This window comes from Mesorhizobium wenxiniae, assembly GCF_002284535.1.
Taxonomy (GTDB): domain Bacteria; phylum Pseudomonadota; class Alphaproteobacteria; order Rhizobiales; family Rhizobiaceae; genus Mesorhizobium; species Mesorhizobium wenxiniae.
This window is the reverse complement of record NZ_NPKH01000014.1, coordinates 1-54,766: the sequence shown is the minus strand read 5'-3', so window position 1 is coordinate 54,766 and position 54,766 is coordinate 1. Positions and strand designations below refer to the sequence as shown.

The window sequence follows — 54,766 nt, the reverse complement described above, 5'->3', positions numbered from 1 at the left end:
GACCAGACCGATGCCGAGACCGGCCCAATGGCGCGGCAGGATGGCCTCGCCGAGAAATCGGCCGGCCATCACCGCGGTGATCAGCGGCTGCAGCCCGACGATCAAGGCCGAAAGCCCGGCCGGCATGCCCCTGTTGATGGCCCAGAACACGCCGCCGAGATAGACGCCATGCATCAGGATGCCGGCGCCGGTCGCGTGCAACGCTTCCGCGCGGGTCGCCCGCCTGGAACCGAGTGCTGCCATCAAGGCGGCCAAGAGGACGGCTGCCAGAACGAAGCGCGCGGCCAGGAAGGTGAATGGCTCGGCCCATGGCATGGCGTAACGCGCACCGATGAACCCGGTCGCCCACAGGACGACAAAGGAGGCGGGGATGAACCGCTTGATGCTGTGCATTTTCGGGAGGCTGCCGCGTGATCGGTGAGGGTTGAGTGTCGCGACTGCTGTAATGCGGTTCAACCTAGCAAGCAAAACCAAACGGTTGATCCATAGGCTCATCCGAATTGAAGGGTGCGCTCATATTTGCGGTCGTATGCGCCGATCTAGAACCCAATCAGCCGCCTGAGGCCGGCCGGCGATGCGCCGGCCTCGCGCAAGGCGGCAAGGCCGGTATCCCGAAGACTCTTCGACAGCTTTCGTCCGTCCGGGCCGAGGACGAGACGATGGTGGAAGTAGCTTGGTTGCGGCAGGCCAAGGATCTCCTGGAGCAGGCGCTGCACGCCGGTGGCGGAATGGAGGTCCTGGCCGCGCACGACATGGCTGACGCCCTGCAGCGCGTCGTCGACGACGACGGCGAGATGATAGCTGGTCGGGATTTCACGGCGCGCCACGATCACGTCGCCCCAGTCCTGCGGCCGAGCATGCACCGTGCGTGTTGCGGAAAGCCGCTCATCCGAAAATACCAGCCATGACAGGTCCGTCCCGACGCGCGCCATCGCAGCATCGACGTCGAGCCGCCAGGCGAAAGGCGCATTTTCGGCAATTCGACGCTGGCGTTCCCTCATCGGCATTGCCTTGTCGACGGCGGGATAGAGCGGCACGCCGTCCGGGTCGCGCGGCCAGTCGCGCCCGCGCTTTTCGCTGGCGGCAATGAAGGCGCGGATTTCGCCACGGCTCATGAAGGCCGGGTAGACGAGCTCTTCCCTGATCAGCCGGTCGAGCACCGCCTGATAGTCCGCGAAATGATCCGACTGACGGCGCACCGGTTCTTCCCAGCCGAGCCCGAGCCATTTCAGATCGCGAAAAATGCCGGCCTCGAATTCCGGCGTGCAGCGCGTCGAGTCGATGTCCTCGATGCGCAGCAACAGGCGCCCGCCGGTTGCTCTCGCCAATTTTTGATTGAGCAGCGCCGAATAGGCATGGCCGAGATGCAGTTCGCCATTCGGGCTCGGTGCGAAGCGGAATGTCAGGAGTGTCATCGTTCGGCGGCAATCGGGTTGTGCGGCGCTTTCGCCAATTGCTACTTTGCGCCTGATTACATCTGACATTTTGCGCTGGGAACAAGCAGACATGCAACGTATCGCCACGCTAGACGACATCGCACAAGGGCTGGACGCACTCTGCGTGCTCGACCCGCGTCTCGCAAAGGTGCGCGGCATGGCCGGCGAGGTGCCGCTTCGGCTTTCCGAGCCGGGGTTCAGAAGCCTTGCCTCGATCATCGTCTCGCAGCAGGTTTCCCGCGCCAGCGCCGACGCCATCTTCGGGCGGCTGAGAAAACTGGTGGATCCGCTGACGCCGCAAGCGATCCTTGCCGCCGACGAAGCCATGTTTCGCGAGGCCGGACTGTCGCGGCCGAAGCAGCGCGGCCTGATCGCCGTGGCCCAGGCGGTGGTCGAGGGCCTCGACCTCGATCATCTCTGCTTGCTCGACGCCACGGATGCGATCACGGCGATGACCAAGGTGTCGGGCATCGGCCCGTGGACGGCGGAAGTCTATCTTTTGTTCGCCGCCGGTCACCCCGATGTCTTCCCGGCACGCGACGTTGCCCTGCAGAGCGCGGTCGGCCACGCGCTCGGCATCGACCCGCGTCCGCCCGAGAAAACGCTGATCCAGCTCGCCGAATCATGGAGCCCATGGCGAGGTGTCGCATCGCGGCTTTTCTGGGCCTATTATCGCGAATTGAAAGGCAGGGACGCCGCGCCTCCGGCCTGAATTCGCAAAAAAGCATTGAAATCAGGCGCTTTTGGCGTGGCGTTTGATCGACAAGCCGCTTCACATCCCTGTCATGTCGGGCTTACAGTATCCGCGCCGACAGGTTGCAGCGCCGCGCATCCAGTTGGATGCGCAATGACGCTGTAGGACTTTTGAAGCTGCGCATGATCCTTTCTGAAAATCTGATCCGATTTTCGGGGTCATGCGCTGAACCAAGGAGGTCAATGACGTGACGGTTGCCGTATCTCCGGATGGGCTTCCAGCACTGGTGCTGAACGCGGATTACCGTCCGCTCAGCTATTACCCCCTGTCGCTCTGGTCTTGGCAGGACGCCATCAAGGCGGTGTTCCTCGAGCGGGTGAACATCGTCGCCGAATACGAGCACGCCGTGTCGTCGCCGACCTTCTCGATGAAACTGCCGAGCGTCGTCAGCCTGAAGGCCTATGTGAAGCCATCGCGGCATCCGGCCTTCACCCGCTTCAACGTCTTCCTGCGCGACCGTTTCCAGTGCCAGTATTGCGGCACGCCGGAGGATCTCACCTTCGACCATGTCATTCCCCGCCATCGCGGCGGCGCGACGACATGGGAGAATGTCGTCGCCGCCTGCTCGCCGTGCAATCTGAGGAAGGGCGGCATGATGCCGGCGCACGCCAAGATGTGGCCGCTGCAGAAGCCGTATCAACCGACGGTGCAAGATCTGCACAACAATGGCCGCCTGTTCCCGCCCAATCATTTGCATGAAAGCTGGATGGATTATCTGTACTGGGATGTCGAACTGGAGCCGTAGGGTCGGCGTCAAACATTGAGGCAGCTTGGCCGACGCATGTACAAGATCATGATCGAGTGCCTTGACGTCGCGCCGGGTTCAGGTCCGCAAGCTGCCATCGACATTGAGCAAGAGTTTCGCATCCATCGGACTTGGCACGAGCGGCCTAGCTGCACTTATGCCAATGGGAAACTTCTACTAATCGCACGAAATAACTTCGATGCCGACGGCATGGCCCTGCTCGACGAATTCTGGGACTGTCTGGCCGCATATCTGGGAGAGCACGGACCGATGCACATCCTTGGTGTCGAGCAGGTCTGAGGCAGCCCGAACCTGTTTGCTTAGTTAGTCCCGTGCAAAGGCGCCACGGAAGGCGATGACGGCCAGGACCAAACTGGCGATGGCGTTCCAGCCGGCCAGCGACAGGCCGAGGATGCGTACAGCCGCCTTGTCGCAGGAGGGCGGGACGAATCTGTCGAGCGCATCGAGCACGCCCTTGCCGCCGGTGTCGACCGGTCCGGCAGCCGCTGCACAGTCGGTCGGCCCCGGCCACCACGCCCATTCGACGCCGGAATGATAGACGCCGAGATAGACGCCGTAGACCATCAGCAGGCCGCCGACGGTCAGCAGGCCGCGTGTCAGCGATGCGGGGGCGCGCAATGTCGACGCAAGCGCCGCCAGCAGCATCAGCGGCACGCCAATGTAATAGGGAGTGCGTTGCTCCAGGCAAAGCTTGCAGGGAATGTAGCCGCCGAGGTGCTGGAAGGCCAGCGCCGAACCGACGGTGGCGGCCATGGCGGCGGCGAGAAACAACGCCGTCCGCATACGCTGGCGTTCAGTGTCGGCATTCACGGTCACTGTCATCGATCTGCCGTTAGCCTTCTTATTGAGCATGATGTTTCCGAAAACCGGTTCCCACTTTCGGGATCAAGCTCTAAAATGCGTATTTGACGACGATATAGAGCGAAATCAGGGCAGCGGCGGCGGCGCCCGCGATCATGCCAAGGCGCTTTTCGATGAACTCGCGGATCGGTTCGCCATAGCGGCGCAGCAGCCAGGCGAGGAACAGGAAGCGGGCGCCGCGCGCCACGATCGCCAACACTATGAACAGCAGGAGATTGACGCCGATGACGCCGGACAGGATCGTCACCACCTTGATCGGCGGCAGATGGGCGAGGCCGGAAGTGATCAGCATCAGGATGATGAAGCCGATGCCCGACGAGACGCGCAGCGCCTCGAAGTCGTCATACTTGCCGTAGAATTCGAGGATCGGCTTCGCCACCGTGTCGTAGGCATAGTGGCCGATGTACCAGCCGGCGATGCCGCCCAGAACGGAGGCCAGCGTGGCGACCAGCGCGTAGCGATAGGCGCGATCCGGCCGCGACAGTGCCATCGGCAGGTACAGCACGTCGGCCGGCACCAGGAACACCGAGCTTTCAACGAAAGCGATGAAGGCCAGCCACCATTCGGCGGATTTCTTTGCCGCCAGCGACAAGGTCCAGTCGTAAAGTCCGCGAAGCATCGGTACTCCTAATGCACGTCGCCCAAAATGCGCAGCGGTTTTGGGATAACAATGCATAAAAACAAAGACCAAAAGCGCGCCACATGAATCTCTCGAGACGCGACGCAATGCGCTGCCTGTCTAGAAAGATTTTTCGCGCCGCACAATGGCCGCAGCTTCACGAAATCGAAGGCTGGGGTTGAGCGAAGGCAGCATGTCGGGAATTGGCCAGTTGACGAACAGGCCTCCAACCGTATAGTCCGCGCCAATCCAGGCCGCCCGGCCTGAGCCCCTATGGCGGAATTGGTAGACGCGCTCGACTCAAAATCGAGTTCCGCAAGGAGTGCTGGTTCGATCCCGGCTAGGGGCACCACCTGCTTTTTCAAGCACTGATTTTATTCGCTTTTTCGCCTGTTTTTGTCCCACTTTCTTCAACCACCTCAACCGGTGGGACAGTTTCGTCCATTTTTTGTTCCGCGGTGAAGAGCAGTTTGTGGGCTGCGCGCCCGGCGATTAGCTTGCGCCTCGCCTTCTTGGTATAGTGCGTCGACTGCGCCTTTGTGACCCAGCCGAAGATGGCCATCAGGTCTTCGTCAGTCGCACCGTTCTCGGCCGCGATGGTGGCGCCGAGCTTGCGCAAGCCATGCAGCGAGCACTCTGGCAGTTCGGCCTGGTCGCACCAGTCGCGCATCTTGTTGCCGAGCGAGTTGACCGTAAAGGGCGCTTCCATTCCGATTCGAGAAAGGTCAGCGCGCCGGCCGTGCCGGCGTCGATCTCGTCTTGCAGTATTGGCAGGAAGGCAGCTCGACGACGACGCCGGTTCGCTTCTCGGTCTTGCCGGGCCTGATCGTCAGCCATCCAGATTTCACATGCTGCCTGCAGACGATGGCGAGGTCCTCTCGGCGCAAGCCGGTGAACATTGCCAGATAGAGTGCGAGGCGCGCCTTCGTTCCGCTCGGGTGCCGCTTCTTGTAGGTCTCGAACTCTTCGACCGTCCATGAGTGGAAGCCGTCGCCGGAGTAGAGACGCTTGATCCGGAGAGCGGGATTTACGGAGCAACAGCATTGTCGACGGCCCAACCGAACATCGCCGAGATGACCTTGACGATGTCGTTCTGAGCGCCTGGCGTCGACCGCAGTTCGTCGCGGATCTCGAGCACGTGCTTGCGCTCCATCAGCGCGAACGGAAGCGTGCTGCGCTTCCTGTTCTTGAACTTGCTGTCGCAGATCTCATCCGATGACCGATCGCCGCGCCAGCAATTTGGGGCTAAGTTTGCCGCTTGGGCAAATTCCTTCGGCATCAGCCCCATGGGTTCACACCTCCATGGGTGCCGTCAAGCGGCACGATCGGTTCCGATCGGTGAGGCAGGGCGCGAAACGCCGCCGCGACCTCCTCGACATCCCAGATCAGCCGGCCGGCGATCGTGCGCGGTTCCGGCATTTTCCCCGCCGCGACAAGGCGATCGAACAAGCTGGTGCCGATTCCGATCAGCGCGGCCGCCTGTTCGCGGTTGATGCCGACGGGCGGCAGGCTATCGGGCAAGACTGCGGAAGCGCGCTTCACCGCTTCGCCCGCACGGCGGTGTTGGCAATGTTGAGCGCACGTCGGCGTGGCAAGGGGCGCCTGCCTTGCACCAGCACGCGAGATTTTTGCCGCGCAACTCGGCCTTTGCCGCAGCCACCAACTGCGGTGTGTCAGGTGCTATGCTGGCAAATAGCTGCCATGCATGCCGACGATCAACTGTAGACGCCGCCTGAATTGCCGACAAGGAACGGATTGCCCCATTTCGTCGACCGGTCCACCTTGACGGTGTTGGCAGGCGCCAACCCTTGCGGCGCGAAAGCTGGATTCTGACAGGCGCGCTCATCTGCCACCTACCTGCCGAGCGAGGGCTTCGCGGGCGCGTCGGGAATTCTCCAAGCGGCGCGGTAATTGTGATCGATTTTTCGTCTGGAAAGTCTCCGAGTAGCAGTCCTTCAATCGGGCTGTCTTTGCCATTTGGCCAATAATAGCTGCCACCAGCCTAGCGTTCTCAGCTTCCAGCTCCGTGATGCGCGCTCCGAGTGCCGCATTTGCCGCTGCGAACTTGATCGACCCGGCGCGCAACTCGGCGATGTCAGCTTCGAGCTTGGCTATGTGGTCGGCGGCGCGGCGGTTCCATGCGGCGCGTGCGCGTTCGAGCGTGTCGTTGTTGGGCCGTGATAGCTTGGCGCGACAGACGCTCCGCAGCCTAGGCAAAACATCTGCTGGCCATCCCGGACATATCTGTCCGTAACATGATCGCCCGCGCAAAATGGGCATGGAAGCAGCTTTGGTGACTCGCTCAAGGTGCTGTCCTCGCGATGTAAAGCGACCGGTGAGGCTGCATCGCCTTGGCCTCGCGCTGGGGCTTCTCGGGTTTGGGGAACTGACGGCCGGAGAGAGTGCCGGCGGCCTTGGTGATGCCGATGTGCTTCTTGCGCACGCGGCGACCTTGGCCTTGTCGGCAACGTCAGCGGCGGTCTTAATCGCGTGGCAGGGCTTCTTGTGGATCGGGGCGAGGTTGCTCTCGCGATTTTCGCCGCCGTTGATCAGCGCCTTGATGTGGTCTGTCTCGACCTTCTGGCCTGGCTGGATCGGCTGGCCGCAGAAATGGCAGATGCCTTTGTCACGGTCGAACACGCGCTGGCAGACACACGGGGGCGCCTTCGTATTGTCGTTCCTGCCGATCCACTCTTTGACGGAGCGTGCCATCACTCAGCCCTCTTCGGACCCGGCAACAGCGGCTGCATCCTCCGGAGGCAAGCACTGATCCTGAAGCGGTCATGGAATGCCTTCTGGCGCAGTCGACGTGCCGGTGGCCGCGGTGTTCCATCACGGCCGCTCTCGCGGGCGTCGGCCTTTCCGTCCTGGTTTCATCGGCGCTGGACAGGGACCCGCCGCTCGCGTTCGAACAGGCTGTCCTGACGCCGGAGGTTCCGCAGGGAGGTGTCCTCGATCTCCAATATACGATTCTCCAGAGCCGGGTTTGTGCAGCTACGGTCGAGCGCTTCGTGACCGCTTCCGAAGGGACAATCCATGTCCCGTCCACCTATCAGTCGACCGTCGCTCGCTCATCGAAGGCTATCCACCGGAAGGTCGGGAGACCTACCGGCGTTCCGTCACGATCCCCTTGGCTGCGAAGTGGGGAAGGCGCGCTATGATGCCCGCTTCTCCTATGCCTGCAATCTCTGGCACAAGCTGACGAAGCCGATCGTCGTTTCGGCGCCGTCGGTGGAATTCATCATCACGCCGGCGGGCTTGAGCGCTGACGCCAGAGCAGCCGTAACTACTGCCGGTTGGTAGACGTACGCCGGCGGGGTGCGTAGTTTCTGCGCACTGGGCACACCCCCCCGCTCACACCCCTGTGCCTGGTGAACGAGTGAGGACTCTCGCCCGCCGTGCCGAAAGGTGCGGCGGGTTTCTTGCGTATGGAACAAAGGCTCGAGACGACAGTTTGGTCACCTGCAGCATGTTTTCGTAGGTACATGCTGCGATCGGCGTCCTCCCGATCAGCCCGCGTCCTCTCCCCAGCAGGCGCGGGCTTTTATGCCCTAGGCGTCCATTTCCAGCCGATCATGCACCGGCTTATCATGCCAGATCACTTGCCTGAGATCCCGCATGTCGACCGGCTGCTCACAGATCGGACAGATATAAAAATGGTCGCCTTCATTCTTGGGCGGGTCCCCGTGGCGCGTGACGGTGATCGGCGGGCCGAGGTCGGATAGCTTCGTCATCCCCGCCAAACATTCAATTTTGCTAAAAAGTTCCGGAACTGAATCGTCTTTCGTGCCTTGAGTCGCGTCAGTGGCGTGAGGTTCCAATATGCGTGCGTAAGCGTTCCGGCGAAGGGAGGTTGTCGTTCATTCCGCCAATGCTGCGGACCCAGGTGCCGGAGCCACCTTCCGGCAGTGACTGGATCCACGAGGTCAAGCTCGACGGCTACCGTTCGCAGATCGTCATCAACGACGACGATGTCCGCATTTACACCAGGAGCGGCATCGACTGGTCGAGCAAGTTGCGCGGCCTGATCGAGGCCGCCAGGGCGCTCGGCCTCGACAACGCCATCATCGACGGCGAGACGATCGTTACCAACGAAGCCGGCCTGCCCGACTTCGCGTCCCTGCAGAAGGCGATCACCCAGCGCCAGCACGATCTCTATCTCGTCGCCTTCGATCTGCTCCACCTCAACGGCCAGGACCTGCCCGACCTCGGCGTCGAGGAGCGCCGCGATATCCTGCACGGGCTGATCAGGCCGGGCGAGCGGATCCAGTTCAGCGAGGCGATGCCGGGGGAATCGGATGCGCTGTTCTACCTGATCGATAAGGCAGGCATGGAAGGCATGGTTTCGAAGCGCCGCGGCAGCAAGTACCGCAGCGGGGAAACCAGGCAATGGCTGAAGACCAAGAGCTTTGTCGTCAGCGAGCTCGAGCTGCTCGGCGTGCAGCGCGAGAGCGGCAAGGCGGCGTTTGCGCTGCTGGCCGAGCCGGACACCCGCAGATATGTCGGGTCGGCCTTCATCACCTTGCCCATCGACATCCGCGAACGGTTGTGGAAGCGGGTCACTGAACATGCCGGGCCGCCGCCCAGGGGCATGAAGAAACGGCCGGCGACGCTTGGGTCCAGCCGGGGCTGAAGCTGCGCATCAAGCACCTCAGGGGCGAGCACAAGCTGCGCCAGGCCTCGCTGCTGGGTTTAGGTAACGAAAGCTAATATTGCTTTGCGCTAATGGAACCGTTTGATCTGGCGCGACTTATCAGGCCCATGAGCACACGCGGCACGAACTTCTTTTATAAGTGGCTTAGCAACAACCTGCCCGCTATCGTGCGGGCCGATGTGATCTCGGTCAGTGAACTGGCACATAAACTATTCGCCGACGCCAAGTCTCTCGGAATTAGCAGAACCGAGATAGAGGAAGACACCGGCGGCGTTCATGAGGCGATCCTGGACGCGATCGTTCATCATGACGCGGGCGTAGTTGGCTGATCCCTGTCGCCGCCCTCTAGCCGCTCGATGGTCTCGGTGATCGCCTTGCATAAAAGCTCGCGTGAGCGACGGACTAGAGGGGCCGGCCACGCAGGCCATTGCGGAGGATGGAGTTGCCGGCGCCACTGCAAATAAGCGTCTCGAAGCGGACGGGGATGGATATCCCGTCCCTTGTCACGGCCTTGTCATAACGGTGTCAAAGCCATCTTCACACATTTTAGCGCCGCCCCCGAACCTCTTGGCCGCATTCGGGGGAGCCGGACTGCGTCTGCTCCGTCGTGGTGCCGTTGCCCTGCCCAGCCGTGAGCAGCGTGCGGATCGACCCCGTAAGTATGTTGTCGTCGGGGCGGAAATGGTCGGGCCAACAGGCGCGGCCGGCTGATTGACGCGGTCTGAACCATAGTGGTCGCTGCCGGCAAAAGCGCTGCCCGTGGCAAGCGCAACAGCTGCAAAAACTATGTGGTCGTAGTCAGCTTTTTCATTGGAGATACTCCCTAGACGTAAACACGCCCCCGGGCCTCGTTAAACTTGAGCCTCATATGGTCCCTCCGGCGGCTCGCGACGGAGTACCCAGTTTACCCTCCGACACGGGTGTATTTTGCGTAATCGCCCAAAGGACCGCAATGCTGCGCCATCGTGTCGTTCGAAGTGGCGCGATTACGCGGGGAGGGACGCGGTGCGGGAATGACCGCCTAAACATTTCGCAACGTGATATTGAAAACAGCCTGGGGCTAATCGAAGACCGAGTTTTCTGGGAACTTTTCTTAGCTCCAAACATTCCTGATCGTTTGGGAGGGGGCAATACATGAAACAATTTTTTTTTCCTGATGATCTTGGTGAAGCAGGATCGCTCTTGGACGAGAGGGGCTGCGAGTTCCAGGTTTCGGATCCCGTCCTCACCAATGAGTTTGAAGATTTCTTCGAGAATGCCGCACTCGCACTTCACTTGGTGGGGAAAGACGGGACCATCCTGCGCGCCAATCGTGCAGAGCTGGAAATGTTGGGATATAGGGCCGAGGAATATGTTGGCCGCAACATTCGCGAATTTCATGCGGATTCGGAAGCGATTGAAGACATATTGAACCGCTTGGCCCGGCGGGAGCAAGTTCAACACTACCGCGCACGGTTGCGCGCCAAAAATGGTTCGATCCGCTGGGTAGAAATAACATCCAACGTTCGCGCAGCAGGCGACCGCTTCCTCAATACGCGCTGTATCACCATCGATGTGACCGAAAAGGCTAAGGCGCAAGAGTTGGTACTCGAACAGGAGCAGCGGCTTGCCATCACTTATGAGAACGCTGGCACAGGAATCGTGGAAGCAGACGCCGAAGGCCAGTTGTTGCGGGTAAATTCCCATCTATGCAAACTATTGGGCTACACACCGGAAGAGCTGATTGGACGATCCATTTTCGATTGCACCTTTCCCGCCGACGCTGAAGCAGATCGCGAAAAGTATCGACGGCAAGTGGCTGGCGAGATTGACAGCTACACGATGGAAAAGCGGTTTGTCTGCAAGAATGGGTCAATTGTTTGGGCTGTTGTGAATTCCTCAAGCGTTCACGACGGCAACGGGCAGTTTCGCTATGCCGTACGGGTGCAGCACGATATCAGCGAGCGCAAGCGGATTGAGGCGGCGCTTGCCGAACGGGCCGAGCAACAGGCCGCGATACATCAATTCACGGAAATGCTGCAGCATGCACGCACGCGAGAGGACATCTATGAGCCGGCGCTCGATGCAATCCAACGCGCGCTCCAATGCCAGCGTGCTTCGATACTGCTGTTAGATAACAACGGGCACATGAAGTTTGAGGCTTGGCGCGGTTTATCGGATACTTATCGCCTTGCGGTAGAAGGACACTCGCCTTGGTCAACGGAGAGCCAAAATCCGCAGCCCATCTGTGTCGGCGATACAGAGAAAGCGGATTTTCCGGAACAGTTAAAACAGGCAATCCGGGCTGAACGTATACGCGCGGTTTGCTTCGTTCCAATTATGGAAGGTGGACGACTCCTCGGCAAGTTCATGGCCTACTTCGATCAGCCGCAGAATTATTCGGAAGAGCAGATTGAAGTGGCCCGGAACATTGCTCGTCAGCTCGGTTTCGGCATTGAGCGCATAAAGGGCGAAAATGCCGCTCAAAGGCTGGCGGCGATCGTGGAGTCTTCCCATGACGCGATCGTCAGCAAGGATTTGAATGGGATCATTTTAACATGGAACCGGGGTGCTGAGCGCCTGTTCGGCTATTCAGCCTCCGAGGTAGTAGGCAAGCCCATCACCATAATCATCCCCCAGGACCGACTACCGGAGGAACCGCTAATTCTGGGCCGCATACGCAACGGTGAGCTTGTCGATCATTTCGAAACGATCCGGCGCCGCAAGGACGGGTCTCTGGTGGATATTTCTCTCACAATATCGCCGGTGCGAGACGCAACGGGCCGTATCGTGGGCGCGTCCAAAATTGCTCGGAATATAACTGAGCAAAAAATCGCCGAAGCAGAGGTGCGCGACAGTCAACGCCACCTTCAGGATTTGCTCGCCGCCATCCCCGCTGCAATCTATACAACCGATCAGCACGGCAAGATCACATATTTCAATGAAGCCGCGGTCCACCTCGCGGGCCGCACACCGGAGATCGGCAGTGATCAATGGTGCGTCACCTGGAAGCTCTATTGGCCCGACGGAACGCCGCTTCCTCACGACGAGTGCCCAATGGCTGTTTCTCTTCGCGAAGGGCGACCGGTTCGGGGAGTTGAGGCGATCGCCGAGCGGCCGGACGGCACCCGGATTCCGTTCATTCCTTATCCGACGCCGATGCGTGATGCCGCTGGGAAAATCATTGGCGGCATTAACATGCTGGTTGACGTAAGCGAGCGCAAGCAAGCCGAAACGCAACAGCGAGTCCTGCTCAACGAACTCAACCATCGCGTTAAAAACAACATGATGATGTTGAAGTCCTTGCTTTCGGTGGCGGCGAGGGAGAGCCAAAATTCCGAAGCCCGCAAGACGCTGGAGGAGGCAAGCAAACGGGTCGCAACCATGGCTGCGGCCCAACGCGTACTCTATGACACGCCAGACGCCTCCAATTTCAGCGCACCGCTGTTCCTCGAGGCGATCTGCGAAACCGCGAAGCCCATGTTTCCAGCGAACATTCAATTAGTTTGCAGCGCCGATCCCATCCAATTGCCGAACGATATCGCGATGCCGCTTGCCCTTATAATCAATGAGCTTTTGATCAACGCGGTCAAACATGGCTCAACGGCCACGGCAAGCGCGACCATTCGAGTTGGCATTAGGCAGAATGGTCGAAAGCAGGTGTTGACGGTCGAGGATGAAGGTCCAGGTTTCGATCTGGGTGCCGTGCGTCATTCCTCGTCGGGCTTGCGGCTCGTTGAGGGTTTGGCCGGACAGATTCGTGGAACGTTGGAAGTGGCACGAGATCCGTCTCGTTGCGTGGTGATTTTTTCTCAGGCTCCGGGAGAGAACGGCATTGAAGTCAAGAACGGCAATATTTGAGACGAGCCGAACAGGCGAATCCAGCGGGACTGTCAGACCTCGGTTGGTCTTCTCCAGAGAAGATGAGATCGGTTCAGAAGCGAGAATTTCCGGCAAGCCATCCATAATGATCGTCGAAGACGACTACCTGATTGCGCTTGACGTCGAGGCAGGCCTCAAGGAGGCCGGGTTCGTGCTGGCTGGGATAGCCATCACAGCCGATGCGGCCATCACAATTGCGCGTTCGGCTCGGCCTGCGATTGCCCTGATGGATATCCGCTTGCTTGGCAAGCGGGACGGAATAGATGCGGCGTTGGAACTATACCGGGATTACGGTATACGATGCATTTTTGCGACAGCGCACGCTGACCCCGACGTAAAGCTTCGGGCCGAAGCGGCAAGACCACTCGGGTGGGTTCAGAAACCCTACTCGACAGCGATGCTGATCGAAGCCATTCGAAAGGGCTTTCAGGAGCTCGGCGAAAAAGGCTGATCCGCCGCACGTCTTCGGACGTGGCGAGCAAGAAGCTCGCTCTGCGCCAAGCCGCACCAAGCACCGGCCGCCCCTCTTTTTGCAGAACTTGACGCCGCGCCATCGCAGAGGCCATCCTCGACGCGATCGTCCATCACGACGCCGGCTTGGCCGGCGTGGTTAGCCGCTCGAAAGGTTCAATGATGGCTTTGGCGAGCGCTTCGGCCTCGTGGACCGGCTCGGGACCATAGAGCAGCAGGACAGCTTCTTTCGCTCGGCAGTACACCAGCGGTCTGTTCAATAGCCATGCGAACCACTTTGAGGGCGGCCCAGGCGTTGCGGATGTTCTCTTGGGCTTCCATGGTTCCTCGCTGAGATGGACTGTCTCAGCGTCAACAAGGCGAGGCCCTGTTCCGTCAAAGTCTAACGACTGGGAAAGCGCACTGTAAACCACGTGCGGTAACAGTTGATTCAACCATTGCTGGTATTTTAGAGAGTGTGGTAGCGGCTCCGACAGTAGCGCGGGTTGGCGAATTGCCGGAGCCGCCTGCGCAGCCCCTTGGGGAAAGACCGCGCCGTCCTATTCTGGGACAGCGCGGTCAACGATTGGTTAAAATTTTCCGAAACTGATTAAGAGCATGGCAATTGAATCGCGGTTTTGCGAGTCAATCTTCGCGGCGACCATAGCCACTGCGCCATGCGACGCTGCTGGGTTTCGGGGATGAGGACTAGAGAGGCCGGCCGGCACGCATCATGGCGCGAGCGATCGCTAGCTGTGCCTCGACCTTGGCGTTTTCCTTTTGCGTCATGTTGTCGGCGGCGATCAGCCGGCGCAGCGAGCGCATGATTTCTCCGCGGGTCCAACCTGCCTCCAGCATGCAATCGACAATGGCCTGAAACCCCGGCTCCCATGGCTTCCTGGCAATCGATGTCACGGTCCGCGTATTCGCTCTGTCGTCTTGGCGGTCTGATCATCCAGACTCCCTCAAAGATATCGCTCGCCGTCGGACCGGTGCTCGTAACAGAACCAGTGCGGGGTCTGCCTTGGCTTGGCAAAGCCCCAGCCGGCATTCTTGCCGCAGCCAGGATGCTCGCAGGAGTGGTGCTGGATGCCGGGTCGCGTAACGGGCTCCATCGCACCGGGAAGGCGGATAATCTCGTCGCTCCATCGGAATTCTCACTTCAGTAGGTGGAAAGATTCCACAGCCGATCTTGACGATCAAGGAAAATGTTCCTTATTCGTTCTCATGGCGCACGGATCCGATCGACACGCTGGGCAAAGCGACCCGGCACAACATGCTCGTCAAGGCGGAATGCAGTTGCGGCAATGTCCGCTACTGCCGCTCGGCCGATCTGATGATGGTATACGGCGGCGGCGCCGATCCGCTGAAGCTCAAATTCGACTGCAGCCGCTGCAAACCAACGGTGAAGATCACCTTGCTCGAGGTTCATCCCGAGCATCTGCCGAAACGGCTGATGATCCACAAGCCGATGAAGATCGACGGCAAGATCCATTGGACCACCGAGCGGTTCCGGGATGAGTGAGCGCCTTAAGGTGCGCTTGGCTTACCAGCGAGGCTTCCAGGTCGTCGACGGCAGCAGCGTGCTGGAGACATTTGCGGAGCGAGACGACGCCTTCAGCTTCGTGCTCGGCAAAGGCGCCCGGGTCTGGCTTGCATGGTCGCGAACCATGATCGGTGGGCAGTCCCCGCCATTCGACTTTACCGCGAGCTTTCAGCAGGATGCCGTCGGCCGGATACTGAAAGCGGTGAGCGGCCCAGGCGCCGGAACATGGTTCTGGACATGCTACGATGGCGGGGCGCGTGGCACCGTCGCCACCAAGGAAGAAGCGGTGATGGGCGTCGAGCGCGCCTACACCCGTCGCCTCGTCGGGGCGGACCTGCCGCGCTAAACCGGGCCAACCCACTGCAACGGGCGATAGATAAGGCCGGCCAGACGCACAAACGGAGTCGTGCATGACAGCTTTGCGCCCAATGCCGGCCGTAGAGATCGGCGCTGCAGCTTACTGAAAGCAGACGTTGCCGCCAACAAGATTGGAGGTCGTCGCGCTCCATGCCCTGGTCGTGAATCGGATTCACTTTTCGGGCCCGGCTTCAAATTTCAGGATTCGCTTATGGATCGACTCGGCGACGTGAGAGGAGTAACTTTGGCACTGCCAGAGGCAGGCTGGGACGATGCGCCGCCGCACTGAAGCGGCCGCGGGAGGATGGAGCGATGGCCGGTTGGGAACTCCACGGAATGGAATTCGGCAATTGCAACTGCTCTTACGGTTGCCCTTGTCAATTTAATGCTTTGCCAAGTAAGGGCTATTGCCAGGCGATTGGCTTCTTTCGCATCGACAAAGGGCACTTCTCCGAGGCGAGTCTCGACGGTCTGAACATGGCGATCGCCGTGAAATGGCCCGGCGCAGTCCACGAAGGCCGCGGCACAATGCAGCCCATCATCGACGAGCGCGGGAACGAGGCACAGCGTCAAGGAATGCTGAGTATCCTGACGGGCAAAGAGACCGACCCCTTCTCGACCTTCTGGGCGGTCTACGCGGCAATGTGTGAGACCATTTTGCCTCCGGTCCATACCCGCATCACGATCGATCTCGACATGCAGGCGCGCCGTGCAACCTGCACCGCCGACAACATTGCGAAAGGCCGTGGCGAACCTATCCTTAACCCGGTCAACGGTACGGAGCACCGCGTCGGGATTGTGCTGCCGAACGGCTTCGAATACGGACAGAACGAAGTGGGACGCGGCTGGTCGACAACGACCGGCGGGGTCGCACTTACGCTTGAAGACAGCTACGCCCATTGGTGCGAGCTGCATTTCAACGAGCACGGACGTATCCACTGAACTCGCTGGTCGCGCCTATCGCATGAGCGAACGCGCATTGGAGCATCTGCTTTGCCGCGACCGGGCCCTAACGCTGGCGGCCACAACCATCATCGTCGGTTCGGCCTGGGCGTACGTGCTGTGGCTCGCCGCCGGGATGGACATGGAACGGCATGGGATGGACGGCTTCCGCATGGTCTCTACCGGCTTCGCCATGGTGATGACGCCGGTCGAGGCACCGTGGAGCGCGACCGAATTCGCCCTCACGTTCGTCATGTGGACGGTGATGATGGTTGGCATGATGACGCCGTCGGCCGCCCCGATGATCCTAATCTACGCGCGGGCGGCCCGCATCGCGTCGGCCGACGGAAGACCGCTTGCCGCCACCGGCTGGTTCGTCGGAGCCTATTTGCTCGCATGCATGGACCACTTTTGCGCTCGCTGCAACGATCTCGCAGTGGGCGCTCCAGCGTCTGGCATTTCTCGATCCAATGATGGCCGCATCAAGCGCGATTGTCGGAGCGGGCGCTCTACTCCTTGCCGGCATCTATCAACTGACGCCGCTGAAGCGCGCCTGTCTGATCAATTGCCAGTCTCCGCTTGCATTCATCGCGGGACGCGGCGGTTTCGGCACGGGTAGCGCAAGCGCGCTGAAGCTCGGCGCCGAGCACGGCCTCTATTGTGTCGGTTGTTGCTGGGCCTTGATGGCACTGCTGTTCTTCGGCGGCGTCATGAATCCGGTCTGGATCGCTGCGTTGGCTGCCTTCGTGCTCACCGAGAAGCTCGTTCCCGGTCCCTGGCTTTCGTGGTGCCTGGGCGTGCTGCTGATCGTTTGGGCCTGTCGCTCATGGTGCTATAACGCAACGAAGCTCGATACACCCGAGGGTGAAAACCGCTTCCGACAGCTTCCGACAGAGAGATGATGGTCTATGGCGGCGGGGTCGATACTTCCGGAGTCGCCGTCAAAGTGGATATGGCCGCGCCGCCCAGCTACTTCGAAAATGACCCATACAGGACACCCCTCAAGCCATCTGATCGAAGCCCCTACTGCAACAGGATCTTCATATTTTCAAAGTCGAAGGTTACTGCATAAGGCATGAAGAAATCGTGGCCGACCATGCCCGCGAGGTGGAAGCCAAAAAGGTTCTCCCAGGGGAATGGCCCATCGTAGAGGCCCGGGACGTTCTCTTCCTGCACCTCTCCGAAGGAGAGGCGATGCACGACGTAGGGCACGGTCTTCAGCGTCCCGCCAGCGCCCGCCCCTGAAGTGGCTTTGTCTTCCTCAAGCTTTATCCCGGCCTCCTTGATCACAGACGCCGCCAGCTTGACTCCCGCGCCAGCCAGCCCTGTGTCGACGAAGAGAAGCGTAGGTGGAAGCGTCTCCACGCGCCCCCGGCCCACCATGAAATGGTCGCTTGCAATCCAGAAAGGGACCGCGACGCTCTTGCCCGAGGCAGCCATGAATTCCTTGAGGTTTGCCGCGTTTTTCCGGCGCAGGACGAGCTCGCCGTTGGGAAAATCGAGGGTCGCAAGGAAATGGTAGAAGAGAGTGGTGCCAATGATACCGTCGATGCGCTTGGCTTGAAGGCCTTCGGAGAGCTGGCGGAGGGGTAGCACCGCGACGGGCAGGTTCTTCACCGTCCAGTCGCCGATCGTGAGCGATTCGATCCGCCCTTGCTGAACCTCGGTGGTCTGGCCGCCGGAAAACGTGCCTTGCACCGTTCCGAATAGTTGGACGCCAAGCTCCTTGGCGAAGTCCGTGTCGAGTGCAACCTCCGAGCCCCCGGTGTCGATGAAGAAAGTGACCTTGTCGCCCCCGTTTACGCGGATACTGACCAACGGCAGCGGATCTGTCCTCAGGAACTTGAGACGCATGATTTGCCCGTCGCCCTGCACCTCATAGGGTGTCTGGCCCTTGAAACTCTGCAACTTCGCAACATTGAGTGTCGGATACTGATCGACGATCAATTGGTTGGTACCCACGTCGACGCCATTCAGCGCAGCCGCCGCCTTTTCGAAATCGTCGCGGCGATAATAGGCCTCGGCGAGCATAACCTTGGGGTCGGCCTGGCCGGGCCTGAGGTCGATGGCCTTTTTCAGCCAACGCTCGGCATCATCAAGCCGGTTGGAAAGCAGCGCGATCCGACCCAACTGGAGCGTTGCCGAATAGTCATCGGGGTGGTCGGCGATGATTTTGGCGTATTGTTCGCCGGCCTCAGCAAACTCCCCGGCCTTGAAGAACTGGTCGGCGGAATCGACCGGCGATGGCTTCTCCTCCGCTGTCGCCTGTCCCGAGAGTGCGCAAGGCGCGAGCATCACTAGGAGTGCGAGGCAAATTCTGGCTGATTTCATTGTTTCAGACTCCGGCGAGGGAGGCGAGCGAGGGGGGCGCGATGAGCGAAGCATATCAGCCAAGCGGCCGCGGCGGAACTACTTCGCTGCTGATATGCCGTTCCTCTACAGCCAACGGAATTGAGACACCTGTCTCTTTATACATTGCCACTCTTGGCGCTTTCTGGAAGTGGCCCGACCAAGACTGACTTCCGGAGATCAGCCCAAAGCACAACCCTCGTCAACCATCGCGCAACGTGTTTATGAGTTCACGGCCTAATCGCACCAGGGGCGGCGCTTGCCGGTCCACGGCCGCGCCAGGCCTTCGCCGATCAGGATGTCGCCGACATCACGCCCGTCGACCTCGATCGTGGCCAGTGTGCGGCCATAGCGATCCTTCACCCGGCCACCGGATGATTAGCCGGGACCGCTGGAGACACTGGCACCTTGCGCCCAGGAAACCATCCAGCTGCGGTAAAGATCGGCAAAACAGCGGAGGTAGAGTTGCCATTTTGAATTTATGAGCGGTTGGGGGCGGAATTACCGCCGCGTACTGGGCCGGTCCCCGACAAAGCGAAGCGCGCGTTATCTCTCTGCACTAAGACCTCGCGCGCACCACTCAAACGAATGGCAATTTTCTGTCCCAATGCGCTTAGGGTCCATTCTCAAAACCCACGCATTGTTTCGCGTGGGAGACACAGTAACTCCCCCTTTAAGGCGTCGAGATGCCACGAGCACCGAAAAGTCAGTTCCTTCGCCCTAAAGATCGGGCGATCTGCCAGCGGGTGGTCGACCAGGTAACCGCCGACGCTAAATGGTACAGCACCTCGATAGACGGTCAGATTCTGGTCTCGACCACGCTGGCTCTCTTTCAATCTGGGGTCGTCAATGAAACGACTTTGCTGGCACATGTTCGCGCGCGCCGCCACGACTTCACCAAGCTGACCGGCTAGTTCTTCATCCTACCGAAATATAGCACGGCGGCGTAACGGGCTCCCGCTACCATCAGTTCGTACGCTGATCTCGAAGTGTGAGAAAGGTGGTACAGGGTGAGGAAAAAACCCAATGAAATATGAGTTCCTTCCAACGTCCCACTTTCCTCTAAGTGCTCGGCTAGGGGCACCATTTTCCACCCGAGAGGTCTTGAAAGCTCGGCGGGATGTTATCCCAGGAGCATCCTGGGATAATCACAATCGAGGCCGGTCCTTCCTGACAACGAGGCCAGTCCTTCCTGATTAGATCGGACTCCGTAGCTCAGGCCGCCATCACATCGGCCCCGGGACCATCTTGGTCGGCTGCTCCGGCATGGGAAACGCGTAATTGTCGCATTTCACGTCCGGGTTTGTCGGGCTGAACATTCCGAGCGGGTTGTCCTTGAACAGCCAGGCGTGAAGATCGTAATGGTAGAACTCCGTCGGAATAAGCGGATAATGCCCCTCCATCGGCCCCTGGAACTTCTGTCCAAAGAGTTTCGGCGGCTCCTTGGTGTCGGGCGTCAGCGGAACAAGCCATTCCACGGCCACCAGGCGCAAGCCGCCGTCGAACGGCTCATAGATAAGGACATTGGGGCGCGTCGGATCTGGTGTCGGGCTGACGCTCGCGACGTTGACGAAATGAATGCCCATCGCGCCCTTAGGGTAATCCATAGCGCCAGCCACTTTTTCGCCGCTGTAATAAACACATCCGACCGTCGACAGATAGAGGTCGCGAATGGCGGCCTTGTAGTCTTCGTACTTGGATAGCGATTTTTTCAGGGCCTCGATCTCGGCCTTGTCGGGCTCGGCGGCCTGACCTGCAGCCGCAGTCAGGCAGGCGCCGATGAGGCCAGTCAAAGCGAGAATGCTGCGGCGCCTGAAGTAAGTTGTTTTCGTCATGCATTCCTCCCAGATTTTTTGCTGTGGCCGTGCAGGGCGGCAATGATGCTGGTTGCGCGGCCGAGAGTATCGCCGATGCTAATCCTTTCCGCTGGTCGGGAGAATTAACCCTCATGATCTAGGCCCCTCGACACAGTGATTTAACAGGTCGGGCCGATCGGCCGAACGTCCACAGTCCCTTTCTGCGGCGAATTGCAAACCTTCGAGATTGGCCGAAACACCCCCTCCCTTCGTCATCCCAGGGCGGAGCAAGGAGCGGAGCGACGCGGCGGAGACCCTGGGATCCATGCCGTTACATGGCGGCAGTGCGCCTGCGGATCAGAACCGAACGCTACCACCCCGTTCGCTGACGTTGGAAGGGTAGCTGGCACCGTTGCGGATACAAGCGCCGTTCCGAGCCGCTGCATTCTTCGGCTGAGGTAACGGCATGGATCCCAGGGTCTCCGCTACGTCGCTTCGCTTCCTGCTCCGCCCTGGGATGACGAAGGCTCGGCCTGCCGGTTTCGCGACCACCTAGCCTACCGCCGTCCCAGCAAGCTCTTCATCCGGTTGTGCAGCAGGCGCGCCATGTTGCGGGTTTCGCGGTAGAGGTGAAGCTGCGACGCCGCCTGGCGGGCGAGGCGGTCGGCGCCCGGCGTCAGGCCGATGACCAGGGTGCCGATCGGCTTGCGCTCCGTCCACAGCCGGCTCATCACCGGATGGTCGGGCACGGCGCAGGAATCGGTCATCATGATGTTGGGGTCGTCGAGGTGCTGCCTGGTCACCTCGATCATCAGCAGCGTGCCCGGCGAATAGGCGGCGAGCGTCTCGTCATAGGCCGTCTTCCAGGTGTAGGCGACGCCGGCCTCGACGAAGACGATCAGGCTGGCGATGGTGCGGTCGTCGAGCGTCAGCGAATGGATGCGGCACAGGTCCTGTTCGGCGAGCCGGTGCACGGCCTCGCGGGCGAAGGCGGCGCGGTAGCGGTCGATGGCCATGGCGGTGCGCTCGCGGCCTTTCCAGCCTGCTGCTTCCAGCGTCAGGAAGCGTTCAATGGCATGGCGGATGTTTTCCGGTCCGCGCGCCACCAGATGCTCCAGCCTGCCGAGGTCGGCGAGGCGGCGCTTCAGGCGGCGGAACTCGCGATAGTGGTGCGAGCGCAGCGACGCCTTCAGATAGCCATTGCCGTCGAGCCCGCTTTCGAGCATCGGGCGTTCGGCCTTGCCGGTGGTGACCAGCGTCAGGCCACGCGTCTCGGCGACCGTCGCCAGCAGGCTGGCCACCGGGCCGTCGAGCCGGATATCGGGCAGCACCAAGACTTTCGGCAGCTTGAGATGCGGCCGCGACAGCATCGAGAAAAAATCCTCGACGACGCCGACGGGATCGTCACGGTCGACCAGCGGCGTGCCGATCGGGCCGAACGGGCTCGACCATGTGCGCATGATCCGCACGCCGAGCGGCATCGCCGGCCGCTCCACCGAGAACGGCACCAGCAAGCGCAGCCGGTTGCGGTATTCGTCGCCGTCGCGGATGACCGCCAGCCGCACCTCGCGGTCTTCCAGCCGCGGCATGGCAGGCGCCAGGAATCGCGGGTTGAAGAAGACGTTGGGCTCGATCGTGCGGGTGCAGAGATAGTCGAGTTCCTCGACCAGATCGAAGCCGGCTGAGGCCGGGTAGACGGCCAGTTTGCGCTCGGGCCGGTCGTTGGCCAAGAGCTCGATATGGGCGGGGTCGGCTTCGCGGGCGAGCCCGGCGAGGCCGGACACCATGGCGCCGGCCGGGCCGCCGCTGGTTTCCTCGAGCAACGGGATGGCACCCATCATGCAGCTCCTTCGGCGGCTAGGAAAATGGCCATGACGATGCCGAGCCTGCGCCAGACCGTGAAGGACAGCGCGCCGGCCTCGAAGATCATGGCGAAGGCGGTGGCCATCGCCGCGCCCCACAGGCCGAAAAGCGGGATCAGCACCAAATTGAGGCCGATGTTGAAGGCCAGCGTCATGGCGTAGACGGCGGCGCAGATGTTCTGGTTGCCGCTCATTGTGAGCAGGCTTTCGCAAGGGCCGACGGCGGCGCGGGCGACGACGCCGAAGACCAGCAGGAACAACAGGGGATAGCCGGCAACGAATTCCGGCCCGAACAAGGCCAGCATCGGCTCGCCCAGCACCAGCACCATCAGCGCCATCAACAGCGACGGCCAGAACGTCCACGACACCGTTTCGCGGGCGAAGGCGGCAAGCTTTTCCGGCTCGCCATGGGTGAATTGCGCGAAGCGCTGGGCGACGCCTGCCTTGACCGCAAAATAGACGAAATGCACCAGCGCCAGCGTCTTCACTGTGGCGAAATAGACGGCGACGTCGTTGGGGTTCATATAGGCGCCGACCATCAGCACGTCGGCATTGGTGAGCAGGAAGAAGAAGCCTTCGACCAGGAAGATCGGCAGCGACACGAGGAACCATTGCGCGAAATGCACCTTCTTCGGCCCGGCCGGGATATTCCTGTCCATCCGCGCCGTGACGCCGATGAGCTGGCCGAGCGTGGTGGCATAGGCGGCGGCGATCGAGGCGAAGATCGCGGTCCTGGCGTCGGGCGCAAAGCCGACCAGAAGCATCAGCGCCATCAGCGCCAGGATCAGCACCGGCCGCACCAGATAGGTCGGCGCCAGCGCAAACAGCGCCCATGAGTTGGCCCGCGCCAGCCCCTGCAGCAGGTCGGACATGGCGATCATCGGCATGCAGATCAGGCCGAGGATGAACGGCACGACATAGTAGTTTTCGATGAAGGGCGAGAGCAGCCAGACGCCGAGCGCGCCGAGACCGGCGATCGCCGTCGAGGCAACCAGCACGAACAGGCGGCTGGTCAGCACGATGCCGCGCAGTTCGGCCAGCATGTTGCGCTCGCGGTATTCGGGAATAAAACGGATGACCGAGGTGTGGAAGCCGAGGCAGGCGAGGTTGCCGACGATGACCATCGTCACCCAGACGAGGACGAAGATGCCGTATTCGAACGAGCCCATCCAGCGCGCCATCAGCACCTGGCTGACGAAGGCGATGACGGCGCTGACGATGCGGATGGAGAAGGCGATCAGCGACATGCGGCCGGCTTCGCCGCGCTCGTCGGCGGTGAACAGCACGGCATCGATGCGGCCAAGCAGCGGCTTTACGCGCAGCGCAAGGCGCTGCGGCAAGAACCGCCCGGCTGTCGTCGCCGCGGAAAAGCGCACCCACAACTCTCCGTTTTCCGCCTCTTTTCTGGGTCTGGGTCTAATGAAAACACATTAAGAAACGGTTGGGTTGGGGGCGCCCTTTGGGGGAAGGTGGCCGAGCTAAGCTCAACCGGACGAGGGGGCCACTTGGCGCCGACGGCGATCCGTCAAATACCCCAACCGTCTTGGCGCTACGCGCCAATCCACCTTCTACAAGGTGAGAAGGAGAGGCGACACCGATGCCTCGTCGCCCGGTAGTGGGTTAGCTTGAAATAAGCGAGAGCGCCGACTCTTCCACCGATCCACAATCGTAAGGACCGTCTTTGCTGCGGTCAGCGAGTGTGGCCTATCAAACTCAACCCAATATACGAGCTTCTCTCCATCGAGAAACGGCTCAAACCGCGCCACGCCATTGATCCAGTAACGTAGTCCGGTGCGGCTCGAACCGTGCCAGTGCCCCCTGAACCCCAACCATAGGAATTGGTGATAAGCACTCGGTCGCCGTCAGAGAATTTTGCCACTACCTCACCTGCTTTTGGTAGGGACCGCGCGCCGCCGGCTTTAGCGCCTTCGCCGCGCGTGATAACGGAGCGCCGGCGGGACAGCGCCCCTCTCTGGCCGCCCGATATCTCCCCTCAGGTGGGGAGATTGGCTTATCGCGAGCGCCGGCGCTGCCCCTCATCCGCCTGCCGGCACCTTCTCCCCGTATAATAACGGGGAGAAGGGAAGCGCTCGCTTACGCAAACGCGCCGTGGCAGTGCTTGTACTTCTTGCCCGAACCGCACGGGCAGGCCTCGTTGCGGCCGACCTTGCCCCAGCTTGCCGGGTTGTTCGGGTCGCGGTTTTCGGGGGCGACGATGGCGTGGGTCTCCTGGCGGACCAGGAGCCCGGTCTCGCCGCCGTTAAAATCGTCCTCGCCGGTGGTGCCGTCGAGATGGCTGCCGAACATGTCGGGCGCCTCGGGCGGCGGCGCTTCGGCGGCCTGGCGGACCAGCTCGACGCGCATCAATTGCGCGGTGACGGCCTGGCGCAGATTGCCCAGCATCGCCTGGAACAGCTCGAACGCCTCGCCCTTGTATTCCTGCAGCGGGTCGCGCTGGGCATAGCCGCGGAAGCCGACGACCGAGCGCAGATGATCGAGGTTGACGATGTGCTCGCGCCACAGATGGTCGAGCGTCTGCAGCACCACTGAGCGCTCGACATAGGTCATCACGTCGGGGCCGAAGCGCTCGGCACGCTCTTTCGCGGCAGTCTCGGCGGCCTGGCTGATGCGCTCGCGGATGTCGTCCTCGGCAATGCCCTCTTCCTTGACCCAGTCCTCGATCGGCAGGTCGAGATTGAGGAATTCGGCGACCTCGGCCTTGAGGCCGGCGACGTTCCACTGCTCGGCATAAGCGTTTTCGGGAATGGCCTTGGCGACGATCTCCTCGATGACGCCCTCGCGCATCTCGGCGATGGTCTCGGACAGGCCTTCACCGTCCATCAGCTCGAGGCGCTGCTCGAACACCACCTTGCGCTGGTCGTTCGAGACGTCGTCATATTTCAGCAGGTTCTTGCGAATGTCAAAATTGCGCGCCTCGACCTTCTTCTGCGCTTTTTCCAGCGCCTTGTTGATCCACGGATGGATGATCGCCTCGTCCTCCTTAAGGCCGAGCTTCTGCAGCATGCCGTCCATGCGCTCGGAGCCGAAGATGCGCATCAGATCGTCCTGCAGCGACAGGAAGAATTTTGAGCGGCCGGGATCGCCCTGGCGGCCTGAGCGGCCGCGCAACTGGTTGTCGATGCGGCGCGACTCGTGGCGTTCGGTGGCGAGCACGTACAGGCCGCCGGCGGCCAGCGCCTTTTCCTTCAGCCGGGCGACGTCGTCGCGGATCGCCTTTTCCCTGGCTTCGCGCTCGGGGCCTTCAGGCATATCGCCAAGCTCCTCGGCGATGCGCATGTCGGCATTGCCGCCGAGCTGGATGTCGGTGCCGCGGCCGGCCATGTTGGTGGCGATGGTGATGGCACCGGGTTTTCCCGCCTGGGCGACGATCGCCGCCTCACGCTCGTGATGGCGGGCGTTCAGCACCTCGAAATCCGTAAAGCCTTCCTTGCGCAGACGCGCGGCCAGCTGCTCGGATTTCTCGATCGAGGTGGTGCCGACCAGCGTCGGCTGGCCCTTGGCGCGGGCTTCCTTGATCTCCTTGACGATCGCCTTGTATTTCTCCTCGACGGTCCGGTAGACCTCGTCGTCTTCGTCAATACGGATCACCGGCAGATTCGTCGGGATCTCGGTGACCTCGAGATTGTAGATGTTGCCGAATTCCTCGGCCTCGGTCAGCGCCGTGCCGGTCATGCCGGCGAGCTTCTTGTAGAGGCGGAAATAGTTCTGGAAGGTGACGGAGGCGAGCGTCTGGTTCTCCGGCTGGATCGCCACATGCTCCTTGGCCTCGAGCGCCTGGTGCAGGCCTTCCGAATAGCGGCGGCCCGGCATCATGCGGCCGGTGAATTCGTCGATGATGACGATCTCGCCGTTGCGCACGATATAGTCCTTGTCCTTCTGGAACAGCTGATGCGCCTTCAGCGCATTGTTGACGTGGTGGACGATGGCGACGTTCTCGACGTCGTAGAGCGACTCGCCCTTGAGCAGGCCGGCGTCGCGCAGAAGGTTTTCCAGCTTTTCGGTGCCCTCCTCGGTGAAGATCGAGGTCTTCTGCTTCTCATCGATCTCGTAGTCGGACGGCTCGAGCTTCAGCATGAAGGCATCGATGGTGTTGTACATTTCCGAACGGTCCTCGAGCGGACCGGAAATGATCAGCGGCGTGCGCGCCTCGTCGACCAGGATGGAATCGACCTCGTCGACGATCGCGTAGCTGTGGCCGCGCTGCACCATCTGGGCGCGCTCGAATTTCATGTTGTCGCGCAGATAGTCGAAGCCGAGCTCGTTGTTGGTGGCGTAGGTGACGTCGGCGGCGTAGGCAGCATGGCGTTCCTCGTCGGACAGGCCATGAACGATGACGCCTACGGTAAGGCCGAGGAATTTGTAGACGCGGCCCATCCATTCGGAGTCGCGTTTGGCAAGATAGTCGTTGACGGTGACGACATGGACGCCCTTGCCGGCGAGCGCGTTGAGATAGACCGGCAGCGTCGCGACCAGCGTCTTGCCCTCGCCGGTGCGCATCTCGGCGATGCCGCCATTGTGCAGCACCATGCCGCCGATCAGCTGGACGTCGAACGGGCGCATGCCGAGCACGCGGCGCGCCGCCTCGCGCACGGTGGCGAAGGCCGGCACCAGGAGATCATCGAGGCTGGCGCCGTTGGCGACGTCTTGGCGGAATTTTTCCGTGCGGGCCGCCAGCTCGGCGTCGGAGAGCGCCCGCATCTCGTTTTCCATGGCATTGATCGCTTCGACGCGCGGTCGGGTCGACTTGACCCGACGATCGTTGGAGGAGCCGAAAACCTTACGGGCGAGACCGCCAAAACTGACCATTCAATGGTCCTTTCGATAGCATTCCAAGTCGTTGCGACGGGTGCCGACGGCCCCATCAAATCCACGTGAAACGCGGACAAACGCAAAAAGCGCCCGGAAAACGGTTCTGGACGCAAAGTCGTTGGACAGATAAGAGGGGGCTCAATCGATGTCAACGGCGCGCTCGCCCTGTCGACCGTGCCAAATTCCGCCACAATCTGGCTGGTCTGGAAGCCATCCCGCTCTAGCTATCCCCCATTGGAGTTAATCGTATGTCCTTATTGTTCCGCCGCGCGTCGCTCGCCAGCCTCGGCCTGGCATTCGGGCTGTCGGCCCTGTCGCTGTCGCCGCTGATGGCGCAGGACACCGCCCCCGCCCAACCAGCCCCGGCCCAACTGGCCGCCCCCGGCCAACCGGCCGCGCCGGTCGATCCGAACGCCGTGGTCGCCACGATCAACGGCCAGACGCTGACCGAGGCAGACCTTGCCCTTGCCGAAGGCGAGCTGTCGCAGCAGTTCGCGCAGATGCCGCCCGAACAGCGCCGCGCCGCAGCACTTTCGGCGGCGATCGAGATCAAGGTCATGGCTGCCCAGGCGGTCACCACCGGCCTCGATAAGGATCCCGACTTCCAGCGCCGCATGGCATTCCTGCAGCAGCGCGCCCTGCATGGCGAAATGGTCGAGAAGGATGTCGTCGGCAAGGTCACGGATGCCGAAATTCGCGCCCGCTACGATCAGGAAATCGCCAACACGCCGCCGACCAATGAGGTGCATGCCCGTCACATCCTCGTGAAGACGAAGGAAGAGGCCGATACGATCATCAAGCAGCTCGACGGCGGCGCCGATTTCCAGAAACTCGCCAACGAGCACACCAGCGATCCGAGCGGCAAGACCAGCGGCGGCGATCTCGGCTGGTTCGGACCCGGCCAGATGGTGCCGGAGTTCGACAAGGCGGTCTTCGCGCTGGCGGTGGGCAAATACACCGAGCAGCCGGTGCAGTCGCAGTTCGGCTGGCACGTCATCCAGGTCGAGGACAAGCGCGCCAAGCAGCCGCCGGCCTTCGACCAGGTCAAGGACCAGGCCCGCCAGGCGGTTATCCGCGACAAGTACATCGCGTTGGTCAAGTCGCTGCGCGCCGAGGCCAAGGTCGAGATCCCGGACGAGAAGCTGAAGAAGACGGTCGACGCGCTGGAAAACACCAAGTAGGCCAGCCCGCCACCGCAGATGATGGAGATGATCAATTGTTGGCGCCGGCGCCGCGCCCCGATAATTGTGCCTCTGATGGTCTCCATCACGACAGGGCGTGGGTTTTGCTCTGCCGCCCCTGTCGCTTCTACTTGGTGGTGCGACCGATTACGCGTCGACGCCTCCGCCGGACCGCCGCGGCGTTGACCGAGCCGGCATCGTCGGCGGCTATGCCCTTCAACACATAGCCAACCGCCCTGCGCAGCGTCGCTTCGTCTTCGTCGAGGCGATTGGTCAAAAGATGCGTCCAGGCAAAGGAGGCGACCAGGTCGGCGACGAGCGTGGAATCGACGTCGGCCGCCACTTCGCCTCTTGCCTTGGCGCGTTCGATCATCTGGGCGGTATGGGCATGGCGGCCTTTCGTGTATTCGACAAGCACGGCGGCTACGGTCGCATCCGACTGCGCCTCGGCGATCAGCGATCTGAAGACGCTGCCTGAGGACGTTTCATGCCAGTGCGAGAACAGGTTCTTCAGGAAGCCGACGAGATCATCCTCGAGGTTTCCGGTATCGGGATTGTCGACGCGCTTTAGCCGCTGGTAGACGTCGAAGAGCAAAGCGGCCTTGCTCGGCCACCAGCGATAGATCGTAGGCTTTCCAGCACGCGCCCGCCGCGCCACCGCTTCGATCGAGAAGCCGGAATAACCGGCCTCGACCAGCACCGCCTCGGCGGCGTCGAGAATGGCGTCGGCGCTGTCGGGGTTGCGCCGCGCGCCAATTGATTTGCGGGCCTGATCTGCGTCCTCACCCATCTGCTTTTTCCTTATCGGCAAGTTTCTCAGCATGCATATACGACCACTTGACGAAACGGAACGGCCCGTTTTATATAACGGAACGTTTCGTAACGATAAGGAGAAAGCCAATGATCTCGACCGCCGCCCGCTTCTCGCGCCTCCGCTTTGCGCTGCTGGTGCTTGCCGGCGTCTATCCGCTGATCACCGCCATCCTCTATGTCGTGTTCCCGCTGACCGAAGAGTGGGAGATTTGGCAGCGCACGCTGGTCATCGCCCCGCTAATGGTCGCGATCATGATCTGGGGGCTCATTCCGGGCGTGCAGAAGAGGTTCCGGAGGTTCCTCAATCCTGCCCAATGACGTAAGCGTGCTGCCGGCAGTTTGGTGTCGTCCGCAATGGTCGGGAAAACGCCCTTGCACCGGCGCCCGCTATCGGGCAAACCGGCGTTCCCCTTGCGATTTTCCCGCCCGAGGTCTTCATGTCAGCCACCATTTCGCCGCTCGCGCCGAAGAAGTATCCCAAAATGCCTGACATCGAGGGCGTCCGCATCGCCACCGCCGAGGCCGGGATAAAGTACAAGAACCGCACAGACCTGCTGGCCATGGTCTTCGATGCCGGCACCACGGTCGCCGGCGTGTTCACCAAGTCGAAATGCCCGTCGGCGCCGGTCGACTTCTGCCGGCAGAATCTCGGGCAGGGCAAGGCGCGCGTCCTGGTCGTCAATTCCGGCAATGCCAATGCCTTCACCGGCAGCAAGGGCCGAGCCTCCACGGCAATGACCGGCGAGGCTGCAGCCAAGGCTGCGGGCTGCACACCGGACGAGGTGTTTCTGGCCTCGACCGGCGTCATTGGCGAGCCGCTGGATGCCGGCAAGTTCAGCCATCTGCTCGCCGGACTGGTCAAGGACGGCAGGCCGGACCTGTGGGCCGAAGCCGCCAAGGCGATCATGACCACCGACACCTATCCGAAACTGGCGACCGCGACGGTAAAACTCGGCGACGCCGACGTCATCATCAACGGTATTGCCAAGGGCGCCGGCATGATCGCGCCCGACATGGCGACGATGCTCTCCTTCATCGCCACCGATGCGCCGATCGCAGCCCCCGTGCTGCAGGATCTTTTGTCACGCGGCACGGCCAAGACCTTCAATGCGGTCACCGTCGACAGCGACACCTCGACCAGCGACACGCTGCTGATGTTCGCCACCGGCACCGCATCCAGGCGCGGCGCGCCTGACATCACCGATGCCGGGGATGCGCGCCTCGGCGCCTTCCGCCGCGCGCTCGGCAAGGTGCTGAAATCGCTGGCGCTGCAAGTGGTGCGCGACGGCGAGGGCGCCCGCAAGCAGGTCGAGGTCACCGTCACCGGCGCGAAATCGGCCCGCTCGGCCAAGCGCATCGCGCTGTCGATCGCCAATTCGCCGCTGGTCAAGACGGCGGTCGCCGGCGAGGATGCCAATTGGGGTCGCGTCGTCATGGCCATCGGCAAGGCCGGCGAACCGGCCGACCGCGACCTTCTGTCGATCTGGTTCGGCGATATCAGGCTGGCGCATGAGGGCGAGCGCGACGCCGCCTACTCCGAAGAGGCGACATCGGCCTACATGAAGCGCGACGAGATCCGTATCCGTGCCGATATCGGCATCGGCCGCGGCAAGGCGACGGTGTGGACTTGCGACCTCACCAAGGAGTATGTCGCCATCAACGGCGATTATCGGAGCTGATGGCGTTGGTTTCCAGACATCCGGCAAGCGTGCTTGCCATCGTGCGCCGCTACGAGGCGGCCGGCTTTCGCGCCTGGCCGGCGGCGGCGGTCCATTATGACGGCACCTGGGTGGTGCGGCTGACGGCGGGTCATCCGGCCAAGCGGCTGAATTCGGTCAATCCGCTCGATCCGGGCGACATCCAGCACATCGCCGAGCGCATCGGCCGCGCCAGCCGCCGCTTCGACGCCTATGGCCGGCCGCTGACCTTCCGCATATCGCCGCTGTCGGGGCCGGTCCTTTCCAAACATCTCAACAGCGAAGGCTGGAGCACATTCGACGAATCGCTGGTCATGCGGCTGCCGCTTGCAGACGCCCAGCTCGATGCCGCCATGGACCAGATTCCGCTGAAGGACATCAGCCGCTTCATCGGCGCGTCGCTCAAGGTAAGCGGCTCGGATGTGTCGCTGCGGCCGGGCCTGTCGGAGATCATCGGCGCCATCCAGCCGGAAGCCGGGCTGTTCGCGCTCGAAAAGGGCACCGAACCGCTGGCGACGCTGATCTGCGTCCATGATGGCGATCTTGCCGGGCTGTTCGAGATCGCCACCGACAGATCGGTACGCAACCAGGGCCATGGCCGCCACCTCATCCTGTCGGCGCTGAAATGGGCCCGGCTGCGCGGCGCCCGGGAAGCCTGGCTGCAGGTCGAGGCCGACAATGCGCCGGCGCTGGCGCTTTATCGTTCGCTCGGGTTCGACGAAGTCTATCGTTACCATTATCGCCGGCCGCCCGGCGCATGACCGGCCCGAACCCTGTCGGCAAGCGCCTGCTCCTGGTCGCAGCCTGCGCGCTGGTCGATAGCGACGGCCGCGTGCTGCTGGCGCAGCGGCCCGAAGGCAAGCAGCTCGCCGGCCTGTGGGAGTTTCCGGGCGGCAAAGTCGAGCCCGGCGAGACGCCGGAAGAATGCCTCATCCGTGAGTTGTACGAGGAGATCGGCATCGAGACCGATATTCCCTGCCTGGCGCCGTTCACCTTCGCCAGCCATTCCTACGATGATTTTCACCTGCTGATGCCGCTGTTCGTCTGCCGTCGCTTCCGCGGCATCGCGCAGCCGAAGGAAGGGCAGGTGCTGAAATGGGTGCGGCCGCGCCAGATGCGCGATTTTCCGATGCCGCCGGCCGACGCGCCGCTGATCCAGTTCCTCATCGATCTTCTGTGATTGTGCCGTCACTGCCCGAGTTAGACAGCGTTAATGGAAGATTTATCTCGCTGTGGAAAATTGAGGCGTGGACATTGAAGGGAAGGCCGTGTTCAGGCCTTCGGAGGGCGGTTGCATGAGCCTCGACAGGGACTGGGATTCGATCCGACCCGACCGCAGCTTCGCTGTCCATGCCGGCATGGGCATTTTGCGGATCACGCTGCTATTCGGCTCGGCCGTGGTGGCGCTGGCCTTGATCGCGACGCCCTTGCTCGACAGCCGGACGCGATTGCAGACCGCCCGCGACCATTTTGCCGGCGGCCTCGATGGAATGAGCACAGGATCGATTGGGAGCCCAGAGTCGGTGGGGAGCACAGGCTCGATTGGAAACACGGGCTCGATCGGCCATCGTGGGACCTACACGCTGCGCAGGAGCGTGCTGCAGCCGCTGCCCAGTTCGGTCTGCGTGATACGCGACAATGGCAAGCGCAGCGGCGACTGCTGAGATGGTTTAGAGCAGCCGTTTCACCGCCTGTTAAGCCTTTGCCATTAACCTTTCTTAACAGGTCGGCGCTAGGGTTTCGGCAAGCGGGATCGACGGCCATGAAAATATTGCTGCAACGATTTTTGGAAGACGAGACCGGCGCGACGGCCATCGAATATGGGCTAATCGTGACCGTGCTGTCGCTTACCATCATAGGCGGCATCGGCCAGGCGGCTGACGCAATGGCGTGGCTGTTCAGCGACAATTCCAGCAGGCTTGTGAACGCTTTCGCGCAGTGATCGCGACCGCCACCAGCATCCATAAAAGTCCGGTCGACAGAAATCCGGTCAACGCCCGCCGGGATTTTCCAGTATTGTCTTCAGCGATATTTTCGCTGAGCCCGGCTTCAGCGGTTTTTGCTGCGAGGCGTCGGGCGCCCAGCCTGACATCCAGACGATCGGAAAACTCGCCCTGATGCGACCATCGGCATCCGAAAACCGCTCGGCGTAGATTTCGGCGACGCGGGCAAACAGCCTTCGTGTGCCCGGTCGCCTGCTGCGGTCGATGAGCGCGCTGGTCTCGCCCATCGCCCGCAGGTCCGCCATCAGGCCGAACAGCGAATCGTAGCGCACCGTCACCGTCTCGACATCGGCGACGGGCAAGGCCAGGCCGGCGCGTTGCAAAAGCGCGCCGGCGTCGCGCACATCGGTGAACGGGATGACGCGCGGGCTGGCGCCGCCGTAAAGTTCGGTCTCGGCGGCGAGCAGGCTTTCGCGCAGCTCGGAAAGCGTACCGGCGCCGGCAAAAGCGCCTAGGAACAGACCATCCGGCTTCAGGGCGCGGCGGATCTGCACCAGCATGCCGGGAATGTCGTTCATTGCCTGAAGGGACAAAAGAGACACGGCGAGGTCGAGGCTTTCTGGCTCGAACGGCACGGTCTCAAGCGGCGCCACCAGTCCGGCGGCATCGCCCAGGAACATAGCGTCGGCCTCCACGCGTATGATGTCCGTAACCTTGCCGCTTGCCGCGAGCACGTCGACCGCCGCCGGCGTCTGGCAAAACAGCACGGCCGCTCTGTCGAATTTGCGCTCGACGGCGCCCAGCCGTTCGGCAAGCTCCTCGGCCGCCCGCCACATCAGGAAATCCGCGCCGGCAGTCGGTCGCGCGAGCGCCCGGCGCTTGTGCGCCAGCCAGAGAGAAGTGTCCACTATAGGTTGCAACTGACGGTTCCTGGTTTCCGCTGTCTGATATAGGGTGGCGGGGGAGCAACCACGTGGCCGATCCAATGCCAGATATCAAGAGTATCGCTCGAAAGGCATTGGACTGGCCGGCGCGCATCCTGTTTCCGCCGGTTTGCGCCGGCTGCCGACGGCATGTCTCGCAGCCCGGCGTGCTGTGCGGCGCCTGCTGGCCGAAGCTCAGGCTCCTGGAGCGGCCATGGTGCCCGGTGATGGGCACGCCGTTCATCCATCACATGGGCGAGGGGTTCCTGTCGGCCGAGGCGATCGCCGACCCGCCGCCGTTCGAGCGCGCGCGGGCCGCGGTCGCTTACTCCGGTGTCGCTCGCCAGATGGTGCAAGGGTTGAAATACCAGGATCGCACCGACCTGGCGCCGTGGATGGCGCGCTGGATGCTGCGCGCCGGTGCCGAACTGATCGCGGAGGCCGATGTGGTCGTGCCGGTGCCGCTGCACTGGCGGCGTTTTTTCAGGCGCCAGTTCAACCAGTCGGCGGAACTGGCAAGGGCGGTATCGCAACTTGGCGGCCTGCCTTTTGCGCCCTCCGCGGTCAGGCGCGTCAAACTCACCCGCCAGCAGGTCGGGCTGGAACGGCGGGAACGCGAGGAGAATGTGCGTGCCGCATTCAGAGTGTCCGAGGAGGCCGAGATCGAGATCGCCGGCCGCCGGGTGCTCTTGATCGACGATGTCTATACCACCGGCGCCACTGTCCGCGCGGTCGCCAAGGCGCTGAAGAAGGGCGGTGCCGGGACCGTCGACGTGCTGACCTTTGCGCGCGTGCTGCCGGGGGACTTTCGGGCCGACGAGTCCGCGACTATATAGATTGAAGAAAGGCAGGATTGCTGACCGATGGTCGACGTGACGATCTATACACGGATGATGTGCGGCTATTGCGTGGCGGCCAAGCGGCTGCTCGAGCGCAAGGGCGTTGCCTACACCGAGCACGACGCCTCCTTCTCGCCGGAACTGCGCCGAGAAATGATTTCCCGCGCGAATGGCCGCTCGACCTTTCCGCAGATATTCATCGGCGATACGCATGTCGGCGGCTGCGACGATCTCCATGAACTGGAGGCAGAGGGCCGGCTGGACAGTCTGCTCGCCAATGGCTCGACGAATTGAGGACATGACAATGGGTGCTTTCAAGGCGGCGGCGATCCAGATGCGTTCGGGCACCAGCCCCGAGCGCAACGCGGTCGATCTGGAGCGGCTGGTGTGCGAGGCGGCGGGTCTCGGCGCGACCTATATCCAGTCACCGGAAATGACCGGTGCGCTGGTCCGTGACAGCCAAGCGCGGGCCGCCTCCTTCACCTCCGAGGACAAGGACACCATCGTCTCGACTTCGCGGAAGCTGGCGAAAGACCTTGGGATCTTCCTGCATATCGGCTCGACCGCCATTCTGCGTGCCGACGGCAAGCTCGCCAATCGCGCGCTTCTGTTCGGGCCGGACGGCGCGACGATTGCCACCTACGACAAGATCCACATGTTCGACGTCGATCTCGACAATGGCGAAAGCTGGCGCGAATCCGCCGCCTACGAGCCGGGCACCCAGGCCGTCGTCACGGAGATCAGCGGCGCCGGGATTGATGGTGCGAGGCTGGGTTTCGCCGTCTGCTACGATCTGCGCTTTCCGCAGCTCTTCCGCGCCGAGGCGCTGGCCGGCGCCGACCTGCTTTCGGTGCCCGCCGCCTTCACCCGCCAGACCGGCGAGGCGCACTGGCATGTGCTGCTGCGGGCGCGCGCCATCGAGAACGGCGCCTATGTCGTTGCCGCGGCGCAAGGCGGACTGCACGAGGACGGCCGCGAGACCTATGGTCATTCGCTGATCGTCGATCCCTGGGGCCGCATCGTCGCCGAAGCGGCACATGACGAACCGGCGGTGATCATCGCTGAGATCGACCCAGCGCAGTCGGCCGCCGCGCGCAAGAAGATCCCAAACCTGAAGAATGCGCGGGATTTTGCGGTAAACGGCGGACAGGCTGAGGCACTGCCACTCAGGGGTGCAGCATCTTGATCCGGTTTTCTCTGATCTGCGAGCACGAGCACGAATTCGAGGGCTGGTTTCGCAGCAACGACGATTTCGACACCCAGAAGAAGCGTGGCTTCGTCGATTGCCCGACCTGCGGCTCGCACAAGGTCGAGAAGGCGTTGATGGCGCCGGCCGTCTCCACCGGTCGCAAGCAGGAGAAGATCGCACTAGCCATGGGCGAGGCCCAGAAGCAGGCGCTGGCGCAATTGAAGGCGATGGCCGAGAAGGTGCGCGAGAACGCCGACTATGTTGGCGACAAGTTTGCCGAGGAAGCGCGCAAGATCCATTTCGGCGAGAGTGATCCGCGCGGCATCTATGGCGAGGCGACGCTGGAGGAGGCGAAGGGTCTGGCCGAGGAAGGCGTTGAATTCATGCCGATTCCAAGCTTCCCGGACGAGCGGAACTGACAGGCTAGCTGACGCTCCCTATCAATTTCTCCAGCAGGCGAGCAAGCGTCTCTTGTTCGGTGCGCGTCAGGCCGGAAAGTATCTCGTGCTCGTTGCCGACGTGGGCGGTGACCGCCTCATCGACCAATGCGAGACCTTTTCCGGTCAACTGCACGACGATCCCGCGCCGATCGTTGGGGTGCGGACCGCGCAGGATCAAGCCGGCCTTCTCCAGCCTATCGAGCCGGTTGGTCATGGCGCCCGACGTCACCATCGTCGCTTCATAGAGGGCAGTTGGCGTCAGCGCGTAAGGCGACCCGGAACGGCGCAGCGTCGCCAGCACATCGAATTCCCCGGATTGCAGTCCGAAGCGGGCAAACAGCGGAGCTAGGCGTTCTCGTGCAATCAGCGACGAGGCTTCGTTTAACCGTCCAAGCACGGCCATCGGAGAAACATCCAGATCCGGCCGTTCTTTTTTCCACTGCTCGATGGCTTTCGCGGCGCGATCCATCTATCTCACCATTAAATTTCTTGACGTTAAGAATCTTTTCATTATCTTATCTCAAGACACATTGCTGGCCAAGAGCTGCAAAGACAATAAGGTGCAAGGTTCGTTATGAAATTTCTCTGGGATTCAGCGCCCGGCCTTTTGGTCGTCACCGGCGGCCTGCTCGGCCTGACGCTGCCGTTCGGCAAGATCGCCACGGCGGCCGGCGTTTCGGCCATGGTCTGGGCCCTCGTTATCTCGCTCGGCGCCGGCGGTGTGCTTTTGTGCGCCCTGCTTCTGCGCGGGCAACGCATCCGGCTCACCCCGCACAGGCTGCGCTACTTCGTCGTCACCGCGGCGGTGTCCTATGCATTTCCCAATCTCTTGATGTTCTCGGCCATTCCGCATCTCGGCGCCGGCTATACCGGTATCATGTTCACACTGTCGCCAGTGGTTACCCTGGTGTTTTCGATCCTGCTCGGCGTTCGGCGCCCCAATCTGCTTGGTGTCGTCGGCATTGCCGTCGGCTTCCTTGGTGCGGTGATGGTGGCGGGGACGCGCGGCGAGGCCGGCCAGCCGGCCGAATTTTTCTGGGTGGCGGTGGGGCTGCTCATCCCGGTCAGCCTTGCCGCCGGCAACATCTACCGCACGGTCGACTGGCCGGAAGGGACCGGACCGATCGAGCTTGCCGTCGGCAGCCATCTGGCATCGGCTGTGCTGCTTCTTTGCGGTATCTTCACGCTGCAGGGCGGCGGTTCGCTCGCCCTGGTCGGCGGCGTGCCAATGGTGGTCGTCGGGCAGGTCGCGTCAGCCGCGGCGATGTTCGTCTTCTTCTTCCGGCTGCAGGCGGTCGGCGGCCCGGTCTATCTCAGCCAGATCGGCTATGTCGCGGCTGCGGTCGGATTGTTTGCCGGCACTATGTTTCTCGGCGAGCACTATCGATTGCTGACCTGGGCGGGTGCTGCCATCATCATCGCCGGCGTGTTCATCACCACCAAAGCGCAAAGCCAGATCACCACAAAGGCGCAAAGCCAGACGGGTGAGAAGGTGGCGGCGTGAGAAGGTTCAGACGTTTCGTGAGTTCAGGCGGGTGCCTTCTCCGCCAGCACCATGTAGTTGACGTCCATATCCTTCGACCGCTGCCAGCGGTCGGCGAGCGGATTGTAGGTGACGCCGGTGCGGTCGATGATGGTCAGGCCAGCGCCGGTCAGCGCCTTTTCCAGCTCGTCCGGCCGCACCAGCTTGCCGAACTGGTGGGTGCCGCGCGGCAACCAGCGCAGCACATATTCGGCGCCGATAATGGCCAGGCCCAGGGCCTTCAGTGTGCGGTTGATGGTGGCGACGAACATGATGCCGCCGGGCTTAAGCATGTCGCCGCATTTGGCCACGAATAAGTCGATGTCGGCAACATGCTCGACCACTTCCATGTTGAGGATGACGTCGAATTTCTCGCCCGCGTCAGCCAGATCCTCCGCCGTCGTGGCACGGTAATCCACCGTCACGCCGACCTCCGCCGCATGCAGCTTGGCCACTTCGATGTTGGTGGCCGATGCGTCGGCGCCGACCACTTCGGCGCCAAGCCGCGCCATCGGCTCGCACAACAGCCCGCCGCCGCAGCCGATGTCGAGGAAGCGCAGGCCCTCGAACGGCCGCGCCGCACGCGGGTCGCGGCCGAAGCGCGCCGCCACCTGGTCGCGTATATAGGCAAGCCGGATCGGATTGAACTTGTGCAGCGGGCGGAATTTGCCGTTCGGATTCCACCATTCGGCGGCAAGGGCGGAAAAGCGCTCCACTTCTCCGGCATCGATCGTCGATCGTCGGGGTTCTGGCATCGTGTGGTCTCCTCGAACGTTAGGAAGTCGGTCGAGAGCCGGCGAATGTCAAGGCAGCAAATTTCGACTGTTGCCCGTTGCGCCTATGCGACAGGTATGCGGGTACGCGCGTTGCGCTCGTGTGTCCCTTCGTCGCCCAGGGCAAGCGGCGGCACGCCTTGCGAAACCCGTAGCATTTGGCTAAGGAGGCCGCGAATTCGGCGACCGGCCCAGGCGGGCGCTCCCTTTCCGTTATTCGGCCGCCGGTCCGGCACCCAGTCAAAGGCATTTCGCTTCCATGGCGCGCATCGTGATGAAATTCGGCGGAACCTCCGTCGCCGACATCGCCCGCATCCGCAATGTGGCGCGCCATGTCAAACGCGAGGTCGATGCCGGCCATGAGGTTGCGGTGGTCGTCTCGGCGATGGCCGGCAAGACGAACGAGCTCGTGCAGTGGACGCGCGAAGCCTCGCCCATGCACGATGCGCGCGAATATGACGTCGTCGTCGCCTCCGGCGAGCAGGTGACCGCCGGCCTGCTGGCGATCGCGCTGCAGAACATGGGCGTCCATGCCCGCTCCTGGCAAGGCTGGCAGATCCCGATCAAGACCGACAATGCGCATGGCGCGGCGCGCATTCTCGACATCGACGGCGCGTTCCTGATCAAGCGCTTCGGCGAGGGCCAGGTGGCGGTGGTCGCCGGCTTTCAGGGCATCGGCCCGGACAATCGCATCGCCACGCTCGGCCGCGGCGGTTCTGACACCAGTGCTGTCGCCATCGCGGCGGCGGTCAGGGCCGACCGCTGCGACATCTACACCGATGTCGATGGGGTCTACACCACAGACCCGCGCATCGAGCCGAAAGCGCGGCGGCTGGCCAAGATTTCCTTCGAGGAAATGCTTGAAATGGCCTCTCTCGGCGCCAAGGTCCTGCAGGTACGCTCGGTCGAGCTTGCCATGGTGCACAGGGTGCGTACTTTCGTGCGGTCGTCCTTCGACGATCCCGACGCGCCCGGAATGGGGGATTTGCTCAATCCGCCCGGAACGCTTATTTGCGACGAGGAAGAGATCGTGGAACAGCAGGTCGTCACCGGAATTGCCTATGCCAAGGACGAAGCGCAGATTTCATTGCGCCGTGTCGGCGACCGGCCGGGCGTCGCCGCCGGCATTTTCGGGCCGCTGGCCGAGGCCAACATCAATGTCGACATGATCGTCCAGAACATTTCCGAGGACGGCAAGTTCACCGACATGACCTTCACCGTGCCGTCCGGCGATGTCGACAAGGCGCTTGCCGTGCTCGAGCGGCTGAAAACCACGATCGGCTACGACGTCGTGCAGTCGGAAGCCGGCATGTCGAAGGTCTCGGTCATCGGCATCGGCATGAGGAGCCATGCGGGCGTCGCCGCCACCGCTTTCAAGGCGCTGGCCGACAAGGCGATCAACATCCGTGCGATCACCACCTCCGAGATCAAGATTTCGATCCTGATCGACGGTCCCTACACCGAACTTGCGGTTCGCACTTTGCATTCCGTCTACGGTCTGGATAAGCAGTAGCAGACTGCATCGGCCCGAGAATCGGAGTCGATTTCGGAAAGCACGATGCAGCAGATCGAAAGTCTTAGAGCGTCCTTTGGCGTCCAATTGAACGCATGGCGCTCTAATTGAGTTGTTGCGTGAGCGCCGGCCGCGGGAGAAACTGCGGCGGGCAAAATGTCCATTGGAGAACAAGCCGCGATGCGTGATACGGCCAGTGGCCCGCGCGTTTTGCTGAAACGGCTCCGCGAGCTCATGCAGGAGCCGCTGGAGCCGCAGGAGCGGCTCGACCGCATCGTGCGCGATATTGCCGCCAATATGGTCGCCGAAGTGTGCTCGCTCTATGTGCTGCGCGCCGATTCAGTGCTCGAACTCTATGCCACCGAGGGTCTGAACCCGAACGCCGTCCATCTGGCGCAGCTCAGGCTGGGGGAAGGCCTCGTCGGCACGATCGCGGCCTCAGCACGGCCGCTCAATCTCTCCAATGCGCAGGAACATCCAGCCTTCGCCTATCTGCCGGAGACGGGGGAAGAGATCTACAATTCCTTCCTCGGCGTGCCGGTGCTCAGGGCAGGGCGCACGCTCGGTGTGCTGGTCGTCCAGAACAAGACCATGCGCCACTATCGCGACGACGAAGTCGAGGCGCTGGAAACGACGGCGATGGTGATCGCCGAGATGATCGCCACCGGCGACCTTGCCCGGCTGACCCGGCCCGGGCTCGAACTCGACCTGCGCCGCCCGGTGAGCTTTACCGGCCTGTCCTTCAACGAAGGCGTCGGGCTCGGTCATGTCGTGCTGCACGAGCCGCGCATCGTCGTCACCAATCTGTTCAACGAGGACAGCGATGAGGAGATCAAGCGGCTCGATGCATCCCTCGGCTCGCTCAGGCTCTCCATCGACGACATGCTGGAACGCCGCGAAGTCGCCTTCGAGGGTGAGCATCGCCAGGTGCTCGAAGCCTATCGCATGTTCGCCAACGACAGCGGCTGGGTGCGCCGGCTGGAAGAGGCGATCCGCAACGGCCTGACGGCGGAAGCAGCGGTGGAAAAAGTGCAGAGCGACATGCGTGCCCGCATGCTGCACATGACCGATCCGTATCTGCGCGAGCGAATGAGCGATTTCGACGATCTCGCCAATCGGTTGCTACGCCAGTTGATGGGGCGAGGGCCGGACGATGTCGCGGCCTCGCTGCCGAAGGACGCCATCATCGTCGCCCGCTCGATGGGGGCTGCCGAACTGCTCGATTATCCCAGAGACAAGCTGCGCGGGCTGGTGCTCGAGGACGGCGCGGCGACCAGCCACGTCGTTATCGTGGCGCGGGCCATGGGCATACCGGTCGCGGGCCAGATGAGGGGCGCCGTTTCCATGGCGGAAAACGGCGACGCCATCATTGTCGACGGCGAAGAAGGCGCGATCCATCTGCGCCCTCAGCCCGACCTCGAAGCCGCCTATGCCGAAAAGGTCCGCTTCCGGGCGCGGCGGCAGGAGGTCTATCGCGAACTGCGCAAGAAGCCGTCGGTGACCAAGGACGGCGTCCAGGTCGACCTTTTGATGAATGCGGGCCTGGCCGTCGATCTGCCGCAGCTTGCCGAGGCGGGCGCCGCCGGCATCGGCCTGTTCCGCACCGAGCTGCAATTCATGGTCGCCTCGACCTTTCCGCGTGCGGAAGCCCAGGAACGGCTCTACCGCGACGTGCTCGACGCGGCGCGCGGCAAGCCGGTGACCTTCCGCACCATCGATATCGGCGGCGACAAGGTGCTGCCCTACTTCAAGGACACGATCCAGGAAGAGAACCCGGCGCTCGGCTGGCGCGCCATCCGCCTGACGCTCGACCGGCCGGGCCTGTTGCGCACCCAGATCCGTGCGCTTCTAAAGGCCTGCGGTGGGCGTGAACTGAAGCTGATGCTGCCTATGGTGACGGAGCTCGGCGAGATCGCACAGGCGCGCGAAATCATCGATCGCGAGGTGCGGCATCTGTCGCGTTTTGCCCATCATCTGCCGACCAGCCTGAAGCTCGGGGCCATGCTGGAAGTGCCGTCGCTGCTGTTCCAGCTCGACGAGCTGATGAAGGCCGTCGATTTCGTCTCGGTCGGCTCGAACGATCTGTTCCAGTTCGTTATGGCGGTCGATCGCGGCAACACGCAGCTCTCCGACCGTTTCGATGCGCTGTCGACGCCGTTCCTGCGCGTTCTGAAGCAGATTGCCGACGCCGGGGTGCGCAATCAAACCCCGGTGACCTTGTGCGGCGAACTGGCGGGCAAGCCGATCTCGGCGATGGCGCTGATCGGCCTTGGCTACCGGTCGATCTCGATGTCGCCGGCTTCGATCGGTCCGGTCAAGGCGATGCTGACGGAACTGCCGCTGGCCGAGCTGGAGACGTTCTTCGACGACAATCTTATGGCGCCGGCCTACGGGTTGCCGATGCGGGCGCTGCTGCAAGCCTTTGCCGACGACCGCTCCATTCCGTTGTAGACCTTCGCCATGATCAACCTGCCCCGCGACCGTATGGATCAAGTCGTCAAGCGTTTCGATATGCTCGAAGCGCAGATGTCGGCCGGGCCGGCGGCGGACGCCTATGTCAGGATGGCGTCGGAATATGCCGACATGCAGGAGATGGTGGCAAAGATCAGGGAGCTGCGTAGCGCCGAGCATGAACAGGCCGACTTGCAGGCGATGCTCGCCGACAAAAGCACCGATGCCGAAATGCGGGTATTGGCCGAGGCCGATCTGCCCGAGGTCAGGGAACGCATCGAGGCGCTGCAGAGGGACATCCAGATCCTGCTTCTGCCCAAGGATGCCGCAGACGACAAGAACGCCATCCTCGAAATCCGCGCCGGGACCGGCGGCGACGAGGCGGCTCTCTTTGCTGGCGACCTGTTCCGCATGTACGAACGCTATGCTGCGGCACGCGGCTGGCGTTTCGAGACGGTGTCGGCGAGCGAGGGTGAGGTCGGCGGCTACAAGGAAATCATCGCCACCATTTCGGGCAAGGGGGTCTTCGCCCATCTGAAATTCGAGTCCGGTGTGCATCGTGTGCAGCGCGTGCCGGCCACCGAGGCCGGCGGGCGTATCCATACCTCGGCGGCGACGGTTGCGGTGCTGCCCGAAGCGGAAGAGGTCGACATCGACATCAGGGCCGAAGACATCCGCATCGACACGATGCGCGCCTCGGGTTCGGGTGGCCAGCACGTCAACACCACCGATTCGGCGGTGCGCATCACCCATCTGCCGACCGGCATCATGGTGGTGCAGGCGGAGAAGTCGCAGCACCAGAACCGGGCGAAAGCCATGCAGATCCTGCGCGCCAGGCTTTACGACCTCGAGCGCAGCAAGGCTGACGAGGAACGCTCCGAATCGCGCAAATCGCAGGTCGGTTCGGGCGATCGCTCGGAGCGCATCCGCACCTATAATTTCCCGCAGGGCCGCGTCACCGACCATCGCATCAATTTGACCCTCTACAAGCTCGACCGGGTGATGATGGGCGAACTCGACGAGATCATCGACGCGCTGATTGCCGACCACCAGTCGAAGCTGCTCGTCGATATCGGCCTCGATGGCTGACAGTCTGCCCGGTACGTTAGGGCCACTGCTGAAAGCGGCGCGGGCACGCCTTGCCGCGGCCGCAGTCGCCGATCCGGCGCTGGATGCAAGGCTGATCGTCGAACATATTTCCGGCACGACCCGCACACAAGCCATCGCCGATCCCGAATGCAGGGTCGATGCCGGCGCGATTGCCGCGATCGATTCAGCCCTGAGGCGGCGGATCGCCGGCGAGCCGGTGCATCGCATCCTGGGTTATCGCGAATTCTACGGCTTGCGCCTGTCGCTGTCACCGGAAACGCTTGAGCCGCGACCGGACACCGAAACGCTGGTCGAAGCGGTGCTGCCCTTCGTGAAGGCGACAGCGGAACGGCAAGGCCAATGCCGCATCCTCGATCTCGGCAGCGGCACCGGCGCCATCGCGCTGGCGCTGCTCAGCGCCGTTCCGGCGGCGGTCGCTACCGGTGTCGATATTTCGCAAGGCGCGCTGGCAACCGCCATGCGCAATGCCAGGGAATTGGGGTTAGCCGACCGGTTCCAGGTGCTCAAATCCGACTGGTTCGAAAAAGTTTTTGGCCGATACCATGTAATTGCCGCTAACCCTCCCTATATAGCAACCATAGACATTGAAAATCTGCAGGACGAAGTCCGCGATTTCGATCCACGCCAAGCCCTCGACGGCGGCGTGGATGGTCTGAGTCCCTACAGGATCATCGCCGCCGAGGCGGCAGGTTTTTTGGAAGCCGAGGGCAAGATTGCGGTCGAGATCGGCCACACCCAACGCAAAGAGGTTACGGGCATATTCTCCGCAGCCGGCTATGTGCCGGCGGGGGTATTCCGAGACTTTGGCGGAAACGAGAGGGTTCTGATCTTTGAACTGACAAAGCCGTGATGCAGTGCGAAAAAAGCGCTTGGCAATGCCGGGGAATGCGGCTAGGGTCGCCTTAACCGGATGAGACGAAGCAGGCAGTGCTCTTAGCGATTCGGTTTCCTTGGAAATAGCTGCCTTCTTGCGCAAACGACGCCCAAGCTTCGTGCGGGAATCGTCCGACAAGTGATGTAACCGGAACAGGATGACACGTGGCGCCAACGCAATCGATGCGGGCGAACGCCGGTGAAGAGACGAAACGGCTGGCTGCATGAGCGCCTCCGTTCGTGAAAAAGTTTTCGAAAATTCAAAATTGAAGAGAGTCGAATGAGGCCACAACAGCAGAACAGGCGCATGCGCGGTCGCAATAACAATGGCGGCGGCAATAACAACAACAATAACCGCAAGGGCCCAAATCCCCTGACGCGCAACTACGAGAGCAACGGTCCGGATGTGAAGATCCGCGGATCGGCTCAGCAGATCGCCGAAAAATACGCGACCCTTGCCCGTGACGCGCAAAGCTCCGGCGACCGGGTGATGGCGGAAAACTATCTCCAGCACGCCGAGCACTACAATCGCATCATCGCTGCCGCGCAGGCGCAGTTACCGATCCAGAGCGCTCAGCAGAACCGCGACGATTTCGACGATGACGGCGACGAAGATCGCGATGAGTTCGACAATGCCGGCAACAGCAATGTCGGTGAGACTGCGGCTCCGGTGGTCAACCACGCTGGCGGCCCGCAGCCGGTCATCGACGGCACACCAGCCGAGTTGGCGTTCAACCAGGAAAACGGTCGCGACAATCGCGATACCGGTGGGCGCGATACCGGTGGGCGCGATAATAGTGGGCGCGACAATGGCGGCCGCCATCGCGACCGTCGCCCCAATGGCGGCTACGGCCAGAACGGCCAGCGCGGCGAATTTGGTGCGCGCGGCGAGCAGGGCGGACAACGCGACGATCAGAACCGGCGCGGCGATCAGAGCCGGCGCAACGAGACACCGGTACAGAACGAGACGCCCATACAGGCGGAAACTGTGTCTCCGGTCGAGCCGGTTTCTGTGGCCGAACCCGCGCCGCAGTTCGAAAGCTTTTCGCCGGCGGCTCTGGCTGCCCAGGCCGAGGTGAACGAAGCAGCAGCCGAAAGCGGCGCTGCCCGCCGCCCCAGGCGTCCGCGCCGTCCGCGCGTCAACGCTGATCAGGTGGATGGCGGTAACGACAATGCTGGCGCCGATAACGTGAATGCAGCGCCGGCGGAAGACGCCGGTGGCGAGCCTGCCATCATCGACGTCAACAACTGATCGAGCAAGGCCTTCAGACATTCTTGGACGGCGGAGAGAAATCTCCGCCGTTTTTGTTTTGCGCACCCGGGCAATATTATGCATTCACCATTATTGGGACGTCTTGAGGGTCCGTGGCTTGCGCCCCATATCTCGCGTGAACAGGACCCGGCTCGAACGGGCGGGTCCGTCACCGCAATCTGATCCGGTGCCGCAAAGCGGGCCGGTGACGGAAGGAGACAGAGATGAACCTTGAAAAATATTCCGAGCGCGTGCGCGGCTTCATCCAGTCCGCGCAGACCTTGGCGCTCTCGCGCAACCACCAGCAATTCACTCCCGAACATATATTGAAAGTGCTCGTCGACGACGACGAGGGCTTGGCCGCGTCGTTGATCGAGCGCGCCGGCGGCAGCGTCCGCGACGTCAAGCTTGGCGTCGAGACGGCACTTGAGGCAATGCCCAAGGTGGAAGGCGGCAACGGCCAGCTCTATCTGGCGCAGCCGCTGGCCAAGGTGTTCTCGACCGCCGAGGAACTGGCCAAGAAGGCCGGCGACAGTTTCGTTACGGTCGAGAGGCTGCTGACTGCGCTGGCGGTCGAGAAATCCGCCAAGACTGCCGACATCCTCACCAAGGCCGGCGTGACGCCACAGGCGCTGAACCAGGTGATCAACGACGTCCGCAAGGGTCGCACCGCCGATTCGGCGAGCGCCGAGCAGGGCTATGATGCGCTGAAGAAGTACGCGCGCGACCTGACCGCCGACGGCCGCGCCGGCAAGCTCGACCCGGTCATCGGCCGCGACGACGAGATCCGTCGCACCATCCAGGTGCTGTCGCGCCGCACCAAGAACAATCCGGTGCTCATCGGTGAACCCGGCGTCGGCAAGACGGCGATCGCCGAAGGGCTGGCGTTGCGCATCGTCAACGGCGACGTGCCGGAATCGCTCAAGGACAAGCAGTTGATGGCGCTCGACATGGGGTCGCTGATCGCCGGTGCCAAATACCGCGGCGAATTCGAAGAGCGGCTGAAGGCGGTCCTTTCGGAAGTTACCGCTGCCGCTGGCGGCATCATCCTGTTCATCGATGAGATGCACACGCTGGTCGGCGCCGGCAAGGCGGATGGCGCCATGGATGCGTCGAATCTGTTGAAGCCGGCGCTGGCACGCGGCGAACTCCACTGTGTGGGCGCGACGACGCTCGACGAATACCGGAAGCATGTCGAGAAGGACGCCGCCCTTGCCCGCCGCTTCCAGCCGGTCTTCGTCAATGAACCGACCGTCGAAGACACCGTCTCCATTCTGCGCGGCCTGAAGGAAAAATACGAGCAGCACCACAAGGTGCGCATCTCGGATTCGGCGCTGGTCGCTGCGGCGTCGCTGTCCAACCGCTATATCGCCGACCGGTTCCTGCCGGACAAGGCCATCGATCTTGTCGACGAGGCCGCGTCGCGGCTCCGGATGCAGGTCGATTCGAAGCCCGAAGCGCTAGACGAGATCGACCGCCGCATCATGCAGCTCAAGATCGAGCGTGAGGCGCTGAAGGTCGAGAAGGACGACGCGTCAAAGGACCGGCTCGCCCGCCTCGAAAAGGATCTTTCCGCTCTGGAAGAAGAATCGACCGAACTGACCTCGAAGTGGCAGGCCGAGAAGCAGAAGCTCGGGCTCGCGGCCGACCTGAAGAAACAGCTCGACGAGGCGCGAAACGAGCTCGCCATTGCCCAGCGCAAGGGTGAATTCCAGCGCGCCGGCGAGCTTGCCTATGGCAAGATTCCGGAACTCGAAAAAAAGCTGACGCAGGCCGAGGCGCAAGACGGCAAGGTCGGCATGGTCGAAGAGGTGGTCACCCCCGACCACGTCGCCCATATCGTATCGCGCTGGACCGGCATTCCGGTCGACAAGATGCTGCAAGGCGAGCGGGACAAGCTGCTGCGCATGGAAGACGAGATCGGCAAGCGCGTCGTCGGCCAGGGCGAGGCGGTGCAGGCCGTGTCGAAAGCCGTTCGCCGTGCCCGCGCCGGCCTGCAGGATCCGAACCGGCCGATCGGCTCGTTCATGTTCCTCGGACCGACGGGCGTTGGCAAGACCGAGCTGACCAAGGCGCTCGCCAGCTTCCTGTTCGACGACGAGAGCGCCATGGTGCGCATCGATATGTCGGAATTCATGGAGAAACACTCGGTCGCCCGGCTGATCGGCGCGCCTCCCGGCTATGTCGGCTATGAGGAAGGCGGGGCACTGACCGAAGCGGTGCGGCGCCGGCCCTACCAGGTCGTGCTGTTCGACGAGATCGAGAAGGCGCATCCGGACGTGTTCAACGTGCTGCTGCAGGTGCTCGACGACGGCCGCCTGACCGACGGGCAGGGCCGCACGGTCGATTTCCGCAACACGCTGATTATCATGACGTCGAACCTCGGCGCCGAATACCTGGTCAATCTCAACGAGAATCAGGACGTCGATGCCGTACGTGACGAGGTGATGAGCGTGGTGCGGGTATCGTTCCGGCCGGAGTTCCTTAACCGCGTCGATGAAGTGATCCTGTTCCACCGGCTGCGTCGGCAGGATATGGGCCGCATCGTCGAGATCCAACTCAAGCGACTGGAAAACCTGCTCGTCGATCGCAAGATCACGCTTTCGCTGGACCAGGAGGCGATCGACTGGCTGGCGGCCAAGGGCTACGATCCGGCCTATGGCGCGCGGCCGCTGAAGCGGGTGATGCAAAAGGAACTGCAGGACCCGCTGGCGGAGAAGATACTGCTCGGCGACATCCTCGACAGTTCGACCGTCAAGGTCACCGCAGGTTCCGACCGGTTGAACTTCCGCTCGAAGCCGACGGTCGTGGCGACCGAGGCGGCGGCCTGATTCGAGGCCGGGGGCGCAGATGACGCTGGATGACTACAACAGCTTCTGCGCCTCGCTGCCGTCGACGAGCCATGTCGTCCAGTGGGGCGGCGCCCATGTCTGGAAGGTCGGAGCCAAGGTCTTTGCGATAGGCGGTTGGAGTGAGGGCAAGGAGCCGTTCGTCACCTTCAAATGCTCCGACACCGCTTATGACATCTTGAAGGAACAGCCGGGCCTTCGGCCCGCGCCCTATCTTGCGTCACGCGGCATGAAATGGATCCAGCGCCAGACAAGCCAAAGCATGGATGATGACGCGCTGAAGGACTATCTGCGCGAAAGCCATCGCCTTGTCGCACTCAAGCTGACGAAGCAGGCGCGCAAGGAATTGGGACTCGCCGCCAGCTAGCTATGTTGCTCTCATCGCCAGAAATCCGCCATCTTCATGCCCGGTTCATGTTGGAACCTTATGGTCGGCAACTGATTTGCTGGCGAAGGGGTTCGCCTGCCGCATAGGCCCGAACATCGAATTCGATTTTCGGAAAGCTTGGTGCGAAGATTTTAACAATTAGAGCGTCCTTGCGCGTCCGAAGGGACGCGCGGCGCTCTAAAGAGACAACGCCGGGCGGCGGCAATTACGGACCGGAGAATTTGGCCAACATGTTCCGCACGATCTTCACCCTTTCGGCGCTCGCCGCCGGGCTGCTTTCTTCGAGCGCGATGGCCGCACCGACGGAGGACATCGCGCCGCGATCTGCCCGTGCGGCCAATGCCGGTGGTGTGCTGGTCGCCCAGAACGGCGATTTCGACGTCTATTACGACGCCAGGGGGAACCGTGTCATCGTCGATGCGGAAACCGGCCAGGTCCTCGCCATCCAGCCGCCGCAGACCAGGTTCGACCGCCGCGCGCTCCGCCGCGAGCGCCTGCGCAATCTCGGACCGGTCGAGGACGACCGTTATTATCTCGACGACCCGGAAGACACGGCGCGCTTGCGCCGCAGGCAATTGGAAGAGGAAGGCCTGATCGTTGTGCCACCGGTCGACGAATACGATCCCTACAGCGACAATTGGGTGGAAACTTTTCCCGAAGCGCCGCGCGATGACGGCAGCTATGGCAACGATTATCCGGACGCGCCGCATCCGATAAAGCCGCGCACCGTCAAGCGTCAGCCGCTCGACGAGGCTTCGATCGAACCGGCCGAGCCGACGGCCCCGGGCGACCAGGCGGCATTGCCGCCAAAGATCGGCGGCAAGACTGTCGCCGATCCGTCGCTTTCACTCGGTGCACGACAGGATGTTGCTGCGTTGCAAGTGCTGCTCGACCGCGCCGGCGCTTCGCCCGGCGTCGTCGACGGGCGCTTCGGCTCGAATGTCGACAAGGCACTCGCCGCCTACAACGAGATCACCGGCAGCAATTTGCGGTCGACCGATGTGGTTGGCATCCAGGCAGCCCTTGAGCAGTCCGGCGGCGATGCCTTCGCCTCCTACAGCATCACGCCCGAGGATGCGGCCGGCCCCTATGTCGCCTCGGTGCCGGAAGACTACGGCCAGAAGGCGCAGCTCGACCGGCTGAGTTACACCTCCGTCACCGAAGCGCTGGCCGAGCGGTTCCATATGGACGAGAACTATTTGAAGGCGCTCAATCCGGAAGCCAATTTCAATCGTCCAGGCACGATCATCAAGGTCGCCAATTTCGGCAGGCTGGTGGCGGAGCCGGTGGCTCGCATCATCGCCGACAAGGGCAAGAAGCAGGTCCGCGCCTATGGCGCGTCGGGCAAGCTAATCGCGGCCTATCCAGCCACCATCGGCTCGGCGGACACGCCTTCGCCCACCGGCACTCATGCGGTGTCGCGGGTCGCGTTAGATCCGAACTACACCTACAATCCGAACATCAATTTCAAGCAGGGCGAAAACAACAAGATCCTGACCATCCCGCCGGGTCCGAACGGCCCCGTCGGCTCGGTCTGGATTGCACTGGACAAGCCGACCTACGGCATTCACGGCACGCCTGACCCCTCCAAGATCGGCAAAACCGAAAGCCATGGCTGCGTGCGGCTCACCAATTGGGACGCGCGCGAACTGGCAAAAATCGTGTCGCCGGGCGTCACGGTGGAATTCATCGACTGACCGCCTTATCGCAAATCACTGCACCCCCCCGGGTCGGCTCGGGGGGCAGGCTTTTTGGCGACGTGCATTATCAGCCGATTTTCGCAAGTGAAGGAGCCGCGGTCCAACGGCATCGAAACGCCGATCCTGTTCTGGTTTCAACGACAGCAGTCCTCTGGCCGGTTGTTGCCAGCGCATAGGAGGGCTAAGCAGGCTTCATGCGCTCTCCAAGCGAAGTCGGCGCCGAAGCCGTCCCCCTGATCAGGCCGCTGCCGGCCGATACGTTTTGCCCGCAATCGCGGCGCAGCTTCGTGCTGATCGCGGCGATCCTGGCTTCGGCGCTCGGCTTCATCGACGGTTCGATCCTGGCCATCGCCACACCGGCGATCCGCGTCGATCTTGGCGCAAGTTTCGCCGAGGCGCAGTGGATTTCAAACTCCTATGCGCTGACGCTTTCGGCACTCATACTTGTCGGCGGCGCCGCGGGCGACCGTTTTGGCCTGCGGCATGCTTTTGTGGCAGGCATCGCGCTGTTCATTGCCGCCTCGCTTGCCTGCGCGGTGGCGCCGAACCCGCCGGTGCTCATTGCGTTTCGCGCCATTCAGGGCATCGGTGCTGCCATCATGGTGCCGGGCAGCCTCGCCATTATCGCCAAGGCCTATCCGAAGAAGGAGCGCGGCAGGGCGATCGGCATCTGGGCGGCGGCCTCGGCGCTGACGACGGCGCTTGGCCCGGTGCTGGGCGGCGTTGTCTTGTCGGCCTTCGGCGACGGCATCTGGCGGGCGATCTTCGCGATCAATCTGCCGCTTGGTCTTGTCTCGATCTACCTCCTGCTCGCCAAGGTCCCGGCCGACGCACCGACGGAAAAGCGCAGCCTCGATCTCGGCGGCGCTGCCCTCGCGACCTTGGCGTTCGGAGCGCTTGCCTACGGCTTGACCTCGATGAGCGCGGAGGGCGAGGGGCAAATGTCCGGCCAGAGCATCGCCGCCGGCGCGCTGCTGCTCATCATGTTCATTGTCTTCGAGCGCCGGCAGCGCGAACCGATGATCGATCTCTCGCTGTTTCGGGTCGGCGCCTTCGCCGGCGCCAATGTGGCGACCTTCTTCCTCTATTTCGCACTGTCGGCCAACCTGTTCTATCTGCCGATGCTGCTCATCGCCGGATGGGGCCTGAGCGCGGCTGAGGTCGGCTTCATCTTCCTGCCGCTGTCGGTCTTGATCGCGCTGTTGTCGGGGCCGGTCGGCCAGTGGTCCGACCGGATCGGCCCGCGTTTTCCGATCGCCAGCGGCAGTCTGGTCGTCGCTGTCGCCTTTGCCGGGCTTGCCTTGCTGGCCTATGCCGGCATCCACGGTTTCTGGTGGGGAGTGTTTCCGCTGATGGCGCTGATGGGGCTCGGCATGGCGCTGGTCGTGTCGCCGCTGTCGACGGCGGTGATGACGGGAGTCGAGGACAAGGATACGGGTGCTGCTTCGGGAATCAACAATGCCGTCTCGCGCATTGGCGGCCTGATCGCGGTGGCGGCGATGGGGTCACTGGCGGCCTGGGTCTATGCGGCAGTGCTGAATAGCGGTGCCGCATCCGGCGTTCCGGGTTTCGGCGAACCGGCGCCGGCGGGCCTGGCACCGGATCTCGATGCAGTAAGGCTTGCCGCCAGCGATGCAGCTTTCGCAGCCGTCGCCTTGGCGACCGCGCTGCTTTGCCTGCTGTCGGCGATCGTGGCGTGGACGACCGTCTCCGGCGAACGACTGCCATGGTCGCGTGTATCTGAGACTCCGCAGAGCTGAGGAGCCCGGAAGGCTGCAAGGTCAGCTCAGCCTTCGATCTTGGCGCTCGCGACCTTCAGCGAATCACTGTCTTCCTGATTGAGCAGATCATCGATGCGCCCGCGCTCGCGCTTGAAGGCGACGAGGTCGTCGCCCTTCAGCACCTTGCCGACCGGCAGGCGAACGCGCATCGGATCGACCTTGGTGCCGTTGACGATCAACTCGTAGTGGAGATGCGGACCGGTGGCGAGGCCGGTCTGGCCGAGAAAGCCGATGGTCTGGCCTTGGCGGATGCGCACGCCCGGCGCGATGCCTTTGGCAAATGCGCTCTGGTGATTGTAGGAGGTCTCGTAGCCATTGGCGTGGCGGATGATGATCTGTTTGCCATAGCCGCCGGCCCAGCCGGCCTTCTCGACGACACCGTTGCCGGCAGCGATGATCGGCGTGCCGATGGCGGCTGACCAATCGACGCCGGTATGCATGCGCACATAGCCGAGGATCGGATGCCTGCGGGCACCGAAGCCGGAGCGGAATTTTCCTGCGGGCAGGGGATTGCGCAGCAGGAATTGCTGGGCGCTGCGGCCGTCCTCGTCGAAATAGTCGGTACTGCCGTCCTGCATCTGAAACCGATAGAAATTGCGCGTCGTGCCGCCGAACGTCGCCGAGACATAGAGCAGCTCGGATTCGTCGGATGCCTGGTCGTCGCCATCCGGCTGCGAGAACAGCACCTCGATGCGGTCCGACGGATTGAGCCGCGACTGGAAATCGACACCGGACGCCAGGAGCTTGATCAGCCGCTTGGTCATCGCCTTGGACATGCCGTAGGAATAGGCGGCGCGGTAGATGCCGTCATAGACGTTCGGCAGATTGCCGCGCACGACAACCGGCGGCGAATCATCGAACGCGGTCAGCAATTCGGGATTGGGCTCCGGCTCCTGCGCCGGCACATATTGGCCGTGATCATCGAGCGCGATGGTGACGATATGCTGGGCCCTGTCGTAGATGCCGGTGCGAACGACCTTGGCGGCGTCGCCATGGACCTCGAGGCCGACGCGCAGCACGGTTCCCGCCTTGAGCGCTGTCGCATTCAGCAATTTGGCGATCGCCTCGGCCATGCCGGTGGCGTCCTCGCCCGTATAGCCCGAATCGGCAAATGCCTCGACAATGTTGCGGTCCCTGGTGAAGGGGATGATCTCCTCGGCGAAGGCTGGCGCCTGATCATCGGGGGCAGCACGCGGCGACACCGAGACGTTTTCCGGGACGATCCTGACGTCGTAGGAGCCGGCCATGCTCTCGGCGAATGCATCGCCGAATCGCTGCGGGTCGACATAATGCAGCGACGCGACCTGCACGGCGCCGTCGCTCAGGCCCGTGCCGGCCTGGCGCACCACCTTTTCCACCTCGTCGGCGGACAAGTCACTCTTTTCGTCGAAGGCCGCCTTCTCGATCGGGAAATCGACCGTCTTCAGGCTCATCTCGCTTTCGACCTTGGCGCCATAGATTTGGCCGGCGGCGGCGGTCGCCGGCTGACCGGCATTGCCGTCGCGGTCGTCCCCAAACACCTGCATCGGGTTGAAAGGCGGATAGGCTCGGCTGGTCGTGTGCCCGGCGGCAAGCGCCATCTTGATCTGCACGAAAGGCATGGTGTGGATGACATCGCGGTCGCCGACCTTGGTCACCATCGACACTTCCATGCGCCGGCGGTCCTTGGCCTTGGCGATCTGGCGCGGCGCCACCAGCCTGGTGGTCTTGGCGATCTCGCCGGAATCGTCGCCTCTTGCAAGGCTGATCAGTTCCGCGATCTCGGGCGGTGTTGCCAATTGCTGACGGCCGTCGAGGGCTGCGAACAGCGCCACGCCCATCAGCACGCTCGACGTCACGCCAGTCAGAAAAGTGCCCGACAGCCAGCGCGCCGAAACCTCGCGCCGGTCGGGCGGGCCACTGCGACCGTCCGCAATCAGCGGCGGCTCGTTGCCGAGTTCGGCTATGACATTTTCCGTATCTGGCATCCAGAAAGGCTGCTTCTTCCCCGGGCGGGACGGCTTGTCGCTTTTGTTGTGGCCATGACATTTGCCTGTCACGGCGGGCGAAGTCAACGAAGCGCCTGGCTTCGGCCGAGATCCCCAGTCATACTTCTCTCTTAGTGGCTCTCTCTTACAGTCGCTTATAAGGGCGCCGCGCCGGTGGTGCATGCGCCAGCTTCGTTGGGCCTTGGTGTCAAACCGCAATGCGGCGGCAATAGGGCTCCTTGGTGGTGGTCGGCTTTGTTATCCCCATGCCGCAGCGGAAGTCGGCTAGCGAAAATCGGCACCGCAATCTTTCGTCGCAAAAAATTCAAAAAAGACCGAAATCGTTGTTGACACTTTGGACGCCTGCCGACTATATACGCCTCACCAACGAGGGCGGCGCGCCGCTGGCGACGAAGCGCTTCGCTTCTAGATCTGCCCTCTGCGAAATTCAAGAGAGCCGCGTGAGCGACACTCGAACG

58 protein-coding genes, 1 tRNA gene and 2 pseudogenes (1 of these 61 cut by a window edge) are annotated in these 54,766 nt (G+C 62.4%); 37 read left to right on the top strand and 24 right to left on the bottom strand.

Annotated elements, in window-relative coordinates:
• Together CIT31_RS05435 and gluQRS are read right to left on the bottom strand one after the other, a co-directional pair.
• Positions 1 to 393 carry the start of a DMT family transporter gene (locus CIT31_RS05435; RefSeq protein ID WP_095517781.1) on the bottom strand. 483 nt of this gene lie to the left of the window's left edge, so the window shows 393 of its 876 coding nt (coding positions 1-393); its start codon is at positions 391 to 393; its stop codon lies beyond the left edge, outside the window.
• 146 nt (positions 394 to 539) lie between these two features.
• Positions 540 to 1,415: a tRNA glutamyl-Q(34) synthetase GluQRS gene (gluQRS, locus tag CIT31_RS05430; protein WP_095517780.1), complete on the bottom strand. Its 876-nt coding sequence runs from the start codon at positions 1,413 to 1,415 to the stop codon at positions 540 to 542.
• A 91-nt stretch (positions 1,416 to 1,506) separates the two neighbouring features.
• Between gluQRS and CIT31_RS05425 the strand changes: the two genes are divergently transcribed.
• The 3 genes from CIT31_RS05425 to CIT31_RS05415 all read left to right on the top strand — a co-directional run bounded on the left by CIT31_RS05425 (position 1,507) and on the right by CIT31_RS05415 (position 3,235).
• Positions 1,507 to 2,148 carry a DNA-3-methyladenine glycosylase family protein gene (locus CIT31_RS05425; protein WP_095517779.1) on the top strand — a complete coding sequence of 214 codons (642 nt, stop codon included), beginning with the start codon at positions 1,507 to 1,509 and terminating at the stop codon, positions 2,146 to 2,148.
• A gap of 229 nt (positions 2,149 to 2,377) precedes the next feature.
• Positions 2,378 to 2,935 carry an HNH endonuclease gene (locus CIT31_RS05420; RefSeq protein ID WP_095517778.1) on the top strand — a complete coding sequence of 186 codons (558 nt, stop codon included), beginning with the start codon at positions 2,378 to 2,380 and terminating at the stop codon, positions 2,933 to 2,935.
• Positions 2,936 to 2,971: 36 nt separating this feature from the next.
• Positions 2,972 to 3,235 carry a hypothetical protein gene (locus CIT31_RS05415; RefSeq protein WP_095517777.1) on the top strand — a complete coding sequence of 88 codons (264 nt, stop codon included), beginning with the start codon at positions 2,972 to 2,974 and terminating at the stop codon, positions 3,233 to 3,235.
• Between the two features lie 24 nt (positions 3,236 to 3,259).
• Here the strand turns inward: CIT31_RS05415 and CIT31_RS05410 are convergent, their stop codons facing one another.
• Positions 3,260 to 3,778, bottom strand: a complete 519-nt coding sequence (locus tag CIT31_RS05410) for a disulfide bond formation protein B (RefSeq protein ID WP_095518092.1) — start codon at positions 3,776 to 3,778, stop codon at positions 3,260 to 3,262.
• A gap of 70 nt (positions 3,779 to 3,848) precedes the next feature.
• On the bottom strand, positions 3,849 to 4,436 hold the full coding sequence (locus CIT31_RS05405; RefSeq protein WP_095517776.1) for a YqaA family protein: 588 nt from the start codon (positions 4,434 to 4,436) through the stop codon (positions 3,849 to 3,851).
• Positions 4,437 to 4,703: 267 nt separating this feature from the next.
• On the opposite strand from CIT31_RS05405, the gene CIT31_RS05400 reads away from it, so the two are divergent.
• A tRNA-Leu gene (locus CIT31_RS05400) sits at positions 4,704 to 4,788 on the top strand.
• 9 nt (positions 4,789 to 4,797) lie between these two features.
• Here the strand turns inward: CIT31_RS05400 and CIT31_RS05395 are convergent.
• From CIT31_RS05395 to CIT31_RS34945, 7 genes are read right to left on the bottom strand one after another with little or no spacing between them, the layout of a single operon-like run.
• Complete coding sequence (locus CIT31_RS05395; protein WP_206073334.1) at positions 4,798 to 5,145, bottom strand: site-specific integrase; 348 nt, start codon at positions 5,143 to 5,145, stop codon at positions 4,798 to 4,800.
• A gap of 16 nt (positions 5,146 to 5,161) precedes the next feature.
• Complete coding sequence (locus CIT31_RS33755) at positions 5,162 to 5,494, bottom strand: site-specific integrase (protein ID WP_133116116.1); 333 nt, start codon at positions 5,492 to 5,494, stop codon at positions 5,162 to 5,164.
• Complete coding sequence (locus CIT31_RS05390) at positions 5,464 to 5,724, bottom strand: hypothetical protein (RefSeq protein WP_095517775.1); 261 nt, start codon at positions 5,722 to 5,724, stop codon at positions 5,464 to 5,466. The genes CIT31_RS33755 and CIT31_RS05390 overlap by 31 nt, the downstream gene beginning before the upstream one ends.
• Positions 5,715 to 5,978 carry a helix-turn-helix transcriptional regulator gene (locus tag CIT31_RS05385; RefSeq protein ID WP_206073333.1) on the bottom strand — a complete coding sequence of 88 codons (264 nt, stop codon included), beginning with the start codon at positions 5,976 to 5,978 and terminating at the stop codon, positions 5,715 to 5,717. The genes CIT31_RS05390 and CIT31_RS05385 overlap by 10 nt, the downstream gene beginning before the upstream one ends.
• The gene (locus tag CIT31_RS05380) at positions 5,947 to 6,183 is read right to left on the bottom strand and encodes a DUF4326 domain-containing protein (RefSeq protein WP_342586907.1); all 237 of its coding nucleotides are present in this window, start codon (positions 6,181 to 6,183) and stop codon (positions 5,947 to 5,949) included. Before CIT31_RS05380 ends, CIT31_RS05385 begins: the two co-directional genes overlap by 32 nt.
• Complete coding sequence (locus CIT31_RS35855; RefSeq protein ID WP_342586906.1) at positions 6,152 to 6,289, bottom strand: DUF4326 domain-containing protein; 138 nt, start codon at positions 6,287 to 6,289, stop codon at positions 6,152 to 6,154. The genes CIT31_RS05380 and CIT31_RS35855 overlap by 32 nt, the downstream gene beginning before the upstream one ends.
• On the bottom strand, positions 6,279 to 7,148 hold the full coding sequence (locus tag CIT31_RS34945; protein ID WP_245316119.1) for an HNH endonuclease: 870 nt from the start codon (positions 7,146 to 7,148) through the stop codon (positions 6,279 to 6,281). Before CIT31_RS34945 ends, CIT31_RS35855 begins: the two co-directional genes overlap by 11 nt.
• Positions 7,149 to 7,577: 429 nt before the next feature.
• Here CIT31_RS34945 and CIT31_RS34100 point away from each other — a divergent pair, with 429 nt between their 5' ends.
• Entirely contained in the window at positions 7,578 to 7,739 is a 162-nt protein-coding gene (locus CIT31_RS34100) for a hypothetical protein (RefSeq protein WP_165778359.1), read from the top strand.
• A 248-nt stretch (positions 7,740 to 7,987) separates the two neighbouring features.
• Here CIT31_RS34100 and CIT31_RS05365 read toward each other — a convergent pair whose 3' ends face one another.
• A complete protein-coding gene (locus tag CIT31_RS05365; protein ID WP_095517773.1) occupies positions 7,988 to 8,170 on the bottom strand; it encodes a hypothetical protein in 183 nt (60 codons plus the stop codon).
• 92 nt (positions 8,171 to 8,262) lie between these two features.
• Here CIT31_RS05365 and CIT31_RS05360 point away from each other — a divergent pair, with 92 nt between their 5' ends.
• The 4 genes from CIT31_RS05360 to CIT31_RS05340 all read left to right on the top strand — a co-directional run bounded on the left by CIT31_RS05360 (position 8,263) and on the right by CIT31_RS05340 (position 13,402).
• Positions 8,263 to 9,069: an ATP-dependent DNA ligase gene (locus tag CIT31_RS05360; protein ID WP_342586905.1), complete on the top strand. Its 807-nt coding sequence runs from the start codon at positions 8,263 to 8,265 to the stop codon at positions 9,067 to 9,069.
• A 128-nt stretch (positions 9,070 to 9,197) separates the two neighbouring features.
• Positions 9,198 to 9,419: a DUF768 domain-containing protein gene (locus tag CIT31_RS05355; protein WP_029353267.1), complete on the top strand. Its 222-nt coding sequence runs from the start codon at positions 9,198 to 9,200 to the stop codon at positions 9,417 to 9,419.
• 805 nt (positions 9,420 to 10,224) lie between these two features.
• On the top strand, positions 10,225 to 12,930 hold the full coding sequence (locus tag CIT31_RS05345) for a PAS domain S-box protein (RefSeq protein WP_095517772.1): 2,706 nt from the start codon (positions 10,225 to 10,227) through the stop codon (positions 12,928 to 12,930).
• Positions 12,931 to 13,036: 106 nt separating this feature from the next.
• Positions 13,037 to 13,402, top strand: coding sequence for a response regulator (locus CIT31_RS05340; protein ID WP_095517771.1), 366 nt, complete (start codon positions 13,037 to 13,039; stop codon positions 13,400 to 13,402).
• A gap of 133 nt (positions 13,403 to 13,535) precedes the next feature.
• Here CIT31_RS05340 and CIT31_RS05335 read toward each other — a convergent pair whose 3' ends face one another.
• Entirely contained in the window at positions 13,536 to 13,682 is a 147-nt protein-coding gene (locus CIT31_RS05335) for a hypothetical protein (RefSeq protein WP_245316118.1), read from the bottom strand.
• A gap of 911 nt (positions 13,683 to 14,593) precedes the next feature.
• Here CIT31_RS05335 and CIT31_RS05320 point away from each other — a divergent pair.
• The 5 genes and pseudogenes from CIT31_RS05320 (at position 14,594) to CIT31_RS34935 (ending at position 17,148) form a co-directional block, all read left to right on the top strand.
• The gene (locus CIT31_RS05320; protein WP_245316117.1) at positions 14,594 to 14,926 is read left to right on the top strand and encodes a hypothetical protein; all 333 of its coding nucleotides are present in this window, start codon (positions 14,594 to 14,596) and stop codon (positions 14,924 to 14,926) included.
• Positions 14,919 to 15,293, top strand: coding sequence for a hypothetical protein (locus CIT31_RS05315; RefSeq protein ID WP_095517769.1), 375 nt, complete (start codon positions 14,919 to 14,921; stop codon positions 15,291 to 15,293). The genes CIT31_RS05320 and CIT31_RS05315 overlap by 8 nt, the downstream gene beginning before the upstream one ends.
• A gap of 323 nt (positions 15,294 to 15,616) precedes the next feature.
• Positions 15,617 to 16,246, top strand: a complete 630-nt coding sequence (locus tag CIT31_RS05310) for a DUF1326 domain-containing protein (RefSeq protein WP_095517768.1) — start codon at positions 15,617 to 15,619, stop codon at positions 16,244 to 16,246.
• A gap of 22 nt (positions 16,247 to 16,268) precedes the next feature.
• Positions 16,269 to 16,583, top strand: a pseudogene (locus tag CIT31_RS35850) (DUF2182 domain-containing protein); the annotation flags it as partial.
• A 19-nt stretch (positions 16,584 to 16,602) separates the two neighbouring features.
• Positions 16,603 to 17,148 carry a DUF2182 domain-containing protein gene (locus CIT31_RS34935; RefSeq protein ID WP_245316116.1) on the top strand — a complete coding sequence of 182 codons (546 nt, stop codon included), beginning with the start codon at positions 16,603 to 16,605 and terminating at the stop codon, positions 17,146 to 17,148.
• 121 nt (positions 17,149 to 17,269) lie between these two features.
• On the opposite strand, the gene CIT31_RS05300 is transcribed toward CIT31_RS34935, so the two are convergent.
• Positions 17,270 to 18,577 carry a retropepsin-like aspartic protease gene (locus CIT31_RS05300; RefSeq protein WP_165778358.1) on the bottom strand — a complete coding sequence of 436 codons (1,308 nt, stop codon included), beginning with the start codon at positions 18,575 to 18,577 and terminating at the stop codon, positions 17,270 to 17,272.
• A gap of 255 nt (positions 18,578 to 18,832) precedes the next feature.
• The gene (locus CIT31_RS05295; RefSeq protein WP_095517766.1) at positions 18,833 to 18,958 is read right to left on the bottom strand and encodes a thermonuclease family protein; all 126 of its coding nucleotides are present in this window, start codon (positions 18,956 to 18,958) and stop codon (positions 18,833 to 18,835) included.
• A gap of 323 nt (positions 18,959 to 19,281) precedes the next feature.
• On the opposite strand from CIT31_RS05295, the gene CIT31_RS05290 reads away from it, so the two are divergent.
• A complete protein-coding gene (locus CIT31_RS05290; protein WP_095517765.1) occupies positions 19,282 to 19,509 on the top strand; it encodes a hypothetical protein in 228 nt (75 codons plus the stop codon).
• Between the two features lie 312 nt (positions 19,510 to 19,821).
• On the opposite strand, the gene CIT31_RS05285 is transcribed toward CIT31_RS05290, so the two are convergent.
• The 4 genes from CIT31_RS05285 to secA all read right to left on the bottom strand — a co-directional run bounded on the left by CIT31_RS05285 (position 19,822) and on the right by secA (position 27,080).
• Positions 19,822 to 20,430, bottom strand: a complete 609-nt coding sequence (locus CIT31_RS05285) for a hypothetical protein (protein ID WP_095517764.1) — start codon at positions 20,428 to 20,430, stop codon at positions 19,822 to 19,824.
• 518 nt (positions 20,431 to 20,948) lie between these two features.
• Positions 20,949 to 22,229, bottom strand: a complete 1,281-nt coding sequence (locus tag CIT31_RS05280; RefSeq protein WP_095517763.1) for a GNAT family N-acetyltransferase — start codon at positions 22,227 to 22,229, stop codon at positions 20,949 to 20,951.
• Positions 22,229 to 23,629, bottom strand: a complete 1,401-nt coding sequence (locus CIT31_RS05275) for a lipopolysaccharide biosynthesis protein (protein WP_095517762.1) — start codon at positions 23,627 to 23,629, stop codon at positions 22,229 to 22,231. The genes CIT31_RS05280 and CIT31_RS05275 overlap by 1 nt, the downstream gene beginning before the upstream one ends.
• A gap of 718 nt (positions 23,630 to 24,347) precedes the next feature.
• Positions 24,348 to 27,080: a preprotein translocase subunit SecA gene (gene secA, locus CIT31_RS05270; protein ID WP_095517761.1), complete on the bottom strand. Its 2,733-nt coding sequence runs from the start codon at positions 27,078 to 27,080 to the stop codon at positions 24,348 to 24,350.
• Between the two features lie 251 nt (positions 27,081 to 27,331).
• Between secA and CIT31_RS05265 the strand changes: the two genes are divergently transcribed.
• Positions 27,332 to 28,264, top strand: coding sequence for a peptidylprolyl isomerase (locus CIT31_RS05265; protein ID WP_095517760.1), 933 nt, complete (start codon positions 27,332 to 27,334; stop codon positions 28,262 to 28,264).
• A 127-nt stretch (positions 28,265 to 28,391) separates the two neighbouring features.
• On the opposite strand, the gene CIT31_RS05260 is transcribed toward CIT31_RS05265, so the two are convergent.
• Positions 28,392 to 29,054, bottom strand: a complete 663-nt coding sequence (locus tag CIT31_RS05260; protein WP_095517759.1) for a TetR/AcrR family transcriptional regulator — start codon at positions 29,052 to 29,054, stop codon at positions 28,392 to 28,394.
• Positions 29,055 to 29,164: 110 nt separating this feature from the next.
• On the opposite strand from CIT31_RS05260, the gene CIT31_RS05255 reads away from it, so the two are divergent.
• The 6 genes from CIT31_RS05255 to CIT31_RS05230 all read left to right on the top strand — a co-directional run bounded on the left by CIT31_RS05255 (position 29,165) and on the right by CIT31_RS05230 (position 32,716).
• Positions 29,165 to 29,395, top strand: coding sequence for a putative antibiotic biosynthesis monooxygenase (locus CIT31_RS05255; protein WP_095517758.1), 231 nt, complete (start codon positions 29,165 to 29,167; stop codon positions 29,393 to 29,395).
• A gap of 119 nt (positions 29,396 to 29,514) precedes the next feature.
• Positions 29,515 to 30,756 carry a bifunctional glutamate N-acetyltransferase/amino-acid acetyltransferase ArgJ gene (argJ, locus tag CIT31_RS05250; protein ID WP_095517757.1) on the top strand — a complete coding sequence of 414 codons (1,242 nt, stop codon included), beginning with the start codon at positions 29,515 to 29,517 and terminating at the stop codon, positions 30,754 to 30,756.
• On the top strand, positions 30,756 to 31,535 hold the full coding sequence (locus CIT31_RS05245; protein WP_203546890.1) for a GNAT family N-acetyltransferase: 780 nt from the start codon (positions 30,756 to 30,758) through the stop codon (positions 31,533 to 31,535). The genes argJ and CIT31_RS05245 overlap by 1 nt, the downstream gene beginning before the upstream one ends.
• Positions 31,532 to 31,954: a (deoxy)nucleoside triphosphate pyrophosphohydrolase gene (locus CIT31_RS05240; protein WP_029348561.1), complete on the top strand. Its 423-nt coding sequence runs from the start codon at positions 31,532 to 31,534 to the stop codon at positions 31,952 to 31,954. Before CIT31_RS05245 ends, CIT31_RS05240 begins: the two co-directional genes overlap by 4 nt.
• Before the next feature lie 115 nt (positions 31,955 to 32,069).
• The gene (locus tag CIT31_RS05235; RefSeq protein WP_095518090.1) at positions 32,070 to 32,438 is read left to right on the top strand and encodes a hypothetical protein; all 369 of its coding nucleotides are present in this window, start codon (positions 32,070 to 32,072) and stop codon (positions 32,436 to 32,438) included.
• A gap of 98 nt (positions 32,439 to 32,536) precedes the next feature.
• Positions 32,537 to 32,716: a Flp family type IVb pilin gene (locus CIT31_RS05230; protein ID WP_029348558.1), complete on the top strand. Its 180-nt coding sequence runs from the start codon at positions 32,537 to 32,539 to the stop codon at positions 32,714 to 32,716.
• Between the two features lie 48 nt (positions 32,717 to 32,764).
• On the opposite strand, the gene CIT31_RS05225 is transcribed toward CIT31_RS05230, so the two are convergent.
• Positions 32,765 to 33,637 (bottom strand): methyltransferase domain-containing protein, encoded by an 873-nt coding sequence (locus CIT31_RS05225; protein ID WP_095517756.1) that lies wholly within the window; start codon positions 33,635 to 33,637, stop codon positions 32,765 to 32,767.
• Between the two features lie 53 nt (positions 33,638 to 33,690).
• Here CIT31_RS05225 and CIT31_RS05220 point away from each other — a divergent pair, with 53 nt between their 5' ends.
• Genes CIT31_RS05220 through CIT31_RS05205 form a run of 4 tightly spaced genes read left to right on the top strand, consistent with a single transcriptional unit; the run spans position 33,691 to position 36,087 of the window.
• Positions 33,691 to 34,476 carry a ComF family protein gene (locus tag CIT31_RS05220; RefSeq protein ID WP_095517755.1) on the top strand — a complete coding sequence of 262 codons (786 nt, stop codon included), beginning with the start codon at positions 33,691 to 33,693 and terminating at the stop codon, positions 34,474 to 34,476.
• A 27-nt stretch (positions 34,477 to 34,503) separates the two neighbouring features.
• Complete coding sequence (grxC, locus tag CIT31_RS05215; RefSeq protein WP_065008462.1) at positions 34,504 to 34,773, top strand: glutaredoxin 3; 270 nt, start codon at positions 34,504 to 34,506, stop codon at positions 34,771 to 34,773.
• A 10-nt stretch (positions 34,774 to 34,783) separates the two neighbouring features.
• Positions 34,784 to 35,665, top strand: coding sequence for a carbon-nitrogen hydrolase family protein (locus tag CIT31_RS05210; RefSeq protein ID WP_095517754.1), 882 nt, complete (start codon positions 34,784 to 34,786; stop codon positions 35,663 to 35,665).
• Entirely contained in the window at positions 35,662 to 36,087 is a 426-nt protein-coding gene (locus tag CIT31_RS05205) for a DUF1178 family protein (RefSeq protein WP_095517753.1), read from the top strand. Before CIT31_RS05210 ends, CIT31_RS05205 begins: the two co-directional genes overlap by 4 nt.
• A 4-nt stretch (positions 36,088 to 36,091) precedes the next feature.
• Here CIT31_RS05205 and CIT31_RS05200 read toward each other — a convergent pair whose 3' ends face one another.
• Positions 36,092 to 36,577, bottom strand: coding sequence for a MarR family winged helix-turn-helix transcriptional regulator (locus CIT31_RS05200; protein ID WP_095517752.1), 486 nt, complete (start codon positions 36,575 to 36,577; stop codon positions 36,092 to 36,094).
• A gap of 105 nt (positions 36,578 to 36,682) precedes the next feature.
• On the opposite strand from CIT31_RS05200, the gene CIT31_RS05195 reads away from it, so the two are divergent.
• Positions 36,683 to 37,612 carry a DMT family transporter gene (locus CIT31_RS05195; protein ID WP_095517751.1) on the top strand — a complete coding sequence of 310 codons (930 nt, stop codon included), beginning with the start codon at positions 36,683 to 36,685 and terminating at the stop codon, positions 37,610 to 37,612.
• A gap of 23 nt (positions 37,613 to 37,635) precedes the next feature.
• Here CIT31_RS05195 and ubiG read toward each other — a convergent pair whose 3' ends face one another.
• Positions 37,636 to 38,385, bottom strand: coding sequence for a bifunctional 2-polyprenyl-6-hydroxyphenol methylase/3-demethylubiquinol 3-O-methyltransferase UbiG (gene ubiG, locus CIT31_RS05190; RefSeq protein ID WP_029348550.1), 750 nt, complete (start codon positions 38,383 to 38,385; stop codon positions 37,636 to 37,638).
• Positions 38,386 to 38,662: 277 nt separating this feature from the next.
• Between ubiG and CIT31_RS05185 the strand changes: the two genes are divergently transcribed.
• The 9 genes from CIT31_RS05185 to CIT31_RS05145 all read left to right on the top strand — a co-directional run bounded on the left by CIT31_RS05185 (position 38,663) and on the right by CIT31_RS05145 (position 52,299).
• Positions 38,663 to 39,916, top strand: coding sequence for an aspartate kinase (locus CIT31_RS05185; protein ID WP_095517750.1), 1,254 nt, complete (start codon positions 38,663 to 38,665; stop codon positions 39,914 to 39,916).
• Positions 39,917 to 40,096: 180 nt separating this feature from the next.
• A complete protein-coding gene (gene ptsP, locus CIT31_RS05180) occupies positions 40,097 to 42,367 on the top strand; it encodes a phosphoenolpyruvate--protein phosphotransferase (RefSeq protein ID WP_095517749.1) in 2,271 nt (756 codons plus the stop codon).
• 9 nt (positions 42,368 to 42,376) lie between these two features.
• Positions 42,377 to 43,456, top strand: coding sequence for a peptide chain release factor 1 (gene prfA, locus CIT31_RS05175; RefSeq protein ID WP_095517748.1), 1,080 nt, complete (start codon positions 42,377 to 42,379; stop codon positions 43,454 to 43,456).
• Positions 43,449 to 44,327 (top strand): peptide chain release factor N(5)-glutamine methyltransferase, encoded by an 879-nt coding sequence (prmC, locus tag CIT31_RS05170; protein ID WP_095517747.1) that lies wholly within the window; start codon positions 43,449 to 43,451, stop codon positions 44,325 to 44,327. The genes prfA and prmC overlap by 8 nt, the downstream gene beginning before the upstream one ends.
• 303 nt (positions 44,328 to 44,630) lie before the next feature.
• On the top strand, positions 44,631 to 45,602 hold the full coding sequence (locus tag CIT31_RS05165) for a DUF4167 domain-containing protein (protein WP_095517746.1): 972 nt from the start codon (positions 44,631 to 44,633) through the stop codon (positions 45,600 to 45,602).
• 224 nt (positions 45,603 to 45,826) lie between these two features.
• Positions 45,827 to 48,433: an ATP-dependent chaperone ClpB gene (gene clpB, locus CIT31_RS05160; protein WP_095517745.1), complete on the top strand. Its 2,607-nt coding sequence runs from the start codon at positions 45,827 to 45,829 to the stop codon at positions 48,431 to 48,433.
• 19 nt (positions 48,434 to 48,452) lie between these two features.
• Positions 48,453 to 48,818, top strand: a complete 366-nt coding sequence (locus CIT31_RS05155) for an MmcQ/YjbR family DNA-binding protein (protein WP_095517744.1) — start codon at positions 48,453 to 48,455, stop codon at positions 48,816 to 48,818.
• A gap of 251 nt (positions 48,819 to 49,069) precedes the next feature.
• Entirely contained in the window at positions 49,070 to 50,536 is a 1,467-nt protein-coding gene (locus CIT31_RS05150; RefSeq protein ID WP_095517743.1) for a L,D-transpeptidase family protein, read from the top strand.
• A gap of 197 nt (positions 50,537 to 50,733) precedes the next feature.
• Positions 50,734 to 52,299 carry an MFS transporter gene (locus CIT31_RS05145; protein WP_095517742.1) on the top strand — a complete coding sequence of 522 codons (1,566 nt, stop codon included), beginning with the start codon at positions 50,734 to 50,736 and terminating at the stop codon, positions 52,297 to 52,299.
• 26 nt (positions 52,300 to 52,325) lie between these two features.
• On the opposite strand, the gene CIT31_RS05140 is transcribed toward CIT31_RS05145, so the two are convergent.
• Positions 52,326 to 54,287, bottom strand: coding sequence for a M23 family metallopeptidase (locus CIT31_RS05140; protein ID WP_165778356.1), 1,962 nt, complete (start codon positions 54,285 to 54,287; stop codon positions 52,326 to 52,328).
• A gap of 242 nt (positions 54,288 to 54,529) precedes the next feature.
• On the opposite strand from CIT31_RS05140, the pseudogene CIT31_RS34600 reads away from it, so the two are divergent.
• A pseudogene (locus tag CIT31_RS34600) lies at positions 54,530 to 54,766 on the top strand (hypothetical protein); the annotation flags it as partial.

What these genes read in the sequence shown, in the direction of transcription:
- CIT31_RS05240 (WP_029348561.1), top strand. Translation starts at nt 31,532, where the DNA reads ATGACCGGCCCGAACCCTGTCGGCAAGCGCCTGCTCCTGGTCGCAGCC.
- CIT31_RS05365 (WP_095517773.1), bottom strand. Translation starts at nt 8,170, where the DNA reads ATGACGAAGCTATCCGACCTCGGCCCGCCGATCACCGTCACGCGCCAC.
- CIT31_RS05340 (WP_095517771.1), top strand. Translation starts at nt 13,037, where the DNA reads ATGATCGTCGAAGACGACTACCTGATTGCGCTTGACGTCGAGGCAGGC.
- CIT31_RS05315 (WP_095517769.1), top strand. Translation starts at nt 14,919, where the DNA reads ATGAGTGAGCGCCTTAAGGTGCGCTTGGCTTACCAGCGAGGCTTCCAG.
- CIT31_RS05140 (WP_165778356.1), bottom strand. Translation starts at nt 54,287, where the DNA reads ATGCCAGATACGGAAAATGTCATAGCCGAACTCGGCAACGAGCCGCCG.
- CIT31_RS05235 (WP_095518090.1), top strand. Translation starts at nt 32,070, where the DNA reads ATGAGCCTCGACAGGGACTGGGATTCGATCCGACCCGACCGCAGCTTC.
- CIT31_RS05410 (WP_095518092.1), bottom strand. Translation starts at nt 3,778, where the DNA reads ATGACAGTGACCGTGAATGCCGACACTGAACGCCAGCGTATGCGGACG.
- CIT31_RS05185 (WP_095517750.1), top strand. Translation starts at nt 38,663, where the DNA reads ATGGCGCGCATCGTGATGAAATTCGGCGGAACCTCCGTCGCCGACATC.
- CIT31_RS05200 (WP_095517752.1), bottom strand. Translation starts at nt 36,577, where the DNA reads ATGGATCGCGCCGCGAAAGCCATCGAGCAGTGGAAAAAAGAACGGCCG.
- CIT31_RS05265 (WP_095517760.1), top strand. Translation starts at nt 27,332, where the DNA reads ATGTCCTTATTGTTCCGCCGCGCGTCGCTCGCCAGCCTCGGCCTGGCA.
- CIT31_RS05165 (WP_095517746.1), top strand. Translation starts at nt 44,631, where the DNA reads ATGAGGCCACAACAGCAGAACAGGCGCATGCGCGGTCGCAATAACAAT.
- CIT31_RS05210 (WP_095517754.1), top strand. Translation starts at nt 34,784, where the DNA reads ATGGGTGCTTTCAAGGCGGCGGCGATCCAGATGCGTTCGGGCACCAGC.
- CIT31_RS05150 (WP_095517743.1), top strand. Translation starts at nt 49,070, where the DNA reads ATGTTCCGCACGATCTTCACCCTTTCGGCGCTCGCCGCCGGGCTGCTT.
- CIT31_RS05300 (WP_165778358.1), bottom strand. Translation starts at nt 18,577, where the DNA reads ATGAAATCAGCCAGAATTTGCCTCGCACTCCTAGTGATGCTCGCGCCT.
- grxC (WP_065008462.1), top strand. Translation starts at nt 34,504, where the DNA reads ATGGTCGACGTGACGATCTATACACGGATGATGTGCGGCTATTGCGTG.
- argJ (WP_095517757.1), top strand. Translation starts at nt 29,515, where the DNA reads ATGTCAGCCACCATTTCGCCGCTCGCGCCGAAGAAGTATCCCAAAATG.
- CIT31_RS05255 (WP_095517758.1), top strand. Translation starts at nt 29,165, where the DNA reads ATGATCTCGACCGCCGCCCGCTTCTCGCGCCTCCGCTTTGCGCTGCTG.
- prfA (WP_095517748.1), top strand. Translation starts at nt 42,377, where the DNA reads ATGATCAACCTGCCCCGCGACCGTATGGATCAAGTCGTCAAGCGTTTC.
- CIT31_RS05280 (WP_095517763.1), bottom strand. Translation starts at nt 22,229, where the DNA reads ATGGGTGCCATCCCGTTGCTCGAGGAAACCAGCGGCGGCCCGGCCGGC.
- ptsP (WP_095517749.1), top strand. Translation starts at nt 40,097, where the DNA reads ATGCGTGATACGGCCAGTGGCCCGCGCGTTTTGCTGAAACGGCTCCGC.
- CIT31_RS05230 (WP_029348558.1), top strand. Translation starts at nt 32,537, where the DNA reads ATGAAAATATTGCTGCAACGATTTTTGGAAGACGAGACCGGCGCGACG.
- CIT31_RS05285 (WP_095517764.1), bottom strand. Translation starts at nt 20,430, where the DNA reads ATGACGAAAACAACTTACTTCAGGCGCCGCAGCATTCTCGCTTTGACT.
- CIT31_RS05195 (WP_095517751.1), top strand. Translation starts at nt 36,683, where the DNA reads ATGAAATTTCTCTGGGATTCAGCGCCCGGCCTTTTGGTCGTCACCGGC.
- CIT31_RS05155 (WP_095517744.1), top strand. Translation starts at nt 48,453, where the DNA reads ATGACGCTGGATGACTACAACAGCTTCTGCGCCTCGCTGCCGTCGACG.
- gluQRS (WP_095517780.1), bottom strand. Translation starts at nt 1,415, where the DNA reads ATGACACTCCTGACATTCCGCTTCGCACCGAGCCCGAATGGCGAACTG.
- CIT31_RS05390 (WP_095517775.1), bottom strand. Translation starts at nt 5,724, where the DNA reads ATGGGGCTGATGCCGAAGGAATTTGCCCAAGCGGCAAACTTAGCCCCA.
- CIT31_RS05395 (WP_206073334.1), bottom strand. Translation starts at nt 5,145, where the DNA reads ATGGAAGCGCCCTTTACGGTCAACTCGCTCGGCAACAAGATGCGCGAC.
- CIT31_RS34945 (WP_245316119.1), bottom strand. Translation starts at nt 7,148, where the DNA reads ATGGCACGCTCCGTCAAAGAGTGGATCGGCAGGAACGACAATACGAAG.
- CIT31_RS05405 (WP_095517776.1), bottom strand. Translation starts at nt 4,436, where the DNA reads ATGCTTCGCGGACTTTACGACTGGACCTTGTCGCTGGCGGCAAAGAAA.
- CIT31_RS05145 (WP_095517742.1), top strand. Translation starts at nt 50,734, where the DNA reads ATGCGCTCTCCAAGCGAAGTCGGCGCCGAAGCCGTCCCCCTGATCAGG.
- CIT31_RS05290 (WP_095517765.1), top strand. Translation starts at nt 19,282, where the DNA reads ATGCCACGAGCACCGAAAAGTCAGTTCCTTCGCCCTAAAGATCGGGCG.
- clpB (WP_095517745.1), top strand. Translation starts at nt 45,827, where the DNA reads ATGAACCTTGAAAAATATTCCGAGCGCGTGCGCGGCTTCATCCAGTCC.
- CIT31_RS05415 (WP_095517777.1), top strand. Translation starts at nt 2,972, where the DNA reads ATGTACAAGATCATGATCGAGTGCCTTGACGTCGCGCCGGGTTCAGGT.
- CIT31_RS05310 (WP_095517768.1), top strand. Translation starts at nt 15,617, where the DNA reads ATGGCCGGTTGGGAACTCCACGGAATGGAATTCGGCAATTGCAACTGC.
- CIT31_RS05245 (WP_203546890.1), top strand. Translation starts at nt 30,756, where the DNA reads ATGGCGTTGGTTTCCAGACATCCGGCAAGCGTGCTTGCCATCGTGCGC.
- CIT31_RS05355 (WP_029353267.1), top strand. Translation starts at nt 9,198, where the DNA reads ATGAGCACACGCGGCACGAACTTCTTTTATAAGTGGCTTAGCAACAAC.
- CIT31_RS05425 (WP_095517779.1), top strand. Translation starts at nt 1,507, where the DNA reads ATGCAACGTATCGCCACGCTAGACGACATCGCACAAGGGCTGGACGCA.
- CIT31_RS05260 (WP_095517759.1), bottom strand. Translation starts at nt 29,054, where the DNA reads ATGGGTGAGGACGCAGATCAGGCCCGCAAATCAATTGGCGCGCGGCGC.
- secA (WP_095517761.1), bottom strand. Translation starts at nt 27,080, where the DNA reads ATGGTCAGTTTTGGCGGTCTCGCCCGTAAGGTTTTCGGCTCCTCCAAC.
- CIT31_RS05345 (WP_095517772.1), top strand. Translation starts at nt 10,225, where the DNA reads ATGAAACAATTTTTTTTTCCTGATGATCTTGGTGAAGCAGGATCGCTC.
- ubiG (WP_029348550.1), bottom strand. Translation starts at nt 38,385, where the DNA reads ATGCCAGAACCCCGACGATCGACGATCGATGCCGGAGAAGTGGAGCGC.
- prmC (WP_095517747.1), top strand. Translation starts at nt 43,449, where the DNA reads ATGGCTGACAGTCTGCCCGGTACGTTAGGGCCACTGCTGAAAGCGGCG.